The following is a 51,912-nucleotide window of genomic DNA, read 5'->3' on the forward strand; positions in this document are numbered from 1 at the left end:
CCACGTGTTACTCACCCGTCCGCCGCTAAAATCAGAAGAAGCAAGCTTCTTCATCATTCCGCTCGACTTGCATGTATTAGGCACGCCGCCAGCGTTCGTCCTGAGCCAGGATCAAACTCTCCATAATAGGTGAGTCGATTAGCTCGACTTTGTTGCTGGCGTCAAATTAATGACGTTTTAAAATGAACAATTAAGTTCAAGTTTTGCTTCCCACACCGAAGTGTGTTCCGCTTTATTGTTGACGTTTTGCTGTTCAGTTTTCAAGGTTCATTTCGTTGGTCACTCTCGCGACAGCAACTTTTATATCTTAGCAAATTCAGATTGTCATGTCAACAAAAAGTTTTGCTTTTTCTTTTTTGTTTGCCGCTTGTTTTGGCGACTTGATTACTATACCACCATACAAAAGGGTGCACAAGTCTTTTTAAAATTAAAAGATTATTAAAATAATAGACCCCTAATTTTTCATTGAAAACAAAAAAGAAGCCGGGACGTAACCCGACTTCTTTCTTGTATTGTTTACTTAATCACGATGACGCATTTGTGGGAATAACAGTACATCGCGAATCGAAGGAGAGTTCGTTAACAACATAATTAAACGATCAATCCCGATTCCCAGTCCACCTGTTGGCGGCATTCCGTATTCCAGCGCTTCGATAAAGTCGTCGTCCATTTCATGTGCTTCATCATTACCCGCTTCTTTTTCAACAAGCTGTGCTTCAAAGCGTTCGCGTTGATCGATTGGGTCATTTAATTCCGTAAAGGCATTTGCATGCTCACGACGAACAATGAATAACTCAAAACGATCTGTAAAGCGTCCATCTTCAGGATTTTTCTTAGCCAATGGCGAGATCTCCACTGGATGCCCATAAATGAAAGTAGGTTGAACTAATGACTCTTCCACTTTTTGTTCGAAGAACTCGTTAAGAACATGTCCCACTTCCATAGAAGGTTTCACATCTACCCCGTGCTCTTTTGCAAAAGTGTGTGCTTGTTCTTTCGTCATCTCTGCCCAGAAGTCTACTCCAGTAGCTTCTTTGACTGCATCTGCCATGTGCAGACGTTTCCAGCCTGGAGATAAATCAATTTCATCTTCCCCATACATTACTTTCGTTGTTCCCAGGACATCTTGGGCAACATGTGCGATTACGTTTTCAGTCAACGCCATGATATCACGGTAATCAGCGTATGCCTCATATAACTCAAGCATAGTGAACTCAGGGTTGTGACGCGTTGAGATTCCTTCGTTTCGGAATACGCGTCCAATTTCATATACTTTTTCAAGCCCACCGACGATTAAACGTTTCAAGTGAAGCTCGATTGCGATACGCATATATAAAGTCATATCCAATGCATTGTGGTGTGTAATGAATGGACGAGCTGCTGCTCCACCCGCAATTGCATGCATAAGTGGTGTTTCAACTTCAAGGAAACCTTGTCCATCCAAATAACGACGCATCGATTGGATGATACGGCTACGTGTAATAAATGTATGTTTGCTGTCTTGGCTTGTAATCAAATCTAAATAACGTTGACGGTATCGTTGCTCCACATCTTTTAAGCCATGGAATTTTTCAGGCATCGGACGAAGTGCTTTCGTTAAGAATGTAAATTCAGTCGCTTTAACTGAAAGTTCTCCAACCTGTGTACGGAAAACCGCACCACGAACACCCACGATATCTCCTAGGTCAGCAGTCGTGAACAAATGGTAAGCTTCTTCACCAATTGCATCTTTGCGTACATAGATTTGGATTTGTCCATCGAAGTCTTGAAGGTGAGCGAATCCAGCTTTCCCTTTTCCACGCTTCGTCATGATTCTTCCGGCAATTGTTACTTCTTTTGGCTCTTCATCTAATTGTTCTTTTGAAAATTGATCGAACTCCTTGCGGATACCTTCAGATAAATGCGAACGTTCGAAACGTCCACCAAATGGATCAAGACCACTTTCACTTATAGAAGTCATCTTTTGGCGTCTCACCAAAAGTTGATCGTTTAATTCATCTAAATGAGACATGTTCATTTCACTCCCTTTTCTTTTGATAGCTCCAGTTAGCCATTCATAATGAACCTATTGTACACAATTTCACATACGTCTTCACGTCTTTATTGATATTTCGGAAAAATCTCTTGGAATTTCCATAATTCCGAGAAATTATTTCTATATATAAAAGAGCTATCACCAAAAGTGACAGCTCTAATAACACGTTTTATATAACGCTTGTCTCAAGTTCACGGCCTAAAGCCATTTGCTCATCTGCAAAGTTGTTAATGAATGCACGCAACTCTTGTGCGGATTCAGTTTGGTTAATCAAGTTACGAGCTTTTCCGTTTCCACGGATGCCTTTTAAGTACCATGAAGCATGTTTACGCATTTCTCGAACGGCAACGTATTCACCTTTAAGTGCCACTAAACGTTCGAAGTGAAGTAAGCAGACATCCATTTTCTCACGAACAGATGGTTCTGGCTTTAACTCACCAGACTCCAAATATTCTACCGTGCGGTAAATCATCCAAGGGTCACCTAAAGCCGCGCGACCAATCATAACACCATCAACGCCGGTTTCCTCTAGCATACGCTTCGCATCTTGAGGTGTTTCAACATCACCATTACCGATAACCGGAATGTTGACGTTTTCTTTTACTTGGCGAATGATATCCCAGTCAGCATGACCTTCATACATTTGTACACGTGTACGTCCGTGAACAGCTACAGCTGAACCACCCGCACGTTCAACTGCTTGTGCGTTTTGAACTGCGTATAAATGATCTAGATCCCAGCCAGTACGCATTTTCACACTCACGGGTTTCTTCACGTTATCTACAACCGCCGCAACCATCTCGTAAATCTTTTCTGGTTCAAGCAATAGCTTAGCTCCCGCTTCACATCGAATGATTTTTGAAACCGGACAACCCATATTGATATCGATAATATCAGCCGTTGTGTTTTGATCCACATATTTGGCAGCTTCAACAAGTGTTTCTTTGTCACCGCCGAAAATTTGTAATGACAACGGATTTTCTCTGTCATCGATGTATAGCATGTTCATTGTTCTTTCGTTTTTGTGCACGATTCCTTTATCGCTGATCATCTCAGCATAAACAAGTCCTGCGCCAAATTCTTTAACGGTCAATCGGAATGCCGAGTTGCAAATACCTGCCATCGGCGCCAATACTACACGGTTATCCATGATGTGTTTACCGATTTGAAAAGGCTTTTCACTCATTCTAGTCATTGTTCATCCTCCTTTCTTATGAATTTGTCTCACCCATTAACTCTTCTACCTCTATATTCAGCACGGATGCCATTGTTTCTAGTTGTTGTTGTGTTGGTACTCGAGTTCCACGCTCGATTTGCCCTAAAATAGATGTCGACATTCCAATTTGTTTGGCAAAGTCGAGTTGCTTCATCGCTTTTAGTTTTCTAAACGCACGAATGCGTCTACCCCATCGATTGTTTTCCATACGTGAACGCCTTCTTTCTGTCCTTCTGCATACTTGCGAAAAGACACACCAGTTACTGGATGTATGCCTTCAGGCAATAATTCCATCAACGGAACGAGAACAAACCCTCGTTCATGCATTCGTGGATGAGGGACAGTCAGTTTCTCTGACACTATATTTTCATCATTATAGAGCAAAATGTCAAGGTCTATGCACCTTGGTCCCCAACGAAATTCACGAATTCTCCCTAGAGTCTGCTCGGTTTCCAAGCAAATAAAAAGGATTTCATCCGCAGTTAATGGACTCTTGATTTCAACGACGATATTTAAAAAAGATGCTTGCTCAGTATAACCGACTGGGTCCGTCTCATAAACCGACGACACTGCAGTGACTTCTAAATCGTTCTCCATTTGCAGCATTTTAACCGCATCTTGCAACATCTCGAAACGATTACCTAAATTCGACCCTAACGAAAGATAGGCGGTATTCATACATATGTACCTCGCGTAATTTCAACAGCTACCGAACGGTAATGCCCAGGAATCGGGGGATCAGGTTTAATCAACATCACTTTGCAACCTTTTACAATCCCTTCAAACTTCGTCAAAATTTCTTGTGAGATTCGCTCTGCCACCGTTTCCACAAGCTTCACAGGTTCACCCTCTACAATCTTTTGGCAAACAAAGAATGCCTCTGCATAGTTAACGGTTTTCTCAAGATTGTCCGTTTGACCAGCTTCCTGTAAGTCCACTGCCAATGATAAGGTTACACGGAATCGTTGACCGAGTTTTGTTTCTTCAGCAAACACACCGTGATAGCCCCAAAATTCCATATCGTTCACATGAATATAATCCATTTATTTTCGCCCCTTAACGTTCTATATATGGTTGTTTACCAGTCAATACATCCATCATACGTACTGTACGAACGATTTCTTTCACGTCATGTACACGCATCATATGACATCCATGCATGATACCGAAGGAAACGGTTGCTGCGGTTCCTTCCAAACGTTCCTCAACAGGCAAATTTAAAATGTTGCCAACCATGGACTTACGGGATGTACCAAGCAGCACGGGATATCCCATTTCCACTACTTCTTGTAAATGCTGCATCATCCATATGTTTTGTTCGGTCGTTTTCCCAAATCCAATGCCGGGATCCAACCAAATTTGTTCATCAGGAACGCCTGCATCTTTAGCTATTTGCACACTTTCCTCCAGATCCTTGCGTACATCCGGCCAGAAATTTGCGTATTCCGTGTTATCACGATTGTGCATCAATAAAATCGGCACGCCAAGTCTTGCCGCCACTTCAGCAATTGCAGGTTCACGTTTCGCTCCCCACACGTCATTGATAATATGAGCTCCAGCAAGGATGGCAGCTTCCGCCACTTTCGCTTTATACGTATCAATCGAAATAGCCACATCCAGTTCACGCACCAACGCTTCGATTACAGGAATAACACGTGAAATTTCTTCTTCTTCACTTACGGCATCATGACCAGGGCGTGTTGATTCCCCACCGACATCAATTATTTTCGCTCCATCAGCCACCATTTTTTTCGCATGAATAACCGCTTCTTCTATAGCGTTAAAACGTCCACCATCCGAAAAAGAATCAGGTGTCACATTCAGTATTCCCATGACAATCGTTTCGTTATGAAAATCAAATACCATCCCATTCACTTCGAACAGTTTTGTGTAATGTATTAAATTCACTCAAATCGCTCCTTGTTTGCCCGTTCCACTTGTTTTGCATAAAGTTCATGTAACTGCGTATAGATTAACCCATCTTTTCCATCAAAAAATCTTGATCCAAGTTGGCGAATTGGTACCAATTCTTGTACCGCATTTGAAACAAATACTTCGCTGGCCGCTTCCAGCCTATCTGGAGTAAATAGCCCTTGTTCTACATGCAAGTTGAGTGCAGTTGCTTCTCGCAACACCCAGTCACGAGTAATTCCCGCTAATATGCCCGTCTCCAGTGAGGGAGTATACAGTACACCTTCTTGAACCCAGAAAATATTGGAGGTAATGCCTTCTGCAACATGTCCACCTTCCGTCAAAAAGAAACCTTCCTTCTCAGCTAGTGAAGGAAGTTCCAAGCGAGCACGGACGTTGTTGGCATAATGATGTGATTTGTGACGCATTCCACTTTCCGGTGTATTACGATGCGTTTCCAGCCATACCGCCGACTTTTCTTTTCCTCGCGTCATCGGCGGCAGTGCTTTTCTAAATAAAATTAACGTCGGTTTTTCATACTCGGCTGGCGCTAAACCGATATCATGCACACCAGCTGAAACGTTCATACGGAAATAGCCATCTTCTCCGCCGCTGCGCTCGTTCAACTCTTGAATAACCGATGTCAGCGTGCCTATATCTAATTTTATCGTCATTCGAAATTCATCGAGCGCGAGTTGCAACCGCTTCAAATGCTCTTCAAGCAAAAAAGGCTCTCCATCATACGTACGGAATGTTTCAAAAAACCCTAAGCCGTAGAGGAAGCCATGGTCAAAAGGAGAAATGCGTAGCTCTTCCGCTTTTACAAATTCCCCATTCATCCAAGCCCACATTACGCTTCCTGCTTCTTTGCCGAATGGCAATACGTTTCAATGAAATTACGAAGCAATTGTTTACCCGCTTCCGTCATGATGGATTCGGGGTGATACTGGACACCTTCGACTGCATATTCACGATGACGAAGCCCCATTATTTCACCTTCTGCAGTCCAAGAAGTCACTTCGAGACAATCAGGAAGAGATTCTTTTTCAACAATCAAGGAATGATAGCGCGTCGCTGTAAATGGATTGGGCATCCCCGCATTTACACCTTTTCCATCGTGATGAACTGGAGAAGTTTTACCGTGCATTAAACGTTCTGCACGAATGACATTGCCTCCGAATGCTTGTCCAATGGATTGATGGCCAAGGCACACACCGAAAATCGGAATTTTACCGGCAAAATGCGTAATGACTTCTAAACTGACGCCTGCATCATTTGGTGTACATGGTCCTGGAGAGACAACAATCATTTGCGGATTTAACGATTCAATATCCATCATGGTCAATTCGTTATTTCGTTTAACAAGTAGCTCTTCGCCAAGTTCACCGAAATACTGGACCAAGTTATAAGTGAAAGAATCGTAGTTATCAATCATTAAAATCATTTATTGCCCACTCCTTCCGCCATTGCTTTTGCTTGCCAAAGCGCTTTTGCTTTGTTTAGCGATTCGATATATTCGTTTTCAGGACTAGAATCAATAACTATTCCAGCTCCCGCTTGTATATGTGCCAAGCCATCCTGTACAAATGCTGTACGGATGACGATATTGAATTCCAAATCTCCTGTATAACCAAGCCATCCGATCGATCCCGTATATAAACCACGTCGTACCGGTTCAAGTTCTTCGATGATTTCCATTGTGCGGATTTTTGGTGCTCCCGTGATGGTTCCTCCAGGGAACACCGCTCGGACTACTTCTGTATTTGACGTATTCTCAGCAAGTGTTCCTCGAACGTTAGAGACGATATGCATCACGTGCGAATACTTTTCAATGACCATAAACTCGTTTACTTCCACAGAACCGTACGCAGACACTCGTCCTAAATCATTGCGTTCTAAATCCACTAGCATCACGTGTTCTGCACGTTCTTTTTCGTTATCGATCAATTCCTTTGCAAGAAGCTCGTCTTCTTGTTCGTTCTTCCCGCGAGGACGCGTTCCAGCAATTGGACGTGTCGACAGCTCGTCTCCCTTTTTCTTCACCAGTAATTCCGGTGATCCTGACACAACCGCAAATTCAGGCGATTGGATGAACGCCATATAAGGTGAGGGATTAAAAGAACGCAATGCCTCGTAGTATGTCACCGGTGAAACGGACAACGCTTTCGACTGGCGTACAGATAAGTTGACCTGGAATACATCCCCTTGTCCGATGTATGTTTGAATGCGACGCACAGCTTCTTCAAAAGCAAGCCCCGTCATCGACACATGCAGTTCAGTATGATCTTCCAACACTTCGGTTGCTGCACCTGGTGAAAACATCCTAGAAGCGATGCCTTTTTTTGCAGCTTCCATCCACTTGTTACTTTCAACTTGCAAATCAACTGAAACGGTTGGCAAATGCATAACATGCACACGTTCTTTTTCAATATCCAATACCGCCCATTGATCGAGTAAATAGAAGTACAGATCCGGAATTTGCAAGTCATCCTCTGTGTCGTTAGGCAACGCTTCGATTTGACGAGCATAATCGTACGTAATGAACCCTGCTGCACCACCTTGGAAATCCGGCAGCTCGTCAATATGTGCAAATTGATATTCGGCTACCAATTCCTCGACCAATTGCAACGCTTCTCCTTGCCGCACTTCCACTTTTCCATCACGCCATTCAATGCGCAATCCACCTTCCGTTGATTCAACGACTGCGAGTGGATTCCAGGAAGCAACGCTGTAGTGCCCTCCACGTCCGCTTTCCATCAAAATATGGTAGGATTCATGTTGCGTTAATTCTTTATAGGCATAGTAAAATTCATCTTTATTTAAAGAAATCGTAGTTGTTTGTAGTTGAACATCACGCATGTTCGGTCTCCCCCTGAAAAACAATTATCGCTTTCATCTTATCGTGAAAGACCTATTGAAAGCCACAATAAAAGCGTAAAGTGCCACTTAAGCTCGACACCGGCGCTGAAAGGATGGTTTCCTTTGTGCCAGGATTCATGAAAGAATGGAAGTTTTTAGTATAAGTTGATACTTTATTAGGCACAAAAAAGAGAGAACGTCTCCGCTCTCTCCTCTGCCATTATTATTGTTCATCAAATTGGTATAATGGTGTACTTAAATAACGTTCCCCGTTCGAAGGAAGAATTGCTAAAACTTTTTTTCCTTTTCCGATCTTGCGTGCTACTTCCAGTGCCGCATATACAGCTGCCCCTGAAGAAACTCCACCCAGAATTCCTTCTTCGCGTGCCACTTTACGCGCAGTTTCATAGGCATCTTCGTTTGAGACTTGAATGATAGAATCGTATATTTCAGTGTTCAATACTTCAGGTACAAAACCGGCACCAATTCCTTGGATTTTATGAGGTCCTGGTTGACCACCCGATAAAACAGCTGAATCTTTTGGCTCAACCGCTACAATTTCAATGCCTGGGAAATTCTTTTTCAGCACTTCACCAGCACCTGTAATCGTTCCGCCAGTTCCAATACCAGAAATGAAAGCATCCAGTTGATCCATAGCTTCTACAATTTCCGGTCCTGTTGTTAAACGATGCACTTCCGGATTTGCAAGGTTATTGAATTGTTGCGGCATAAACCAACCATTTTCTTCAGCCAGTTCAGTTGCTTTCGCAATAGCACCCTTCATTCCGTCCGGTCCTGGAGTCAGCACTAAGTCTGCACCGTAAGCACGCAATAAATTGCGTCGTTCCAAACTCATGGTTTCAGGCATTACAAGGACGGACTTGTAGCCTTTTGCCGCCGCAATCATCGCTAGCCCGATTCCTGTGTTTCCGCTTGTCGGTTCGATAATGGTGTCACCTTGTTTTAATTTCCCATCACGCTCAGCCGCTTCTACCATTGAAAGAGCAATGCGATCTTTCACACTACTGCTTGGATTGAAGAATTCTAACTTCAAATAGACTTCTGCATCTTCAGGTCCTGTTAAACGATTTAATTTCACAATCGGGGTTTTCCCCACTAAATCAGCTACTGAATTTCCCACACGTGTCATTTCCTCACTCCTAATCCCTAGTAACTCAATTGGTTTTCGTTTCCTTAATTCTACCAATTCTTCTGACATTTCGCAAACAAAAAGCAGCTCCCTGAACGAATCAGAAAACTGCTTAAGTATATGTTATTCACCATAAAACCATTCGGTGTCAAATTCTTTCCAGAAAGCTTCAGGTGATACAGATTGTGGCAATTGTTCCAAAGCTAGCTCTCTCTTAATCTGATTTTTTACATCATCATATGAAAAAGCTCGCCCTTTTGCGATATCTTGCACATACACAATGCCGTACCTTCCATCGGATAGGGGAACAGGATCACTATATTGCTCTATTTCCAGTTTACTAGCTGCCGTTACAACTGAATAGTCCACATTCTCCTGACCCTCCGAAATAAAGCCAATATCTCCGCCAAGGCTGGCTGAAGATACGTCAACTGAACGTTCACGAGCTAACACGTCAAAGGACGAACCATTTTCAAGTTCTTTTAGCGTCTCCTGTGCATCCGATTCAGACTGCAAAACAATCAAGCTCGTCCGATACGTCGTTGGGATATTATACAGGGACTGATTTTCATCGTAAAAGGTTTGAATTTGTTCGTCTTCAATTACCACATCTTTTGTTAACACTTTATCTAAAATTAATTGCGCTCTCATTTGTTTGCGTTGCATATCGTCATTGAGCGAATGTATTTGTGAATTTGTACTATCCTGAGCAGAACGAATCAAGGCAATTTCCAAATCTACTTCTTTATCCGTTACTTCAATTTCGTATTTCTCCGCTGCCGCTTCCATCACTTTACCATTTACAAGTTCAAGAAGTGTTTCTTTTCCGTACTGTTCTTCCATTGCGACCATCCAGTCTTCACGGGTGATTTTCTCACCACCAACGGATGCAACTTCTTCACCGCCACCAGTTTTTTGATTCGGAATCATCCATGCGATGAACCACAATAAATTACCTAGCAGTAAAAGACCTAATACGATAAGTACTGGTTTTGTTTTCAATCTCCTCTGAGTAGGTCGACCATCCATCGGACGACGATCATTATTATGATTTAATTTCATCGATAAAAGATTCCAGTTCTTCTTTTGAATAGTGATACGTTTCCATACAGAAATGACATTGCGCTTCTGCACTTCCGTCTTCTTCAATCATTTCTCGAATTTCAGCTTCTCCCAACCCCAAAATGGCTGTGCCGAAACGCTCTTTTGAACAGTTACATTCAAATGAAACTGGCATTTGGTCAAGAATTTGGACATTTTCTTTACCCAGTATCTCTTGTAAAAGTTCTTCAGGAGACAACCCTTTTGCGATCAATTTCGAAACGGGCTCCATTGAACTCAATTTTTCTTCGATAATTGTAATGGTCTCATCTTCAATACCAGGCATCAACTGAATAATAAACCCTCCAGCAGCCAGAATGCTGTTATCCGGATTTACTAAAACGCCCAATCCAACAGAAGAAGGTACTTGTTCAGATGCTACAAAGTAATACGTGAAATCTTCACCTAATTCACCTGACACAATCGGAACTGAACCTGTGAAGAATTCGCGAAGTCCAAGATCTTTCACAATCGTCAACATACCGTCAGTGCCAACCGCACGACGGACATCAAGTTTTCCATGTTCATTTAAATCAAAGTGAGTTTGCGGATTCGATGCGTATCCACGCACCTCCCCTTTTGAATTGCTATCTACAATAATGGCACCAATTGGGCCTTTACCTTCTACTTTTACCGTAAGTTTATCCTCACCTTTAAGCATGGCACCCATCATGACACCAGCCGTCATTGTACGGCCAAGAGCAGCAGATGCAGTCGGCCATGTTGCGTGGCGTTGTTGCGCCTCCCCTACCGTAACGGTTGTACGCACAGAAAATGCCCGCACTTTGCCATCAAATGCTAATGCTCTTACTAAATAATCACTCATTGTATGTCCTCTTTTCTTATTAGTTACGTTTGTATATTATGTGCAATCCTTTTAATGTCAAATACGGATCAATCGTGTCAATTACAGTTGATTCTGCCGCAATTAAATTCGCCAATCCACCCGTTGCGATAACTGTCGGTTCTTCCTTACTTTGTGCTTTAATACGGTTTACGATACCTTCAACTTGACCGACATATCCATAAACAATACCTGCTTGCATCGCCGAAATCGTATTTTTCCCGACTACATTATCAGGTTGCGTCAATTCAATGCGTGGCAATTTGGATGCTCTTGCGAATAGGGCTTCTGTAGAAATCCCGATGCCAGGTGCAATTGCACCTCCCATATATTCGCCTTTTTCATTTATATAACAATAGGTTGTAGCCGTTCCGAAATCCACAATAATCAGTGGTGGGCCGTATTCATCGATTGCCGCGACTGCGTTAACAATACGATCAGCTCCAACTTCACGAGGATTTTCGTATTTAATATTTAAGCCCGTTTTTACTCCGGGACCTACCACAAGCGGTTTAATGCCAAAGTATTTTTGACACATTCGCTCCAATGAAAACATAATGGGCGGTACAACGGAAGAAATAATGATTCCATGAATTTGGCTAAATTCGATACCTGCATGGTTAAATAACGCCTTCACTTGCATGCCGTATTCGTCTTCCGTTTTGTAACGATCGGTTTCCATGCGCCAATGGTGAATGAGCTGGTCTTTATCATATACACCCAAAACAATATTCGTATTTCCCGTATCTAAAACAAGTATCATTGTTGTACCTCACATATTCCATTAATAAGTTGCTTAAATTTGTGGAACTAAAGTGGTGCTTTCCGCTTTTCATGATCTAGCTACATGCGCCAGTTCGCACCTCCGCTTCAGAAACTTATTCGAAAATGAAATTTTCGATTCGTTTCTTCCACCGTCGGAGTCGAACTAAAATTGCGCTTTCCGCTTTTCTGTAAGTCATCATACCATAACTCATCGTGCATAAAAAAGCTGATTGACTTCCGCGAAGGGAGGTCAATCAGCTCTAAGTGTTTTCTCTATTATTTACGATCTTCTTTTATGTCACCTGTAGGTTCAACCGTCGGTTCTTCCTTCGGTAAATCAGCAGTTGATGGATCGTTTGGTGCACCCGTAACATCTGGTGTCACTACGTCAACCTTTGTTTCTACATCATCTTTTTTGTCAGCAGCTTCATCTTTTGAAACTTCATGCGGACGAACCGGTAAAGTACCATGTTCTTTCAAGTGTAGAATTTGACCAGCATCAAGCGTTTCCACTTCAAGAAGTGTTTTCGCTATCAGCTCAAGCAAGTCGCGTTTTTCCGTCAAAATTTCTTTTGTGCGGGCGTACTGCTCTTTGATCATACTTTGCATTTCTTGGTCAATTTCGTATGCAATCGCATCTGAATAGTTTTGCTCAGAGTTGAAGTCACGACCTAAGAAGACGTTTCCGCCTTGTGCTTGACCAAACTGCATCGGTCCGAGTTTATCACTCATTCCGTATTCCGTTACCATACTTCTAGCAATGCTTGTTGCACGTTGGAAGTCATTGTGAGCTCCTGTCGACACTTCACCGAAGACAATATCTTCTGCTACACGTCCACCAAGTAGACCTGAAATCTTATCAAGTAACTCAGGCTTTGTCATGAAGTAACGATCTTCTTTTGGCAACATAACGGCATAGCCGCCTGCTTGCCCACGAGGAACGATGGTTACTTTATGAACAATTTCCGCGTCATCCAATGTCAATCCAATGACAACGTGCCCAGCTTCGTGGTAGGCCACAATATTACGTTCTTTTGTAGATATGACTTTACCCGTTTTCGCAGGACCTGCTATAACACGGTCGGTTGCTTCATCGATATCGGACATATCTATTTTTTTCTTATTACGACGAGCAGCAACTAAAGCCGCTTCGTTTAATAGATTTTCTAAATCTGCACCAGAAAACCCTGGTGTACGTTGTGCGATTGATTTTAAATCCACATGTTCATCTAAAGGTTTATTGCGGGCATGTACTTGAAGTACTGCTTCACGACCTTTAACATCCGGGCGACCAACCGTGATTTGACGGTCAAAACGTCCTGGACGAAGAAGAGCTGGATCTAGAATATCCGGGCGGTTCGTTGCAGCGATAATAATAATTCCTTCGTTTGCACCAAAACCATCCATTTCAACAAGTAACTGGTTCAAGGTTTGTTCGCGTTCATCGTGACCGCCACCAAGACCTGCTCCACGTTGACGACCTACTGCATCAATCTCATCAATGAAGATAATACATGGTGCATTTTTCTTTGCGTTTTCGAAAAGGTCACGCACACGAGATGCCCCGACCCCAACAAACATTTCCACAAAGTCTGAACCACTGATTGAGAAGAAAGGTACGCCTGCTTCTCCTGCAACTGCACGAGCAAGCAACGTTTTACCAGTACCCGGAGGACCTACAAGAAGAATCCCTTTTGGAATACGCGCGCCGATAACATCAAATTTGCGAGGGTCTTTCAAGAATTCAACCACTTCAACAAGTTCTTGTTTCTCTTCGTCTGCACCTGCTACGTCATTGAAACGTACTTTTTTCTTTTCGTTGTCATATAATTTCGCTTTGCTTTTCCCAAAATTCATCACACGGTTTCCGCCACCCTGAGCTTGGTTCAACAGGAAGAAGAATAGGATGAAGATGATAATGAATGGTATTAAGCCAGTGAAGAATTGCACCCAACCACTTGTTTCAGGTGCTTTCAAGATTTTTACGTCTTCTGTTACTGCGGCATCAGAAATTTTCTTATGAAGAGATTCCATTTCAGGAGGAATATTGGTGACGAATTCTTCGTCTTCTTTATAATCCTTCATCTTGCCTCGTATTTCATAAACCCCTTGGTCCGGCTGCATGGAAAACTCTTTCACTTCTCCACTATCTAACGCTGTTATGAACTCGCCTAAATCGATTTCTTTGGTTGGTTCTTTCCCGCTGTTAAACGTACCAAAAATCCCGATAATCACGAGGAAAATTAATAAATAAAATATGGTGTATCGAAATATTCGATTCATCCCAAGCCTCCTCACAAAATATACAGAAAAACTATTGATAATCTTATCATACGCAGAAAAAAGGGTACAACGATATGCCTTGCTTTTTACATGCCATAATTAAATTCGTGACAGATTTTCGTCCGCTCTTTTAAAATGAGTAAACTTCTTTCTTTAAAACACCAACGTAAGGCAAGTTACGATATTTCTCCATGTAGTCCAATCCGTATCCTACTACAAACGCATCCGGCACTATAAAACCAACGTAATCTGCTTGTAAATCCACTTTACGGCCTGTAGGTTTGTCTAGTAATGTAACCACTTTAATCGATTTAGCTTTACGATATTTGAAAAGATCCACTAAATAGCTAAGAGTCAAACCGCTGTCGATAATATCCTCTAGAATCAATACATCACGGCCTTCAACACTTGTGTTCAAGTCCTTGACGATTTTCACTTCACCTGAGGAAACAGTTGCATTTCCATAACTGGAAACGTCCATGAAATCAATTTCCATGTATATATCCATACGTTTCATTAGGTCCGCCATAAAAGGCATTGCACCTTTTAGCACACCGACTGCAAGTGGAAACTTGTCGCTGTAATCAGCTGTTAATACTTCGCCTAGTTCACGAATTTTTGTTTGTAACTGCTCTTCAGAAATTAACACTTCTTGAATATCTTTTTCTAACATTTGGGGTTCCTCCTCAAGCTTAGTTGCTCTCTTTTTCAATCATAATCTTATGTGTCCAACCATCATGTGGTTGTGTGGTAAAACGTGTACCTAATCGTACCCCTGGTACACCAATAATTTCTTCTTGCTGCGTTATGAGTAATCGGATGTCATCACGGATTTGACGAGGCACCTTCTTGTCTATCAATAGACGTGACAACCGTTTGGGCTCCTTCATTCCTTTTAATAACAATCGATCTCCCGTCAACCTTCCTCTCGAACGAATTGGCAGCTCACTTGGCTCAAGTGTTATATACCATCCGTCCTCAAGACAAAATCCATCATCCCTGTTACATAACTTTATCCGCAAATCCGATCCGACAGAATGCCATTGACCAATGTCAATGCTTGTTGCGGAAGTGGGGGCGGAAGAGTTTGCACCATCAAAAGAAAAAAGCATCGTCGAGTAGTGGCGGTATCCTTTTCTTCCTTTTGGAAGATGAACCTCACTTGAACCGTCACGTTCGAGACACTGGCTATGGATTTGATCAATAAGTGAATGACTTAACCATAATTTTTCATTAGGGTATAGATAGTTTAATAGTAGTAGAACGACCCTTTTTTGTAAAGCCAGCTCGATGTCTCGGAATCGATTTAAGTCAATCTCCAATGAATGGTGGGAAGAAAAAATGATTATTCCCTTATATTCTTTCACTGCAAACTTTTGCAGTAACTGTTCATCCTGTTGCTGTTGCAGTGTCCAATGTGAGATAGCCATAGCCACATTTGGGTTTTCTTCTTGAACCAGCGGCATAATATGATGGCGGAACCGATTACGCGTGTATGTATCCTTTTGATTACTTGAATCCTCACGATATGTATACTGCTGTATTTTCAAATACTGTTCAATTTGCTGTCGAGTAACGAATAACAGTGGTCGAATCAACTCACCAGTCCCGAAACTTCTTTTGGCGTACATCCCATTTGCTCGAGTACCCCTCGTCAACCCCATGAATACAGATTCCACTTGATCGTCAGCATGATGTGCTACTGCGAGTTTGTTATATTTTTTTTCTTTCATCGTTTGTTCAAAAAAGTGATAACGTTCACGACGGCATACATCTTGTAAATTCCCATTTTCACTTTGCAAAATCTCTTGTATATCCAAGGTTTTGGTATAGAAAGGGATAATTAATTTTTGGCATAACGTTTCTACAAAACGTTCATCTGCGTCGGACTCTTCATCTCTCAGACCATGGTTTGCATGTATACAGCCAATGTCAATTCCCAAATTTTCTTTTTGCTGATGTAAAAAAGTGAGGAGCGCAACTGAATCTGCGCCCCCGGAACATGCGACAAGAAGTCGATCCCCTCCGCTTATCAATTGATGTTTCTGATTATACTCCAATATCTCATACCGAAAATCCAACTTCTTGTCACCTCCTTGCTTTTATTCTATTTTATCATTCTTTCCCGGGAAATATTTCGATAAGACGGTGAAAATAATGACCATTCTGGAACAGAGTGCTTCACTTTCACAACAATTAATGTTCGATCATCTTCTGCGGCAGGATATTTGCGACTGAATTCGGCAGCTAATAAATCAGCAAGTGAACCAGTAGGTGTTGATTCATATTTTCTCATCAATCGAATCAGTTCATTTTCTTGTTCTTCCAAAGAGTATTCTGGGGAGAACATGCCGTCTGACAGCATGACTAGAATATCTCCATCTTTTACAATACGTTCTTCCGCATCAACGGACATGGTTGGTAGGAACCCAATCGGTACACTTTGACTATCGATTTTCACACAGTCTTTCCCTCTCAGCAAATACGTAGACATGCTACCTGCTTTAAATGACCAAAGTTTTCCTTGTTGTAAATCAAGTAACGCTAAGTCAACCGTAGCATATAAGTCAGAATGGTGCTTAAGAGACATGACATAATGTAGTGTATGCATCGCTGTTTCAGGGTTCATTTGATGTTGCAGGCATTCACGCAACAAACGAATGACTTTTCTACTTTCGTGGTAAGCTTCCATGTCCTGCCCCATCCCATCCGATAATACGAATGCAACTAGCCCGCTATGCAAAGGAATGACACTATGAGCATCACCTGAGTAAACCGTATTCTGGAAAGACCTTGTAAACACCCCATAATCATATGTGAATCTAACTGCGGATTGGAATGTAATTTGAATATGAGCAAATGGATCTTGTATTTCAGTTGTACGACTAATTTCAAAAGGTTCATCATATAATTCATGAAGAATAGGAATGATCAATCGTTCTCCGACCATTTGATTCGTTTCCCATTCCGCTTGTTTCACCGGTAAACAACATACAATTTTCCTTGCTCCCGGTTCTTCAGACAGCATATCAATTTGAAAATGTGCAATTTTCGCGTCATCCAGACGTTTAGAAATCTTTTCTTCTTCTGATTCATGGTTTGCTTCATTTAGCTGAAGATCTGCCATCAGTTCGCTCACATGATTACTCATGTCACGTAGTTGATAGGCAAGCATTTTCTTGCCATGAGCGTAGTGTCCAGCTAATTTATTGTTTGCGTATTCTTCTTCAAGTGCATCAATCAATCCACTTGAACGTACACATTTTTCTTGAATGCGATCATTTAAACGATAACGAACGCCGGATTTTGTTTGTCCACGCATCTCTTTCCATTCATCCACAATTGGGTACATGCCTTGATTTTCCGCACCCCAACATTTGTCTTTTCGGAAGCAAGACCCACAAACCGAGTAATCGGGTGTTTGGGTGGTCGACGCGATTTCTTTTTGAGTTGGGAAACGGTCGTTCACAAGTTGGGTGATGAACTCAACGAACTGTTGGAAATCATAAAGTTGTGTATTTACTTTATCTGTCAACCATTGTTGTCTTTTAAAAAGCACGGAAGAAGGTTTCGGGAACAACTGATTTTGAGCATAGCTTATCCAAGAAGACGGCATGATGAAAAAAATCATCATTGCGAGAGCCAGTGAAGCAAAATAGACTTTATCAAGTGGTAGTGACGTGTCATATACGGTGAAGAAAAGAGCCGCGCCAATCGATCCGATAGCCATCCATAGGCGACCTTTATTTTGAAATAGTCCTGCGCACAATCCGGATAAGGCGTAAACGGCAATCATGCCGCTAAAAGATAATTGAGACAAACTCAGGATTGTTCCCATGATTGTGGCGACAGCAGTCCCTACGAATACCCCTCCCACGCTGACCGCCCCGAACAACATAACATGAACGAGAACAAGTGGAATGGAAATGAGCCCAAACAATAATCCACCCATTCCCGTTAGCATTAAAGCGCTTACCATTACAGCTGCCCCTATGCGTTCAAACGTCCACTTTGCAGTTGTTAAAGCGTGCATCGGGACAAACAATTGGAATAAAAAGACCGTCATGATTGCGGACAAAATGCTTTCATATAAAACGAGTAAGGAGACGGATAGTGGGATTTCTCCCCCGTACGATACCCATTGCCATCCAACCTGGACAAGCAATATCACCATAGCTACCTGGAACGGAATCAACTTTTTGTTCTTAACAACTTGACTCACCGCTTGGTAGCCACCAACTTGCAGGACGTGGAGGACGGTCTGCCCGATTCCGAGCGTCAAGCTCCCACTGAGGCCCCCAATCCAAACAAACGGTAAATAACGTGGGTACCGCCTTGCCACAATGGCCCAAATGGGTAGAAAAAATGGAACCGCCGCTTCAAACAAAACCGCTTTCGATAAGAAGAACGCAAAAAATAAAATAAGTACGGATAATGTGATTTTCAATTTTTTCTTTTTTACGACTTGCACCCAACGACTCCAAACAGGCATTTTCTTCACACCATCAGTTGTCCACGATTTCATGAAACCAATCCCTTCCCATACGATGTTTTTCATTATAGGAGAAGGTTTGTTTGAAGTTTGTCTATTCATGACAGCCCTCATAAAAAACATTTCGACGAAATATCAGAAGAAACGTGATATATTTTCAAAAGACTGCTTGACACACCCTATCTTCGCTTGTATTATTAAAAATGTTCTTTAACAAAGGCGGCCTAGCTCAGCTGGCTAGAGCGTACGGTTCATACCCGTGAGGTCGGGGGTTCGATCCCCTCGGCCGCCATACTGATGTACGCATCCTAAGTTCGCCGCGTCCTGCGGCAACGGATGCATGATCCACATCCTGTGGACCAAAGCGTAAAGTGCCACTCTAGCCCGACACCAGCGCTGGAAGAAACGATTCGGAAACTTGTTTCCGAATGAGTTTCTGAAGCTTAGGTGCGGGCTGGCGCTTGAAGCTAGACATTAACGTAGCACTTTCCACCAAGGCCCCTTGGTCAAGCGGTTAAGACACCGCCCTTTCACGGCGGTAACACGGGTTCGAATCCCGTAGGGGTCATCCCAAAAACCCACAAGAGACATTGTTCTCTTGTGGGTTTTTTCTTGCGTTTTTTAAATGTAAGGTGAATTATCCAAAATTCAATCTTCAACTACCGCGAACTTGCTCAATTTGTCGTTTATGATGCTCATCGTGTTGAGAAAAATCGGTAAAATAGCTTGTAATCGACAAAGCGTGATCTCCGATGTGGAATCCTTTATCCCATTCAATCTCATCTAGTTCTTCAAGTTTTTGCGTAATGCGCTGACGTTCATTTTTCGCATACGTAACGGTTTCTTCAAATGTTTGTTCAGCAGCACGTGATGCAGCTTTTGCATTAAACTCATCGAACGCCGGGAAACTTTCAAGTTTCGCACCTTCTTTCATGACAGGGAGTCGTTCTTCAAATGTAAAACGATCCCATTCAGCTAAGTGCATGACAATTTCATTGGGCGACCATTTGCCTGGAGCATACGGACTCATTGCTTGTTCCTTATTCATCTCTTGCAATGAATCCAACCAGGTTTGATAATTTTTATGAGTCTCCAGAATTTGTTGTTTCTTCATATCCCTCACTCCTTTCCATATAAATTTCGCTAAATCACGTTAGGAATCCTTTTTTAGAACACAAAAAAACATCCCCGTATGACAACAGGGATGCTATACAAAACACTTTTTCTACGATTAAAACAGCCAGCAAATTATCCTCGTTTTGCGCCGCGACCGCCACGCTTCGATTCAGTTGCACGTTTTAAAGTGGACAAACGATCTTCACTATCTTTTAAGAAACGTGCCATTTTTTGCTCAAAATTCTCTTTAAACGGACGATCTCGATCGTTTTGACGATTATTTTGGCGTGGACGTTGAGGACGTTCTGGTCGCTCAGGTTGTGGCTTGGCTTTACGAATTGATAAGCCGATTTTGCCGTCAGCTTCCACATTCATCACTTTTACTTCAACCATATCTCCAACTTTCAAATGCTCGTTGATATCTTTCACATAGTTGTCAGCGACTTCACTGATATGAACAAGACCTGTTGAGCCACCTGGTAGTTCGACGAATGCGCCGAAATTTGTGATTCCTGTTACTTTACCTTGTACCTTGCTGCCTACTTCAATTGACATAAAAAAAATGCTCCTCCTTAAAAATTAAGCCGGCTTCTTTGAAGCCTTGTAATCGTAATAGCGGACCTAAAAATACAGGTCTCCATTCTTAATTATAGCCAACAAAAAAAGAGTGTCAATAAGACTACTCTTTTGAATCATTGTTTTTGTCTTCATTTTCTTCTTTTTCAGGGATTGCAAAAATGATTTCTCCCTCGTCAGATAGGAAGTATTCTTTTCTGGCAAGCTTCGCAATGTATTCATCATCATTTAATTTGAGAATTTGAGAATTCAACAAATCTTGTTGATCTTTCACTTCTTCCAAAGCTTGTAGCGCTTGTTCTTTTCTATCTTCCTTGGCAGCCAGAACACGAGATTGATTTACCATTGTATAAGTCAACCATCCCATCACCACGACTACAAGGACTGCAAATGCAGCCAAGCGTCTAAACAAACGAACTTTATGTGCTTTCTGGCGTTTTTCGTGGCGTTCAACCGAGCGGACATAATCCTTGTTGATGGAAGCAATATTGCGTTTTTCTTCGTTACCATGATTATTCATACTCAAGTTGTTCACTCCTCGTCAGCCATAATTTGTCAACTGTTTTGTAGTTGCAATTATAACCGATAACAAGTGATAACTCAAGATTTTTCAGGGATTTTTAAAGGGGATTTTTGTATTAATTTTAAAATTTTTGTTATTAATTTAATAATAGGTCGTATAGGAATCATACATATTTTAACAAAAAGGAGGACAATTGAGCGAATAATCCTGATGATCAGTTGAATAACCCACCAGATCGGATACACGATTAATCGCATAAACACATGTCTTACGAATAGCAACGGCCTACGAAACCATAACTCATAGAGAATTATTCCGACGAGTTGAGCACACGGGTCGTATATTCGCCAAGTCCCATCTCTTAACTGAAATAATAAATAAAAGCTTGCGATTCCTAATCCCAACCATAAAAAAATTTCAATTATTTTATGGTAACGTCTTAATAGAGCACGTGGACGGAGAGCTTGGCAACTGTCACGAAAACTTTCAACTAAAAAACCTGTGGCCACGCCACTAACAATCATGGCCAACAGGCTTAAAAATTGATAAGAGATCGTCATCCAAACAATTTATGCAAGAAATTACGGCTTTGTTCACGTTCTTCTTCATCGTATTGGAACGTGCGCACGTGACCTTCAAGTGTCAGCAACCCCTTGTCCACATCTAAATGAACAATGCGTAACTCTTCGCCTCTAATACTTAAATGACCTTGCGATGTACGTACAGCGAATTCTTCTTGGTCAAATCGCTCAATGGATTTGACAGATGTTAGGTCCATGCGTTTGCGGTTTCGCAAACTAACTACGTGATCTCCTGATGGAATCGTGATGGATGCATGTTCGGCTTGATATTGCATAAAATTCCTCCTTTACTTGTCCAGTCCATTTACTATATGCAGGCAAACAAAAAAGCATGACCAGATTTGGCCATGCTCTTTATTTAATCTTCATCATCTATAAATTCAGGGTCGACTTTCTCCAGTCGTTCTTCTTTTAAGATGCTATACATCATCGTGGATTCTTCTTTTTTAACTGCATCTTTTAGCATTTCGATGCGAGCCGTCACAACTTTCTGCCCGAAACGGATGGCTAATTCATCGCCTACCTTCACAACGGAGCTGGCTTTACTTACTTTGCCATTAATCGTGATGCGGCCTTGATCAGCGACTTCTTTTGCAAGTGTACGTCGTTTAATCAGTCGTGATACTTTTAAAAATTTATCTAATCTCATGTCATTCATCCCCTTTTGCTTGTTTAGCCTGTTGCCAAAATTCTTCGAGTTCATCCAACGTGTATGCGCCGAATTCACCCTTGCCCTTCGTCACACTGTCTTCGACGTAGTGAAAACGGGTTTTGAATTTTCGATTCGCATGCATCATTGCTTCTTCAGGCGAAAGCCCGTAAAAGCGCGCTACATTGACAATCGTAAATAGCACATCGCCCAACTCATCCAGCTGTGATGTTGCTGAACCATTTAAAATTTCATGTCTGAATTCTTCCCATTCCTCTTCAAATTTCAACCAGGCACCCTCTGCTTCCGGCCAGTCAAACCCTACTTTCGCGGCGGCTTTTTGGAAATTGTACGAAGTTAAAAGTGAAGATTCCGAGCGCTCTTGTCCATACAGAATTCGGGTTTTGTCGTTGCCTTTTTCTGCTGACTTCAGTTGTTGCCAATTGCGCAACACGTCCTCTGAATTTTCTACTTCCACATCGCCAAAAACATGCGGATGTCTACGAATCATTTTCGAAGATACGCTTTCAAGAACATCTTCCAAACTGAAATATCCTTCATCTTCTCCGATTTGAGCATGTAAAAACACTTGCAGCAACACGTCTCCGAGTTCTTCAATCATTCCATCGTCATCCTGATCGTTTACAGCTTGTAAAAATTCATGCACTTCTTCTATTAAATATTTCTTTAACGTTTCATGTGTTTGTTCACGGTCCCACGGACAACCATCTGGTGCACGCAGCTTCGCAATAATTTCTCTAAATGTGGACCACTCTTTCAAGCGTTCTTCACGGTTATTAGCAGGTGGGACATAAACGGTCGTCAAATTGTTCAATTCAGCAGCACGGTCCAGCTCATACAAAGGTACGGTGCGGAGTACTTCTCCACTTGAGCCAGCCGCTGTGACGATGGTAACCGGGTAGTCTTCCGGATATTTTTCCATTAACGTCAACTTTACCTCGGATGCACTGTAGGCATCATATACTTGTGCAATCAATACATGTTGGGACATCTGGACATCATCCCGTTTGAACATTGTTCCATCAAGTAATTGAAAACCTTCAATAGGATCAATACGCAGAGCATTGAAAATTGGGTCCAGGAAACTTTGTCCGCCCACAATTTCAAGTTGAATACGCCCCTCTTTTTCTGCATCCACCAACCATTGAACAGTCTGTTCAGCCACTAATGGATGACCCGGAACAGCATAAAACAATGGACCGGATTGAGATAGTGTAATTAGCGTTTCGACAATCTCTTTATATACCGCTTCAAATGCATCATGTTTTTCATAAACTGCATCAAAGCTTTCGTATGAAATGCCTTCATCCTTTAATTCTTGTAATACGGGATGTTCAGCTGTTCGCACATATAGTCGTTGTGCTTTCAGCAATGTTTTATATACACCTAACGGCAATTGTTCCAAGTCCCCTGCCCCAAGACCAAGCACTGTAATTGTATTCATAAGAATCACCACTTTCTTTTTTTACCGTAAAACCACAATTGAATCATGGCCATTCTTCGTCCGAGTGGTAATAAGAACCATTCCTTCTCGGCAATTATTCGACTTTTGGCGATGTAAAGCAAAAATACAGTTGCACCTAAACCCACGCTTGTGAGGGCCGTCAACATCGCGGCGAAGCGACTGGAAAGTCCATCAAATAACCAACCATCGGCTACATACATCCATGTTAATACGCTACAAATCATTAATAATGAAGCGACACTTAAATGACCATAAAATCTGGTATTCGCAAAACGAATCTTCCAAATTGAATAGACATAGACATATAAACTGATTGCAATGAAGGCGAAGCCAACATTACTGGCAATTGCCGCTCCCATAATTCCCATCTTAGGCAACAACCAAGCATTACACAACCACTTCAATACGAGTCCCACAATCAGCAAAAATGCAGGAAGGACCACTTTCCCCAACCCTTGCAATAAAGAAGTCATCGTTAAAATTAATGAAAGCCAAAAGATTTGGATGCAAAATACCATCAATGTGGCGGATAAATCTCTTGTTTCAAACAACATTTCATTAACTGGCGGTAACACTAGAATTAGTCCCAGTGTGGCTGCGGTTCCAAATAAAAGTGCAATTCGAAACGTTAATTGCGCATATGGAATCGCATTTCGTCCTGTCTTCTTTTGCGTTGTGTGAGCAATCAACGGAACGATGGAAAGTGACAAGGTTGAAGCGATGAGAATGCCCATTTGGACAAGGGGCAATCCTCTGTCATACGTGCCTTTCGTTTCCATTGCAGTTATTCGGTCCATCCCTGTTTCCGTCAAACTACTGAAGATTGTAAAAGAGTCAACCAGTTGAAAAAAAAGTAAAATGAGCGAGCTCATGCTGACACTTAAGCTAATAATGGTCAAATCCTTGATAATGGGTCCAACTTTAACGTGCTTATGAACTCTCATTCCTACTTCATGTTTGTTTTTTTTACTAACAAATAATAAAAGCAACACAATGCCTGCAATCTCACCAACGATAGCACCTAACAAAGCAGTGCTTCCGGCAACGTACAAAGACGCGCCTGTTTTCACCACAATAAATGTTCCTACTAAAATAACCGTCACCCGAACCGTTTGCTCCACTACTTGTCCATAAGCGACTGGCTCCATTCGACCTTCCGCTTGAAAAGATCCTTTCAACAAAGCCAACACAGGCATCAATAATACGACAAAAGAGCCAGTACGTAGTAATTGCGCAAGTTCCCCATCCCCCATCCAACGGGCAAGCACATCGGCTCCCGAAAACAACAAGGAAAAACTGATGATTGATATTACGCTTAAATAAATAAAAGCAGTTCGTAAAATAGTTACTCGTTGATTGGATTCTGGTTGGTCATGTGCATCTGCCAATAGTTTTGAAATGGCTACCGCAAAGCCATACGATGTCCAAACGGTTAGCACTCCAATGAATGGATAGACTTGCTGGTATATGTAAAACCCTTGATCTCCCACAATGTTTTGAAAAGGGATTCTGTAGACTGCGCTTAGCGCTTTGACGATTAAGGCGGCAATGGTTAATAAAACTGTGCCCTTCATAAATTTTTGCATCGTCCATTCGTTGTTCATAGTTGTTCCTCATTCCAATCACCAGTGGCTCGTTCCATGCACGGAATTCCGCGCTTTTGATGAGTATATTATAACACGAAAAAAACGTCTTCTTATTTGATTAAGAAGACGCTTTTCGCTTTCAAGTTCCAGTTCCGATGCTTACTTCACGTAACAGTGTCTAGTTACGTACGCCAGACCGCACCTAAGCTTCAGGCTCTCCTGCGAAAACAAGTTTTCGAGTCGATCCTTCCAGCACCGGCGTCGGTCTACCACGGCGTACTTCACTTTTCAGTGTTCCATTTGTTTGGCTAGGAAATGGGCTGCTGTTTCCACTGCTTTGATTTCGGCTTCACCGATGAAGTGGACTTTTGAGAGTAAGTAGACCGCGCCGATTGGATCACCACTAGCAATGATTGGTGCTACACAATACGATTTGACTTGTTCTACTTGTCCCGGAATCCATTCTACCGATTTTTCGATTTTTTCCGTCACGATGGTTCGCATTTGTAGAATGTCCTCCGCTTGAGAAGACAGTCGACGGTTCAAATAATCTTTTTTCGATACACCTGCTACTGCAATCATTTCGTCACGGTCGCTAATCAAAGCGGGAGTGCCTAGTGTCGCATAAAGCGTTTCAGCATACTCCTGAGCAAAATCACCGAGTTCATTAATTGGGGAATACTTTTTTAAAATGACTTCGCCGTCGCGGTCCGTAAATATTTCGAGTGGATCTCCTTCACGGATACGAAGCGTTCTTCTAATTTCCTTCGGAATGACGACACGGCCTAGGTCATCGATTCGTCTGACGATACCTGTAGCTTTCATCTTTGTTGCCTCACTTTCGACAGAATTCAAATTTCTTTGATTTCTATCTCAGTATGCGTCATGTTTGGATAAAATATGCAAGCGTCTCCATTACTCCCCAACAAAGGAATTCACTTCTTTTCGAGCTTCAGGCAAATGCTTCATCATGGCTTCCAAAACATCGAATGGATGATGTTTGGCAGTTTTCTTTTCATCAATTGTTACAAGTAATTGTTGTTGGTTATTCATTTGGAAACCAACCGCTCGCCCATAGTCCATTGAAGATTCCACTAGCATGGCACCATTCGTATTTTGTGTGCCTTTTTTCGATAATTTTATGACCAATTGTTTTTGTTGTTCTTTAATCGATTCAACACCTGAAATTTTTGCCCAAACTTTAATACGGGCGATTCGCATTAAGCGTTCTGCTTCAATCGGCATATTTCCAAAACGGTCAATTAATTCGTCCACTAAATCTTCGTAGTCTTTCTCACTATCAACAGCTTTAATGCGTTTATACATCTGAATTTTTTGGAATCCGTCAGGAATGTAAGCATCTGGCAAATAGGCATCAAACGGCAAGGAAATCTCGACATCAAGCACTTCTTCCTGTTTCACGCCGGTTTGTTTCTCTTCGATTGCTTCTTGTAACATTTGTGCGTATAAATCAAATCCAACCGAATCAATAAAGCCATGTTGCTGTGAACCAAGTAGATTCCCCGCTCCGCGAATCGATAAATCACGCATGGCAATTTTAAATCCTGAACCGAGCTCGGTAAATTCTTTAATAGCTTGCAATCGTTTTTCAGCGACATCTGTCAGCACTTTATCCCGTTGGTACATGAAGTATGCATAAGCCACACGGTTTGAACGGCCGACACGACCTCTTAGTTGATACAGTTGAGAGAGTCCCATGCGATCTGCATTTTGCACTATAAGTGTATTAACATTAGGGATATCAATCCCTGTTTCAATAATCGTTGTAGTAACGAGTACATCGTAATCGCCCTCCAAAAATGCCAGAATGACGGACTCTAACTCTCTTTCAGTCATTTGCCCATGTGCAAAGCCAACACGTGCTTCAGGCACAAGCATTTGGATTTCCTCCACTTTGCGTGCCATATCTTCTACACGATTGTATAGATAAAACGCTTGGCCTCCTCGCGCCATTTCACGTTCTATGGCTTCTCGCACTAATGCACCGTTCTGTTCCATTACATATGTCTGCACCGGGAAACGATTGGCTGGTGGCGTTTCGATTACCGATAAATCACGTACACCTATCATCGACATATGTAGTGTCCTTGGAATTGGGGTCGCTGTTAACGTCAAGACATCTACATTCGTTTTCAATTGCTTGATTTTTTCTTTATGTGTCACACCAAAGCGTTGTTCTTCATCGACAATAAGCAATCCTAAATCGTAATACACAATGTCTTTTGATAATAAACGATGTGTGCCCACGACTACATCGATTGTGCCTGCTTTTAATCCTTTTGTAGTTTCGGTTTGTTGCTTTTTCGAACGGAATCGACTCAACAAACCAACTTCCACAGGGAAATCGGCAAATCGCTCTTTCATTGTTTCGTAATGCTGTTGTGCCAAGATGGTCGTCGGTACAAGGAAGGCCACTTGTTTACTGTCCTGCACAGCTTTAAAAGCGGCACGAATTGCCACTTCCGTCTTGCCGTACCCAACATCCCCACAAATCAAGCGGTCCATTGGTCGTTCTTTTTCCATATCACGTTTAACTTCTTCAATGGAGCGCAATTGATCGTCTGTTTCTTCATATGGAAAAGCCGTTTCAAAAGCTTGCTGCATATCTTGATCAGGCTCAAAAGCATGCCCTTTTTCAGATTCGCGTTTGGCATATAGTTTTATTAAGTCATCCGCAATATCTTGTACCGCTGCCGAGACTTTAGTTTTTGTTTTCTTCCAGTCTGCGCCACCTAACTTATGGAGCTTAGGCTCTCTCTCTTCCGAAGCGACATATTTTTGAATTTGATCGATTTGATCGACCGGTACAAACAATTTATCTTCCGCACGGTAGCGAATGTGCAAATAGTCTTTGTGAATGCCATTGATTTCTAGCGTTTCAATGCCTATATATTTCCCAATCCCGTGGTGAATATGAACAATATGATCACCCGGTTTGATTTCGGAGTAACTTTTGATTCGTTCAGCATTCGTCATTTTTTGTGGACGTGATTTCTTTTTAGGTCGCTGTTTAAATAGTTCCTCGTCCGTCATTAAGGCAATTCGTTGGAGTGGCAATTCAAAACCGCTCGAAATTTCTCCATCGATAATATATATCCCTGGTTGATCAGGTGCTTCTTGTTTCGTAAGGACATGACTGTCCATCCCGTAATCTTCCAAAACGTCTTTTACTTTTTTCTGACGTTCATTTCCTTCAGCCAAGACAAAAATAAAGAACTTGCCGGCTTCAAACCGTTCCATTTCGTTTTTTAGGACACTCATTTGCCCATGGAAATGTTGCATTGGTTTACAAGAAAACGCAATCGATTTCTTTAATGAAATACCCGAGAAAGTACGAGCAAACAAAGAAAAATAAATTTTCTTCTGATCCAACATCCCAAGAATTTCTTTAAAACTGAACGAAAGCTTTACATCATGAACCGTCTTGCCTTCTTCAAGCAATGAAACATACCAATCTTTCTCTTCACGTTCCAATGAATCCGTTGTCTCTTGTATACGACCGAGCTCATCAAATAACACCAAACCATCTTGAGCAAAATAATCGCCAAGGAAAGTAGGGTGGTCTTCGAGAATGGATACATACTTCGTCATTTGTTCTGGAGTATCGCCTTGTCTCAGCAATTCGATGTCATGATTGATATGTTGAAGCAGAAGTTCTTTCGTTTCGGGCTTCTTCAATTTTTTTAAACTACCAGCCAATGATTCTTCTAATTTCTCAGCCAGAATCATAAGTTGTTGTCGCGTCCACACAAATTCCGTTGCTGGCAGGATACAGACTTCTTTCAGCTTTTCAATGGAGCGCTGATCTTCCGCGGAAAACATGCGTATTGAATCCACTTCAGTATCGAAAAATTCAAGACGTACTGGGTGTTGCAAGTAAATCGGATAAATATCCAAAATACCTCCACGCAAAGCAAACTCACCCGGCGTGGTAACCATTGCTTGTCTGGAGTAACCCATCGCTACTAACTGATCGAGCCATTCGTCCATTTTCACTTCTTGTCCGATAGCTGTTTCAAGGCGACTCGCTCTCCATTGAGCTAAATTTGGCATATGGCGACGAAGACCTGCAATTGGTGTGATGACAACTCCTCGTTTTTGGGACAGCATGAAATCAAGCGTCTCAATACGCTCTGCACGAAGCTCTGGACTCGATACAGACATATCTGCCGCGATTAATTCATCAGCTGGATATAAACGAACTTCATCTTCACCTAGTAGCTTTACCATATCTTCAAACAATCGCTGTGCCTGTAATAGATTCGGGGACACTACTAAAATCGGTCTCTCCGTCTCTTTTGCCATAGAGTGTATAAATAGTGGACGGGCTCCTCCCGTGAGGCCTGTCACCAGCTGCTGATCGACTCCAGTTTGAAGATCTGTCAGCAACGTCTTTATATGATGGTCTTTCGTAAATAATTGATGTAATGGTTCCATACGAACCTCCTTATAAGAAAAGCGCAAAGTGCCAATCTAGCCCGACGTCGGTGCTGAAAGTCCGATTCGAAAGCCTGCTTTCGCATGATATTGGGAAGGAAGGCTAAATCTGCGACATCGTGTCGCGACGCCTTCATAACCAACATCCCGTTGGCCCAAGCTTAGGTGCGAGCTGGTACTTGGAGCTAGACATGAAAAGATAGAGATGTGTTCTATCACTCTAATAACCAAAACCAGTGCTATATAAACAGAAAAAGGCTTTGTGCGCGAGACCCGCGCCAAAGCTTATTCTTATTGTATCCACTTTTGTATAGCATAGTAGTTTGGGTTATCTCGTAGAGATTTTTCACAATGCTCACAAATGCTGGACACTGTTAGTGTTCCTTCTTCATCTTGTGTGAAGAACTCTTCTGCAAATTCTTCTCTCATTTGCTTTACTCGACCATGCTGCAGAGCGGATTGGCCTGATAGCTGCCCCATTTCTGTCTTGCAGTGCCGACACTTTACATGAATTGCCATAGTACGGACCGGCCTCCTTTTTCAAAGTATAGACCGGTCGAACTCAATTTATTCCTTATGCACCATTAAAACGATTCATCACTTCAAGAAAAGGTGAAGATAACCAATCTTCGCAGGCATCTGCACTTTTTTTCAAGGCCTCATCCATCAAAGGTTTTTCCTCTGATGTAAACCTTGATAAAACATAGTCAGGTACCTTCATGCCTGCAGGTGGGCGATTTACGCCTACTCGGATGCGATTGAAGTTTTGTGTACCTAAATGATGTATCAACGATTTAATGCCATTATGTCCGCCTGCACTGCCTTTTTGACGAAGTCTCAGTTTACCTACCGACAGATCCAGGTCATCATAAATGACCACAATATCTTCTTCTGCTATTTCGTAGTAATCCATCATCGGGACCACACATTCGCCAGAAAGATTCATATAAGTAAGCGGTTTAACGAGTAAAACTTTTCCTTCAGGTCTATGTACTATAGAGTACATTCCTTTGAACTTCATTTGATTCAATGGAGAATTGTATCGATTTGCCAACTCATCCACCACATCAAAACCAATATTATGCCTTGTGTGTTCATACGGTTTCCCCGGGTTGCCGAGTCCGATAATCATTTTCATAAACGATACGTCCTTTATCTTCTGAATGATTCCCATTTTACCACAAAGCACATAGTTCATAAAAAAAATGGGACTGTCCAAAGACAATCCCATTTTGATTATATTGGTTATTCTTTTGTTTCTGCCTTTGGTTGGCCTTCAATTTTAGACGCTTCTTCGCTTTCTCCGTCTTCCGCTACTGCTGGTTCATCAGCAGTAGTTTCTAACTCTTCATCCGAACGAGGCGCAGAAACGGATACTAACGTGAAATCATCTTCATTCAAGATATTATATTCAGATTTATCACGAATATCAGCAACTGTTAATGTCTCACCAATTGCAAGACCCGAAACATCTACTTCAATTGAATCTGGAATTGCAGAAGGTTTTACTTTAATTGTAACTTCACGATTTGGTTGGCTCAAAACGCCGCCTTCTTTAACGACAGCTGAATCGCCAGTTATGACAATCGTTACGTTAACATCTAATTCATCAGACATATTGATGGCCAAGAAATCAGCATGGACGAACTTACCTTTCAAAACGTCCATTTGGTAGTCACTTAATACTACATTTACTGGTTTACCATCAACGTCTAATTTCATTACGCCGTTGCGCCCAACCTCACGAAGTGTTTTTAATAAATCCAATTCGCTAACTGCGATTGAAGAAGATTCTGTTTTATAACCATATACGACTGCAGGCACAAAGCCCTCATCGCGTAATTTCGTTAAATTAGATCGTTTACCTATTTCACGTGATTGTGTTTTTACTGTTGTAGCCATCTATTTTCACTCTCCTGTGTAAGTCATTCTGGTATTATGTTTACCCAACTTACAGAAAATGAAACATTCGACGCATCAATCGAATAAAGTGCTGACAGATTTCTCTTCAAACACACGAACAATTGCTTCAGCTAAAAGATGGGCAACTGACAATTGAATGATTTTTGGAGAATTCTTTTCTTCAGGTAATTCGATTGAGTTCGTGATGACTAACTCTTTAATTACTGAGTTATCGATACGTTCGATTGCTGGACCTGATAATACAGGATGTGTACAGCATGCATATACTTCTTTCGCGCCACTTTCTACTAATGCATTCGCAGCGATTGTAATTGTACCCGCTGTATCAATGATATCGTCGATTAGGATGGCTATTTTGCCTTCCACATTACCAACAATGTTCATTACTTCTGCAACATTAGGACGCGGGCGACGTTTGTCGATGATGGCAATTGGTGCTTTCAATCTATCTGCCATTTTGCGTGCACGTGTAACTCCACCGTGATCAGGAGAAACAATCACGATTTCAGATGGGTCAATGTTTTTCTCTAAGAAGTAGTCAGACAAAATAGGTACCGCGATTAAATGATCGATTAAAATATCGAAGAAACCTTGGATTTGAGGTGCATGCAAATCTAACACGATAGCACGAGTTGCACCAGCAGTTTCAAGAAGGTTTGCCACTAATTTAGCCGTGATTGGTTCACGAGCACGTGCTTTACGGTCTTGGCGAGCATAACCATAGTAAGGAAGAACAACGTTAACTGTGCGTGCTGAAGCACGTTTCACAGCATCTACCATAATTAAAAGCTCCATTAAGTTTTCATTTACAGGAGAAGAAGTTGACTGAATGATGAAGACGTCACAGCCACGAATACTTTCTTCAATGTTTATTTGAACTTCACCATCACTAAAACGGTTTACGGAAATTTTCCCTAGAGATACCCCAACTTCATCCGCCAATTCTTTCGCAAGTGAATGGTTTGAGTTTAATGAAAAGATTTTTAATTTAGTATCTGCATAATGGTAAGCCATGATGTTCCTCCTATTATTTTAAGTTTAGTTTTTTTTGACATATCCTTCTTTGTTTTCTTGACGGACTCGACCAATTGCCAAAGCTTGTGCCGGCACATTTTTCGTAATGGTCGATCCAGCCGCTACATAAGCGCCTTGACCAATGCTGACAGGAGCAATCAAATTCGAATTACACCCTACGAATGAATCATTCTCAATTGTTGTAACAAATTTATTCTTACCATCATAGTTCACTGTAATCGTACCACAGCCAATATTTACTCGTTCACCAACCTCAGCATCACCAATATAACTTAGGTGTGATACTTTCGATTGGTTACCTAATTTCGTTTTCTTAATTTCAACAAAGTTGCCGATTTTAGCAGCATTGCCAATTTCTGAATCTGGGCGAATGTGTGCAAACGGACCAACAGCCGTATCTTCCCCAATAACACTTTGAGTGACAACGGACGAATGGACAGTTGTACGATGACCGATTCTGCTGTTTGTGATATGACTATTCGGACCAATCAGGCAATCTTCCCCGATTTCACTGACTCCTTCAATTATGACACCAGGTTGCAACACAGTATCTGAACCGATTACCGCATCCGCGCTGATGAATGTATTTGTTGGATTAATAATAGTTACACCGTTGCGCATATGTTTCTCAACGATCCGCTCGCGCATCAATGTTTCAGCTTGCGATAGTGCCACACGATCATTTACGCCTAGAGTCTCTTCAAAATCATCTGTCGCATAAGCAGAAATGATAGAGCCCTGGTTTTTCAATATTTCAATAACATCCGGTAAATAATATTCACCTTGAGAATTATCATTTTTCACAAGTTTTAACGCTGCGAATAAGGATTCATTGTCAAAGCAGTATGTGCCAGAGTTAATTTCTTTCACTTTTTGTTCTTCAGGCGAAGCATCTTTTTGTTCCACGATGCGTTCAACATGTCCTTCTGCATTACGAATAATGCGGCCATAACCTGTAGGATTTTCAGGAATCCCAGTAAGAATCGTTGCTTTCGCAGCCGTTTCGTGATGGTGTGCTAGAAGCGCTTTCATTGTTTCTGGGCGAATCAGCGGAGTATCACCACAAATGACAAGAGTTGTCCCAGATAGATTTCCTAATACCTCACTTGCCTGCAAAACTGCATGAGCCGTACCGAGTTGTTGTTCTTGAAGTGCGTACTCACTACGGCTTCCCAGTTGATCCTGTACTTTTTCAGCACCGTGGCCAACGATTGTCACAATTCGTTCGGCTCCAATACCTTGAATGTGATCGATCACATGTTCAACCATCGGTTTGCCACAGACAGGATGTAGTACTTTATATAATTTGGACTTCATACGTGTACCTTGACCAGCAGCTAATACCACTGCATATGTTTGTGCCATCTAGTGAGTCCTCCAATAGGTTCAATTTACTCTTTTGACTATAGCCGAAATAGACCCGTAATTCAAGGAAATCCCGCTTGACAAATTGATGACAAAACCATTATTATTAACCTTTTTTATTTAAAAATCTAAGAGACACTCTTGATTTTGTACTAAAGCTTGGAGATGTCCACAAAGATAAGCACAAAATCTCTCCCTAGCCAGACTCCGGCCAAGGCACAAACCTTCTCTAATTTTGGGTTTTTTGTCCATTTACTATGTGCAGGCTGGCTTTTGAAACTAGACATTAAAAAGGACTTCTCACCCTAAGGTGTAAGTCCTTTTCTTGTTATTTCACTTCTCTTTCACAATTTGCATGACGCACATAGAGAATTTAGTACATGATAGGAAGAAATATTTTAACGTTAATATGATAGAGGAAGTTTAGTCTCCTATTACCTTGATGGCCAATCCATTTGAAATCAAAATACTAGATGACGTCGTCAGAGCAATGGCATGGACGCCGTCATCAAAAGAGAGATTGATTAATGTTATTACAAAAAAAGAAACCTATCATACGACATGACAAGTCTCTTAAGCTAATCTATTAAGCTCCTGCTTCTTCATAGGGAATCATGTCTTCTTCGCTAGACTCCTCGTAAGCGTTCAATACAGCTTCTTGAATTTTAGTACGTGTCCCAGAATTAATCGGGTGTGCAATATCTCGAAATTCTCCATCTGGTGTCCGTTTACTTGGCATGGCCACAAATAGCCCTGTATTACCGTCAATGACACGAATATCATGAACGACAAACTCGCTGTCTAGTGTGATGGAAGCAATGGCACGCATGCGGCCATCGGTTTGTACTCGACGTAATCTTACATCAGTTACTTCCATTGTCTCACCACCTTTCTTCTTAGTTGCCTTACAGTCTCTGACAACTATATTCTACATTTATCATATTTTCCCTTCTTTTTTAATTGAATTTTTAAAATATTTAAGAGGGCAATAAAAGAACCATAGAAAATATCTCTATGGCTCGAAAATATCTTATGAAATTAACGCGATAACTTCTATTTCCACTTGTGCATCTTTCGGCAAACGTGCCACTTCAACAGTGGAACGTGCGGGTTTATGTTCACCAAAATGCTGACCATATATTTCGTTGAATACAACAAAGTCATTCATATTCTTAATGAAGACAGTTGTCTTCACCACTTGTTGTAAAGATGATCCCGCTTCTTCAAGTACAGCTTTTAAATTTGCGAAAACTTGGTGAGTTTGTTCTGTAATTGAGCCTTCCACCATATTCCCTTCAGCTGTCAATGGAATTTGGCCAGAACTATAAAACATGCCGTTTACAATCATTCCTTGAACGTATGGTCCTATTGCTGCTGGTGCTTTAGTTGTCGATACTGCTTTCATTATTCATTTCCACCTTTCGAAAAATAATTACCTTCTGTTAAAGCAATCGTACGATCTTTTTCATTTACTTCATGCAGTTTTACAAGTGATAAATAATTTTCAATTAACTGTTCGTCGGCGTGCTCCGCTTCAACTAATACGGCAACACCTGCTAATTGGCAATTGAATTCTTCAAGTAAGTTTTTCATTCCATTCATTGTACCGCCGACTTTCATGAAGTCGTCCGTAATAAGAACGCGTTGTCCACTCTTCATACTGCGTTTTGACAACACCATCGTCTGGATACGACGTGAAGATCCAGAAACATAGTTAATGCTGACAGTAGAACCTTCCGTAACTTTGCTATCTCGACGTACGACCACAACAGGTACATTTAAATGACGAGCAATGGCATGAGCAATCGGAATCCCTTTTGTCGCCACGGTCATAATGACATCGATTGGTTGTTTGGCAAACGCTGAAGCAAATACTTTTCCTACACGATTCATCAGTTCAGGATTTCCAAGTAAATCCGTCATAAATAAATACCCACCAGGTAACAAACGGTCTGAGTGACCAAGCTCTTCCATAAAGTCTTTAATGACTTCACGAACCGCCTCATCACGCATACTTGGAATATACTTAACCCCGCCAGCGGCCCCTGGGACTGTCATTAACAAGCCGATGCCTTTTTCTTCGAACGTTTCTTTCACAATGGTCAAATCTTCACTTATTGAAGATTTAGCAGATTGGTACATATCCGCAAACAATGTTAATGGAATTAACTGTTGGGGATGGTCTAACAAATAATGAGTCATATCAACGAGTCGCTCACTGCGTTTCCACTTCATTGGTCACACTCCTAAACACGAATGATTTATACGTAAGTTTAAACAAATATACGGTTTTAGGCAAGTGCATCTCGCTCTCCCAACAATCTGACTGCATACACTTCGTCACAAAAGCCTCTTAAACCATTATAGATTCTATTCACTCTGGACTCGTGTTGAACTACGCCAAATACTGTTGGACCACTACCACTCATTAATACCGCATCCGCTCCAAATTTCATCATGTGTTCTTTGATCATGGAGACCTCGGGATGCATTTTTAACGTAACTGATTCCAATGCATTTCCCATAGTATTACACATTAATACATAATCTTTCTCACGAATTGCACGAATCATTTCTTTTGTATTGGGATGGGCCACTTCATTAACTTTCAGACTTCCGTAGACATCTGCCGTCGATACACCTATCGAAGGTTTAGCTAATATAATCCAGCAGTTTGGCGGGGCCGGCAATTCCTGAATCTGTTCTCCTCTACCAGTGGCCAATGCCGTTCCTCCATAAACACAGAACGAAACATCCGAACCAATTTTAGCCCCGTGTTCGGCTAATTGATCAGCAGTCAACTTCAAATCCCATAATTCATTCAATCCCTTTAAAGTAGCGGCCGCATCACTGCTTCCTCCTGCCAGACCAGCAGCAACAGGTATTTTTTTCTCTAAAGTAATCGATACGCCTTCTTGTATCTTATATGTATCTTTTAATAACTTAGCAGCTTGATAGGCTAAGTTTCTGTGATCATCCGGCACATATCGGTCAGCTGAAATTATACGAATCTGACCATCAATTCTCGGTTCTAATCCAATACGATCTGCCAAATCAACCGTTGTCATAATCATTTCTACTTCATGATAGCCATCCGGACGTTTTTGTAGGACATCCAGGGTTAAATTAATTTTTGCAGGAGCTTTCACATAAAGCATGGCTATGCCTCCTTCATCTGTTCATTGCTGTTCCCTATTTTACCACAGCTAGTGATTTAGGAAAGGAGGCCTCGAAAAGATATCAGCTTGACTTTTTATCCGTAAAAAAGGCGGATTGCTCCGCCTTTGTCAGTCCCATTAGAAATTATCATTGCGACTTACTTCTTGTAGCGATTTTGCCCGTTCATTAATCCGGTCTGTGCCATTTCAACAGCTCGCTTTACCATATTACCAGCATTCCGAGAAGTTATGCCTCCCCAACCGTCACGCTCAACGACATTGTAAAATCCAAGTTCTTTCGCAATTTCCTCTTTTAGACGATCTGACATTACACGATTACGTGGCATGTTTTTCCTCCTCTTGAGGACTGACAAATGTAGTATGCACTGAAAACAAAAAAACACTCATGGAATATAACCCAAGAGTGTTTTGATAAAAAATAAGTACATAAGTGCGAAAGATTATTTGACGACTACAAGTTCTTGCATTCCGTCAACAATTGTAATTTCTACTGCTTCAGTTAAAATATCTGTGTAGCTGTAAGACACACGCTCGAAAGCGTTCTCGTCCTGATCAAGATCCACTACGAACACTGCATGATACGTTTCACGTAAAACGCCTGCTCGTTCAATCGTTTTCTTGCGACCACCGTTTGCTTTTAATTGCAAACGTTTACCTAAATGACAATCTAAAGACTTCTTAATATCAGCTAAAGTTTTTGGCATTTCGCTTACACCTCACTTAGTAACAAGCATACCATATCAAAAAATATTTGTCAACCAAATTTATTATTTTAACAATGAACAAAAGCACTTGTCAATAAGTTTCGTATAATCCAGCCGTCTTTTTTTAAAATAAGTGTGCTGAGTTTGTTATAAAGTCAGTGTTTCCTTGAAATCAGGAAGCAATAAATCTGCCAATTTCCCGAACTCTTGAATGGTTAATGTTTCCCCACGACGGGTTGGATCTATGTTCGCACCTTCGAGTGCAGCTAAAATCAAATCTTTCTTTTCTTTCCCATGTGGAAGTTGTGACTGCAAATTGTTTAGAATGGTTTTTCTGCGTTGGGCAAAAGAAGAACGCGAAACCGTGAATAAGAAATCTTCATCCTGAACATGTACCGGAGCCGTCTCGTGTCTAGTTAATTTAATGACAGCTGAATCAACATTAGGTTGTGGGATAAATACTGTTTTCGGTACGGTCATGGCAATTTCAGCCTTCATATAATACTGAATGGCAATCGACAATGATCCATATGCTTTCGTGCTCGGAGAAGCTGTGATGCGATCCGCCACTTCTTTTTGCATCATGACAACCATTCCGCGAATCGGCAGTTTTTCCATTAATAATTTGATCAAGATAGGTGTTGTTACATAGTAAGGTAAGTTTGCTACGACCATAACATCCTTGTATCCTGCCAGTTTTTCCTGCATCACTTCTGCCACGTTGGCTTTTAAAATATCCGAATGGACGATTTCTACGTTATTGTACGGAGAAAGCGTATCTTCCAACACCGGTAATAGTCGTTGATCGATTTCAAATGCAACCACTTGTCCCGCATTACGCGCTAAATGCTCTGTCAACGCACCTATTCCAGGACCGATTTCAATAGCAGCAGAATCTTTTGTCAGCTTTGCATGACTGACAATATTATGAAGCACGTTCGGATCGATTAAAAAATTTTGACCTAAACTCTTTTTAAAGGAAAATCCATATTTTTTTAATATTTCTTGTGTACGTTTTGGGGTTGCAATATCTTTACTCATGTATGCCCTCCTGATCCAATTGTGCTAAAGCTTTTTTTAACTGCTCGCTTTCAATTTGGAACATTGATAATCTTTTTTGTAGTTGTTTTCCATTCGTATAACCAATCTGCAAAAGCTCGCCAAGTCTATCGCGACGCGCTTTAGCACTAGGATGCCCAATTAATCGCGCTTCCATCAATTGGTGAAGTGGAATTTCTTTTATTTCGTTCAACATATTTCTAGGTGTATATACATTTAATAGTGCTTGACGTATATCTTCGTCCGCTGCATGCTCTATGCCAAGACCTTTACCATTTTTTGCAATGGTTTTCTCTTTCGGTAAAAACGCATGCTTTACACCCTGTACCTGTTCTTCAATAATGGCACGAATACGTCTACCGGGGTAGTCAGGATCTGTAAAAACAATGACCCCTCTTTTATTTTGCGCATGCTGAATACGCTGAATGGTTTCTGATGAAATGGCAGATCCGTTCGTTTCGATGGTATCCGCTCTCACAGCACGCTTAATAGCGGTTGTATCATCTTTGCCTTCCACCACTATTACTTCTTCAATAAACACGATTCACTGCCTCATTTCCAACTGCTTCTTTGCCTATTTTACTTGCGCACGCATTCAATGTACATAGAAAAGCGTAGCAGGCCAAGATAGTCCGACACTAACGACAAGAGGCAAATTTCATTCTGTTTTCTCTAAACGAGAAAAAGCTTTCCCAAAATACATGGGAAAGCTGGATTTAAATTAGTCCAATACTTTAATCCGAACCTGTTTTCGCCCAAATCCAAATGCCTGATCTGTTGTTGGCATGAACAAGTCAATTTTCATTCCTTTGATCGCTCCACCAGTATCACCAGCCACTGCATAACCATAGCCTTCTACCCAAACCTTGGAACCCAATGGAATAACACTTGGATCTACCGCTATTACTTTTAGGTTAGGGTTTGAACGCAAATCGATACCTGTAGCAGTAATTCCAGAACAGCCATTACAGTAAGCTGTATACGCTGTCGCAGAGACATAAAATTCTTTGCCATTAGGTTCTGATGAACTAGAGGCACCACGTGAAACGCTTGCCGTAACAATCTTCGTTCCAATAGCCACGACTTTCTTGGCTGGATCACTAACTACTTCTTCGCCTTTTAGAATGCGGGCGACCGGTTTCCCGTTTTCAGAAATTATTTCATAAGTTTGTTTAACGGATCCTTTTTTACCTTCTTGTACAACTTTTTCTTTACCTTTTAACAGGTTCTTATCTTTACGTGTTTCCACAGCGAAATTCGTTGCTGCTTCCACTACATCGGTGACTTTTTCTACGCGAACGACTTGTATAACATCGTTTGGAATCACTAGTTCATCCATTCTTTGTTCGACACGATCAAATTCATTCATTTGAATCTCTTGTTGTTTTAAAAAGTCAGCGACCGTAGTCGAAGTGGACCAAACCTTCATTTCATTGACACCATCTACGAGCGTTACTTGGAACGCTTTTTCAATCGCAATGTTTGTATCGGGTCCGACCTTGGCATCAAGCCTAGGTGTTAACTTATCTTGCTCAGAAACTTCAATCTTTGCTTCTGCTAAAACTTCACTAACTTGATTAGCAGTTGTTTGGATGGTTTGTTTTTTCCCATCAACTGTAATCGTAATTTTTTTTGCCTGCTCCCACTTAATAGAAAGTCCTTCTTCTATCTTCGTGTTCAATGAGGGTGACACTAAATCAGCGTCGGAAACTTTTATGTTTTGTTCATTTAATAAGTCTCCAACTGTATCTGCATGGGTGTTAACTTCTTGTTGTTTACCATTAACCGTCAAAGCGACAGTTTGTTTCGTTCCTATGAAAAGAACGGCTGATATTACTGAAACAATTAAGATAACTGCGATTGCTGCTATTCCTATTTGTTTACTCCTCAATGCTTTGGTGAACAGGTTTTTCATGGAATTATTTGACATGAAAAACGCCTCCTTATCACTCGTGTGATTATATAGATTTCAAAAATGCCTGTCAACCATTCTAAATTAGTCAAACTATTCTGGTTGAAAGCTCCTCCTTTGTCCAAGTATTGGAGACGGTTCCAGTTTTTATACAGGTAGTTTGTAAAATTTTATGGCATTTTCAGTCGTGGCTCTTGCCACTTCATCAATTGAAACATCTTTCAAACGAGCGATTTCTTCTGCTACAAGTGTTACGAGTGCCGGTTCATTGCGTTTTCCTCTATGTGGATGAGGTGCCAAGTAAGGAGCATCTGTTTCAATCATTAAATACTCCAAAGGAATTTCGGCAGCTACTTCTTTCGGCTTCTTCGCATTTTTGAAAGTCACGGGACCCCCAAGGGAAATCATGAAATTTAAATCAATGCAGATTTTAGCGGTTTCAACACTGCCACCATAACAATGCATTACTCCTCCGGTTTTTTCAGCCTGTTCTTCCTGTAAAATGCGGATGACATCTTCGGTAGCATCACGGTTGTGGATGACAATCGGCAAATTCACTTTTTGTGCCAAACGAATTTGCTTTCTGAACAACTCTTGTTGCACATCATGCGGAGACTTATCCCAATGGTAATCCAAACCAGTCTCACCAATAGCCACAACTTTTGGATGAGCCGCTAATTCCTCAATCCATTGCAAGTCTTCATCTGTACAATCAATAGCATCTACCGGGTGCCAGCCAACAACTGCATAAATAAAATCATATTGTTCCGCTAGCGAAATCGCTCGCTTAATCGTTTTATGGTCAAAACCAATGACAACCATGTGGTTTACCTTTGCTTCTAGTGCCCGTTCAATGACCTGTTGTAAATCTTCATCGTATTGATCTGCATTTAAATGGACATGTGTGTCTATGTACATGATTAATCGCCTCACTGTTTCTATTTTAGAATTAATAAGTATTTCCTACATCTCTGTCTTGTAACAAATTGACGACAGAACCATGTGTTCTTCATAACAATCAGGACTAAATAACCTGGAAATGGCAATTATAACTAATTGTATTTTATTTCCAGTGATTCCAACGACCTAAACTTTCCAAAGAATAGCACGTTCCGATTCATAGTGACAAGGAAAAAGCCTGCTCAGCAAATGCTGGACAGGCTATAGGGATTCTCTTTTATTTTACTTTCGCACCATTTTCAAGCTTTTCATCTACGGTTGCCAATGTTAAATAACCGTCTTTTTCTCCAGCAAGAATCATTCCTTGCGATAATTCTCCGCGCAGCTTGACTGGTTTTAAGTTGGCTACAACAATAACTTTCTGCCCGACTAATTCTTCAGGCTTGTAACTTTTGGCAATGCCCGATACAACCTGACGTTGTTCGTATCCCAAATCTACTTGCAGCTTCAATAATTTATCCGCTTTAGGAATTGCTTCACAAGCTGTGACAGTGGCCACTCGTAAATCTACATTCAAAAATTCATCAATTGTGATTTCTGGCACTTCTGCCACTTCTTCTTTTACCACTTCAGATTCTTCCGCTTTTACAGGACCACGCATTTGTTCTTGAATATACGTAATTTCTGTTTCCACTTCTAACCTTGGGAAAATCGGTACGCCTTTTTCAATCACTTTTGTGCCAGTTGCAATGCTTGATGTGTTTTCAAGTGAATCCCATGTCAATGCATCTGCAGACAACCCTAGTTGCTCAGCAATTTGTTTTGGCGCATTTGTCATAAAAGGTTGTAAGTAAACGGCTATTTTACGAAGACTTTCAGCCAAATTCCACATAACTGAACCTAGTTTTGATTTGTCTGATTCTTCTTTAGCCAATACCCATGGTTGTGTTTCATCAATATATTTATTCGTACGAGAAACAAGAGACCACAAATCGCTTAACACGATACTGAACTGCATCTTCTCCATACTTGCTTCATATTTTTCTTTCACTTCTTTTGCATGCTCTTGTAAAGTAGCATCAAATTCTGTTGGTTCATTTCCTTCTGTTGGAATCACACCATCAAAATATTTATTCATCATGGAAACAGTACGATTAAGTAAGTTTCCTAAGTCGTTTGCCAAGTCATAGTTCGTACGTTCCACAAAAGATTCCGGTGAAAAGACACCATCAGCACCGAATGGTAACTCACGTAATAAGAAATAACGAGTAGCATCTAGTCCATAACGGTTCACTAAAAGTTCCGGTGTGACAACATTGCCTTTTGACTTCGACATTTTCCCGTCTTTCATCATGATAAAGCCATGTGCAAATACTTTTTTAGGTAACGGTAAATCCAAAGCCATCAAGAAAATTGGCCAGTAAATTGTATGGAATCTCACAATGTCCTTACCGACCACATGTACATCAGCAGGCCAGAACTTATTAAATAATGATTCATCATCCGACTTATACCCGAGAGCTGTAATGTAGTTTGATAGAGCATCTACCCATACATAAATGACATGTTTTGCATCTCCAGGTACTCGGATTCCCCAATCAAATGAAGTTCGGGACACAGATAAATTTTCCAATCCTGGTTTGATGAAGTTATTTATCATTTCGTTTTTTCTGGACTCAGGTTCAATAAATTCCACATTATTTTCATAATAGTTCAGCAAGCGGTCAGCATATTTTTTCATATTGAAGAAATATGATTCTTCTTTGACTTTTTTCACTGGACGTCCACAGTCCGGACAGTTTCCATTTTCCAATTGTGATTCAGTAAAGAAAGATTCACAAGGCGTGCAATACCATCCTTCATACTCACCTTTGTAAATATCGCCGTTATCAAGGAATAACTGAAAAATCTTTTCAACGCCATCTTTATGACGCTGTTCAGTCGTACGAATAAAATCGTCATTGGAAATGTGCATCAAGTCCCAAACCTGTTTGGAAGCTTCCGCAATTTCATCGACATATGATTGTGGATCTTTTCCAGCTTCTTGCGCTTTCTCCTGAATCTTTTGACCATGCTCATCCATTCCTGTTAAAAAATGAACATCAAAGCCACGTAAACGCTTGTAGCGAGCCATCGCATCGGAAGCCACCGTTGTATATGCAGTTCCAATGTGGAATTTGCCACTTGGGTAATAAATTGGAGTCGTAATATAAAAAGAATTTTTTTTACTGTTCACTTAAATTCGCCCTTTCGTGCCCATAAAGTAGTAATACTATTCTATCTGAGTACCTGAATTGTTTCAATGCTGTAAGATTGACGGAAATTGTCGAATAATAATTACATTGAGTTTTAATTCAGTTTTTTTCTATTATTGCCATATTCTTGACACTAACAAATATTTCGTGTCAAAAATATTATATTATAACTATATAATATCATATTTTTAACAATTATTACTTTGAATTGGGAGTAATAGTTATTGACGAATTTGGGAGGAGTTGGTATGATAAATAACAGACAAGAAAGAAATGTCGAAATTTGACGAATTACTTTTATAATTCGGGAGGAGTACTTTTCATGAAATCTACAGGTATCGTTCGTAAAGTTGATGAATTAGGACGCGTAGTTATTCCAATAGAGCTTCGCCGTACATTAGGCATTGCTGAAAAAGACGCATTGGAAATTTACGTGGATGACGATAAAATCATCTTGAAAAAATATTTACCAAACATGACATGTGCTGTTACTGGTGAAGTATCAGATGACAACCTACGTTTAGTAGGCGGAAAACTGATCTTGAGCCCAGAAGGCGCAGACTTATTGGTAAAAGAAATTCAATCTAATCTTACTAAATAATTTCAAAATCCGGAGCGACAATACGTCACTCCGGATTTTTTATGCTTCAATATGATACTGCTGATAAACATCCCGCTTTGGTAAATCTCTTTCCTTGGCCACGACTTTAATGGCTTCTTTTGAAGAAAGCATTTGATTATCCATTACATGGTTAACATGCTCAGTTATGGATAAATTCAACCACCATTTTTCCATTTTTTCAGGATTTTCTTCTTTAGAACCATCGATAACCAATACAAATTCTCCACGCACGTCTTCACTCTCTACCCAAGCCACTGCTTCTTCTAAAGTTCCTCTTACAAACTCTTCGAACTTCTTCGTAACTTCTCGAGCCAAGACCACTTTTCGCGAAGATCCCAGTATTTGTTGAGCATCTCTTAGTGTTTCCTTTAATCGATGTGGAGCTTCATAAAAAAGCATCGTTTCTTTGTGATATTGAAGGTCTTCAAGCGCAGCTTTCCGATCTTTCTTTTGCCTCGGAAGGAAACCATAAAAAGTAAATGACAAAGTGGAAAGTCCAGATGATATTAACGCACTCAATGCAGCATTCGCACCAGGAATTGGCACCACGGATAAATTCTCCGCTACTGCCTTTGCCACAATATCTGCTCCCGGATCTGAAATGCACGGTAAGCCGGCATCACTGACAAGTGCAATATTCTTTCCTTTTCGCAGAAGCTCTAAAAGCTTGTCCCCACCATATTCCAAGTTATGTTCATGGTAGCTGATAAGCGGTGTTTCAATTTCAAAGTAGTTACACAGTTTTTTCGTATTACGTGTATCTTCCGCAGCAATATAATCCGCTTCTTTCATCATTCGAATCGCACGAACGGTCATATCCTCCAAGTTTCCAATAGGTGTCGCCACCAAATATAAAATACCAGTAGAAGATTGTCCTGAAAAACTCTTTTGTGCGTGCATTACTGTTCACCTCTCATTCCATTTGCCATATAATCTATTTTGTCACTTTTCTTTAATTGTTTAAATGCATACTCCGCTTTCATCGCCAGTTGTTTCGTTTCGAATACTTCCTGATAAATACAAGAGACCGGTCGTCTTGCTCGGGTATACTTGGCGCCTTTGCCGCTATTATGAACATTTACACGCTTTGTTAAATCGTTGGTATAGCCGGCATAATAGGAACCATCAGCACATTCCAATACATAAAAAACATGCTCATTAGTTCTTTCCATAAAGCATCTCACGCACTTCTTCTGTATATACACCTTTTTCATCGTACACATATAAAGGGGGAAGAATTTTTAAATCAGGTTTTCCATCTTTGATTCCTTCTATTAACAAGGTATTCGCTTCTTTGCCTTCTTTCGGATAAACAAAGCGAATGCGTTTCGGCTCCAGTCGATTGGCTCTCATCGCCGTAACAATGTCCAACAATCTGCCAGGTCGATGAACAAATGCCGCTTTTCCACCTTGTTTTAACAGCTGACTTGCAGATTGAACCGCTTCGTCTAACGTTAAATAAAGTTCATGACGGGCTATCGCTAAATGCTCTTTCAAGTTTTTATTACTTGCTTCATGGGCAGGAAAATATGGAGGATTGCACGTCACCACATCATACTTTTCAATTCCTAACTCTTTTGGAATCGTTTTTACATCCCCTTCAACAATAGTAATTTGTTCATTCAATTGATTATAACTAACGCTTCTCTTGGCCATATCAGCCAATCGTTCCTGTAATTCTACACCTGTTATTTTGGCTTTCGTCCGTGCACTTAAAAATAAAGGAATGACGCCATTTCCTGAACACAAATCGACGATAGACCCTTGTTTAATCGGTACATACGTAAATTTTGCAAGCAGGACCGCATCGAGTGAAAATGAAAAAACGGACGGACTCTGAATAATCCGTAGTTCTTCTGCAAGCAAATAGTCTAGTCTTTCATCATCTTGTAAGTCGATTTCCATTGGTTAACCCTCCGACATAACAAAAGACCGACATCCACTTGAATAAGTGGAATCAGTCTTTCATCACCCGTTTTGTTTATTTAAAAAAGAAAGGCAAAATAAACAATCTTCACCTTTACGTGAGCTTCCAAAGTGCACATGACACACATGGAATCCTTCTTGATATAATCGTGCCAAGTTATCGTAACCTTCTCCAATATCAAGCCGGCTTAATTTTTTTGCATTTAGTTCGTTCTGCTTCAGGACTTCTTCTTCCGCTGCATGAATTTCATCCAGTCGCGTTCGAAGAAGGAAGTTTTCTTGCTGCAAAGACTGATGTTCTTCCATCATCAATGCCACGAACTCTTTAAGTGCATGGAACTGCCCTTGCAAAGATTCCAGTTGCTGTTCAAACTCCATGACCGTATCCAAAAAATTACGATCTTTCACGTACATCACCTCGTTGTTCAGTCCATTACACTTGGTTTTCTGCATATTGTTGAATTTCTTCTAATGTATAGTCAAGCACACGTTGTTGCTCAGCTAATTCAACTTGCATCACGCGTTCCAGCAAATTAATTCCGACGACTTTTCCTTTGCCATCAGGTGTGGAAATTCGCGCACCCATATCGGGCATTAACTCTTTTGCTGTTTCATACTCATCATTTTCGTATTTCAAACAGCACATCAATCGACCACATAAACCCGAAATTTTTGATGGGTTTAGAGAAAGGTTTTGATCTTTGGCCATTTTGATTGAAACAGGTTCAAAATCACCTAAAAATGTAGAACAGCACAACATACGACCACATGGTCCGATTCCACCAAGCATTTTTGCTTCGTCTCGAACCCCGATTTGACGTAACTCGATTCGAGTTCTGAAAACAGAAGCTAAATCTTTCACCAAATCACGGAAGTCCACTCGACCTTCAGCCGTGAAATAAAAAATTATTTTATTTCGATCAAATGTATACTCTACATCGACCAGCTTCATATCCAGCGTGTGTTCAACAATCTTCTCTGTTCCAAGCTCAAATGCCTGTTGCGATTCAAGTTGGTTCTCTTCCACTTGATGGCGATCACGCTCATCAGCCGGACGTACAACTTGCTTAAGTGGCAAAACCACATCGTGTTCTTCAACTTGCTTTACAGGAACGACGACCTTCCCGTATTCTACCCCTCTAGCTGTCTCAACTATAACATACTGATCTTTTTCTAAAGGAAAATCAGCTGGATCAAAATAATATATTTTACCCGCTTTCTTAAAGCGGACACCTACCACGTTATACAAACGAAAACCCCTCCTGAAGATTCAGCATTAACTGTTCCATTAACAGCGTCCGATTCATATTGCGATGCAGTTGTTGCTTCGCTTTTAATATGGCCTCTATTTTATTGGACAAGTGCTCATACGTAGTATGAAGGGCACGTCGTTGATAAAAGGGCAAAAAATCTGGATACGCGTAAGCTGAATCACTTTTGGCCTTGACTGATACTAAATCGCGGTATGCGAATAAAAGCAAATCCAATGCCTGTTCTGTTTCTTCTTTTTCTTTTAACAAAGGTAACCAATCTTCATGTACGGTCAACATCGCTTCATGTACATTAGATTCGACTGCCTCAACCAATTTTAACACTGTTTTTCGAACCTGTGCAAACTGCTCATCTTTTGCCAATTGTGAAGATTCTTCCAAATCATTCGTCAACATGGAAACAGTTGCCGCCATAGACGCAGTCAAGCCTTGATCTATCAGTACTTTCACCCGTTCTTCATAAGGAATAGCAGGGAAAGAAATAATTTGACTACGCGATCGAATTGTCGGTAAAATCGCATGTGGTTTTTCCGTTAACAAAATCGCTGTAATTAGACCTTCAGGTTCTTCTAAAAATTTGAGCAATGTATTCGCAGCAGATGCGTTTAAGCGATCTGCCCTGTGGAGCACATATATTTTACGGCCAGCTTCAAGGCCTGTTTTATTCATCTCATATATCAACTGGAGCATTTGATCTTTTTTGATATCTTGTCCATCCGGCTCAATTTGAATAAAGTTAGGATGGTTGCCAGATTCAAATCTTCTGCACCCTCGGCACGTTTCACATGAAACATTTTGTACGGGTTGTTCACATAATAATAATTTCACAAAAGCGCGCATGACCGCTACTTTGCCAGTTCCTTTTGCTCCTTCAAAAAGATACGCATGAGCAACACGATTTTTCTGAAAAACCGTTTGGAGTTGTTTCATTACAACTGGCTGTAACTGTCTGACATCTTTTTGGTTTGCATCCATGAAGTTGCTCACCCTTTCTTTTTGAAAAAACCCGTGCTCCGGACATCCGGAAAACACGGGATTTTTCGTGTGTAGCTAAATAAAATTGATTCATAAATGCAGTACTAAAATTTAAAAATGATGGAACTGTTCAATCGGAAGCACAAATACTGTTGCGCCACCTACTTCAACTTCTACTGGATAAGGAATGTATGAGTCAGCATTACCGCCCATTGGCGATACCGGAGCAACCATCTGCTCACGAGAACGACAATTATCACGGATTAAATCAAGTGCTTTCGGAATTAATTCGTCATCGGTACCGATTAAAAACGTCGTATTTCCTGATCGTAAAAAACCACCAGTACTTGCTAATTTGGTTGCACGAAAGTCACCTTTCGTAAGTGCGTTTGATAAACGGTTACTATCTTGATCTTGCACCACAGCCACTATAAGCTTCATCAACTCGGCCCCTTTTCCAGAAGTTCTTCCTACTATTATAACATGAAAAGTTTATTCATTTCATACGTGAAGCAAGATAATTTTTCAGAACATTCAGTACGTATTCCGTTACTTCTTCCTGTGATTTGGAAGCATCCACCACATGTATTCGTTCTGGATATCGTTTGACGACTTCCTGGTAACCTTCTCTTACTGCTTCATGAAATGCCAAATTTTCAGCATCTAGTCTATTCTTTTCCCTTTCATCATGCTTTGCAATCCTTTTTAGACCCAATGAAGGTTCCAAATCAAACAATAATGTTAGGTTGGGCATTAACTTGCCAATTGCAAACTCATTGATGGAAAGTACTTCGTCAATTCCCAACCCGCGGGCGTGACCTTGGTAAGCAAGAGATGCATCAATAAATCGATCACATAAAACGATTTTATTTTCATTTAATGCAGGCGTGATTTTTTCCACCAAGTGTTGTCTTCTCGCCGCGGCATATAATAGTGCTTCTGTACGGCCATCCATCTCCGTGTAATCGTTATTTAATATGACTTCACGTATATGTTCTGATATGCGGATACCACCCGGCTCGCGTGTTGATACAATCTCGTATCCCTCATTCGTTAATTGTGCGACAACATCACCCATCACAGTTGTTTTTCCTGCACCTTCTGGTCCCTCAATTGTTATAAAAAATCCTTGGTTGTTCATTCTTTTTCCTCCTTCAAGACAAGCAACTGTTTTCGGCTCAAATCATGCTCACCTTGAATCGTTGCACCACTCGCTAAATAATCTGCAAGCATTTTCAATTTATTAGTTGTAATTTTCTCCCCACGAACAAACAAAGGAATACCGGGTGGATACGGAATAACCATTCCCGTACAGATTCGTCCGGTAGTTTTCGTAAATGAAATCCATTCATTTTCTGCCGTCTGTAACTTTTTATATGAAACGGCTAAAGTTGATAGTGCTTCTATATCATGCGAATAATCAATTTCCACTTTATCTCTTTGCTGTTTAGAACATTTTTCAACAGCAGATTTTATCTTCCTTCGTATTTCTGCAAATGGGAAGTGATGTCTAGCTTTTAATAAGGGCAAGATCATTAAAACTTGCTCGGGGTCCGCTAGTTCTACATAGATTCCCTGATGCTCCAATTGTTTTTGCAAGCTGAAGCCAGTCAAATGGGATACCCGTAAAATTAACTTCAGTGGATCATCAACTTCAATAACTTCAAGAGAAGGAATCGACTTTAACCCATCCACGAACTGATTTCGTGACTTGATAAACTGCTGATGATCTTCATGCGCATACGTTCCGATATAATGTCGGGCATCATCCAAGGATGCGAGTAATAGATACGAGGGACTGCTGGATTGAAGCATACGCAAATAGCGATTCACTCTATCATTGGACACTCGATTTGAGTTGATATGAAGAAATGAACCCATGGTCAATGCCGGCAGTGTTTTATGAGCGGACTGTACAACCACATCTGCACCCATTTCAATTGCGGACATGGGAAATTTGCCTTTTCCAATAAAATGCGCCCCATGTGCTTCGTCAACTAAGACGGGAATTCCGTGTTCATGCGCCAACTGAATGGTTTCAATCATTTCAGAATTCGTCACGCCATAATAAGTAGGGTGAGTTAAAATAATTGCTTTTGCATCTGGATAATAGTCGATAGCCGCAGCTACAGTAGATAAGCTGACGTGTGATGGCGTGTAGGTAGCCTCATCCCATTGAGGTGTTAAAAACACGGGTTGTGCACCTACCAACTCAAGTGCATGGAATACCGACTTGTGAGCATTCCTTTGCACCAGTACTTGATCGCCTTCCCCACAAGTTGCATACACCATCGCCAAATTTCCCACGGTCGAACCATTCACCAGAAAATAACTATGTTGCGCTCCGTAGGTTTTTGCCAATAAATCTTGTGCCTCCGCGATGACTTCTTCCGGATGATGATAATCATCAAGTCCACTGAGCTCTGTGTAATCAAACCTCATTACATCTTTAAAAGCACGCGGCAATTCGGACAATGCCCCATGTTTATGTCCAGGCACATGAAACGAGCTATTTTGATTTTCATAAAAACGTTGCATCGCTTCTACTATTGGACGTTCCTTCATATCTAATCCCTCACACTTTTTCATATAGCTTTATTATACAACAAGATGGACAATCACCGACGGCCATTGCACTGTTATCTCATATACCAAGTTAAGTTGACCACTGAAACAAAATACTCTTTTTATATATGCGATTGATAATTTATCGCTCAGATTGAAGTATTTCTCGTTCAAACTCATCTCACTGGTAAGTTGACTTGTTGAATCAATTCACCCGTTCAATCCTACTTCCCATAATATAAACCTTCCACCAACAGAAAAGATTCATGAAGAGTCAGCGTCATGGATCCTAATTTAAGAATTTGATTTCCATTACTCTTAACCTCCTATTAGTTCTATTTTCGCTGCGCTCCTGTTCAAACCATTAAAAAACAACACAAAAAAACCGACATCTCGGAAGGTATCAGCTCTCACAGGGGGCGCCCCCAACTACCATCGGCGCTAGGCTGCGAAAGACGATGCACGGCAGATTTCTTCGTCAACCGCAGGTCTTCGAGTCTCGCGTATATTATACGCTCCGAGTCTCATCCCTTTGTTTCCTCGAACTCTTTGTTCCTCCTCTTTCTCGCACACCTTCGTACTAAGCTTAA

The 51,912-nt window shown here is 41.0% G+C and carries 53 protein-coding genes, 2 tRNA genes and 1 rRNA gene; 3 read left to right on the plus strand and 53 right to left on the minus strand.

The window, feature by feature from the left end; translation table 11 throughout:
• From HMPREF1210_RS16925 to HMPREF1210_RS17010, 18 genes are all read right to left on the minus strand, one after another.
• Positions 1-127: ribosomal RNA gene (locus HMPREF1210_RS16925) — 16S ribosomal RNA — on the minus strand; the annotation flags it as partial.
• Between the two features lie 393 nt (positions 128-520).
• The gene (gene lysS / locus HMPREF1210_RS16930; protein ID WP_016429925.1) at positions 521-2,011 is read right to left on the minus strand and encodes a lysine--tRNA ligase; all 1,491 of its coding nucleotides are present in this window, start codon (positions 2,009-2,011) and stop codon (positions 521-523) included.
• Positions 2,012-2,204: 193 nt separating this feature from the next.
• Complete coding sequence (gene dusB / locus HMPREF1210_RS16935) at positions 2,205-3,230, minus strand: tRNA dihydrouridine synthase DusB (protein WP_016429926.1); 1,026 nt, start codon at positions 3,228-3,230, stop codon at positions 2,205-2,207.
• 16 nt (positions 3,231-3,246) lie between these two features.
• Positions 3,247-3,459, minus strand: a complete 213-nt coding sequence (locus HMPREF1210_RS16940) for a helix-turn-helix domain-containing protein (protein ID WP_016429927.1) — start codon at positions 3,457-3,459, stop codon at positions 3,247-3,249.
• Positions 3,411-3,929 (minus strand): 2-amino-4-hydroxy-6-hydroxymethyldihydropteridine diphosphokinase, encoded by a 519-nt coding sequence (gene folK, locus HMPREF1210_RS16945; protein WP_016429928.1) that lies wholly within the window; start codon positions 3,927-3,929, stop codon positions 3,411-3,413. Before folK ends, HMPREF1210_RS16940 begins: the two co-directional genes overlap by 49 nt.
• Complete coding sequence (gene folB, locus HMPREF1210_RS16950; RefSeq protein ID WP_016429929.1) at positions 3,926-4,294, minus strand: dihydroneopterin aldolase; 369 nt, start codon at positions 4,292-4,294, stop codon at positions 3,926-3,928. The genes folK and folB overlap by 4 nt, the downstream gene beginning before the upstream one ends.
• A gap of 13 nt (positions 4,295-4,307) precedes the next feature.
• The gene (gene folP / locus HMPREF1210_RS16955; protein WP_016429930.1) at positions 4,308-5,159 is read right to left on the minus strand and encodes a dihydropteroate synthase; all 852 of its coding nucleotides are present in this window, start codon (positions 5,157-5,159) and stop codon (positions 4,308-4,310) included.
• Positions 5,156-6,013: an aminodeoxychorismate lyase gene (pabC, locus tag HMPREF1210_RS16960; RefSeq protein WP_016429931.1), complete on the minus strand. Its 858-nt coding sequence runs from the start codon at positions 6,011-6,013 to the stop codon at positions 5,156-5,158. Before pabC ends, folP begins: the two co-directional genes overlap by 4 nt.
• Positions 6,013-6,606 (minus strand): aminodeoxychorismate/anthranilate synthase component II, encoded by a 594-nt coding sequence (pabA, locus tag HMPREF1210_RS16965; protein WP_016429932.1) that lies wholly within the window; start codon positions 6,604-6,606, stop codon positions 6,013-6,015. The genes pabC and pabA overlap by 1 nt, the downstream gene beginning before the upstream one ends.
• Complete coding sequence (locus HMPREF1210_RS16970; protein WP_016429933.1) at positions 6,603-8,021, minus strand: anthranilate synthase component I family protein; 1,419 nt, start codon at positions 8,019-8,021, stop codon at positions 6,603-6,605. The genes pabA and HMPREF1210_RS16970 overlap by 4 nt, the downstream gene beginning before the upstream one ends.
• 223 nt (positions 8,022-8,244) lie before the next feature.
• Positions 8,245-9,171, minus strand: a complete 927-nt coding sequence (gene cysK / locus HMPREF1210_RS16975; protein ID WP_016429934.1) for a cysteine synthase A — start codon at positions 9,169-9,171, stop codon at positions 8,245-8,247.
• A 123-nt stretch (positions 9,172-9,294) separates the two neighbouring features.
• The gene (locus HMPREF1210_RS16980; protein WP_016429935.1) at positions 9,295-10,233 is read right to left on the minus strand and encodes a peptidyl-prolyl cis-trans isomerase; all 939 of its coding nucleotides are present in this window, start codon (positions 10,231-10,233) and stop codon (positions 9,295-9,297) included.
• Positions 10,217-11,098: an Hsp33 family molecular chaperone HslO gene (gene hslO, locus HMPREF1210_RS16985; RefSeq protein ID WP_016429936.1), complete on the minus strand. Its 882-nt coding sequence runs from the start codon at positions 11,096-11,098 to the stop codon at positions 10,217-10,219. The genes HMPREF1210_RS16980 and hslO overlap by 17 nt, the downstream gene beginning before the upstream one ends.
• A gap of 19 nt (positions 11,099-11,117) precedes the next feature.
• Positions 11,118-11,879: a type III pantothenate kinase gene (locus HMPREF1210_RS16990; protein WP_016429937.1), complete on the minus strand. Its 762-nt coding sequence runs from the start codon at positions 11,877-11,879 to the stop codon at positions 11,118-11,120.
• A 278-nt stretch (positions 11,880-12,157) separates the two neighbouring features.
• Positions 12,158-14,164: an ATP-dependent zinc metalloprotease FtsH gene (ftsH, locus tag HMPREF1210_RS16995; RefSeq protein ID WP_016429938.1), complete on the minus strand. Its 2,007-nt coding sequence runs from the start codon at positions 14,162-14,164 to the stop codon at positions 12,158-12,160.
• 130 nt (positions 14,165-14,294) lie between these two features.
• Positions 14,295-14,837, minus strand: coding sequence for a hypoxanthine phosphoribosyltransferase (gene hpt / locus HMPREF1210_RS17000; RefSeq protein WP_016429939.1), 543 nt, complete (start codon positions 14,835-14,837; stop codon positions 14,295-14,297).
• 19 nt (positions 14,838-14,856) lie between these two features.
• Positions 14,857-16,245 carry a tRNA lysidine(34) synthetase TilS gene (gene tilS / locus HMPREF1210_RS17005; RefSeq protein WP_016429940.1) on the minus strand — a complete coding sequence of 463 codons (1,389 nt, stop codon included), beginning with the start codon at positions 16,243-16,245 and terminating at the stop codon, positions 14,857-14,859.
• 26 nt (positions 16,246-16,271) lie between these two features.
• Positions 16,272-18,758 carry a SpoIIE family protein phosphatase gene (locus HMPREF1210_RS17010; RefSeq protein ID WP_016429941.1) on the minus strand — a complete coding sequence of 829 codons (2,487 nt, stop codon included), beginning with the start codon at positions 18,756-18,758 and terminating at the stop codon, positions 16,272-16,274.
• Between the two features lie 116 nt (positions 18,759-18,874).
• On the opposite strand from HMPREF1210_RS17010, the gene HMPREF1210_RS17015 reads away from it, so the two are divergent.
• Together HMPREF1210_RS17015 and HMPREF1210_RS17020 are read left to right on the plus strand one after the other, a co-directional pair.
• Positions 18,875-18,948: transfer RNA gene (locus tag HMPREF1210_RS17015), tRNA-Met, on the plus strand.
• Between the two features lie 204 nt (positions 18,949-19,152).
• Positions 19,153-19,224, plus strand: a tRNA-Glu gene (locus tag HMPREF1210_RS17020).
• Between the two features lie 87 nt (positions 19,225-19,311).
• Here HMPREF1210_RS17020 and HMPREF1210_RS17025 read toward each other — a convergent pair.
• The 26 genes from HMPREF1210_RS17025 to metG all read right to left on the minus strand — a co-directional run bounded on the left by HMPREF1210_RS17025 (position 19,312) and on the right by metG (position 43,944).
• Complete coding sequence (locus tag HMPREF1210_RS17025) at positions 19,312-19,770, minus strand: DinB family protein (RefSeq protein ID WP_016429942.1); 459 nt, start codon at positions 19,768-19,770, stop codon at positions 19,312-19,314.
• 134 nt (positions 19,771-19,904) lie between these two features.
• A complete protein-coding gene (locus tag HMPREF1210_RS17030) occupies positions 19,905-20,327 on the minus strand; it encodes a S1 domain-containing RNA-binding protein (RefSeq protein WP_016429943.1) in 423 nt (140 codons plus the stop codon).
• A gap of 124 nt (positions 20,328-20,451) precedes the next feature.
• The gene (locus tag HMPREF1210_RS17035; RefSeq protein ID WP_036660472.1) at positions 20,452-20,868 is read right to left on the minus strand and encodes a septum formation initiator family protein; all 417 of its coding nucleotides are present in this window, start codon (positions 20,866-20,868) and stop codon (positions 20,452-20,454) included.
• A gap of 80 nt (positions 20,869-20,948) precedes the next feature.
• Complete coding sequence (gene yabQ, locus HMPREF1210_RS18700; protein WP_016429945.1) at positions 20,949-21,431, minus strand: spore cortex biosynthesis protein YabQ; 483 nt, start codon at positions 21,429-21,431, stop codon at positions 20,949-20,951.
• A complete protein-coding gene (yabP, locus tag HMPREF1210_RS17045; RefSeq protein WP_016429946.1) occupies positions 21,428-21,727 on the minus strand; it encodes a sporulation protein YabP in 300 nt (99 codons plus the stop codon). The genes yabQ and yabP overlap by 4 nt, the downstream gene beginning before the upstream one ends.
• Before the next feature lie 83 nt (positions 21,728-21,810).
• Positions 21,811-22,101, minus strand: a complete 291-nt coding sequence (locus HMPREF1210_RS17050; RefSeq protein ID WP_016429947.1) for an RNA-binding S4 domain-containing protein — start codon at positions 22,099-22,101, stop codon at positions 21,811-21,813.
• A 1-nt stretch (position 22,102) separates the two neighbouring features.
• Positions 22,103-23,566: a nucleoside triphosphate pyrophosphohydrolase gene (gene mazG / locus HMPREF1210_RS17055; protein WP_036660463.1), complete on the minus strand. Its 1,464-nt coding sequence runs from the start codon at positions 23,564-23,566 to the stop codon at positions 22,103-22,105.
• 5 nt (positions 23,567-23,571) lie between these two features.
• Positions 23,572-25,191, minus strand: coding sequence for a polysaccharide biosynthesis protein (locus HMPREF1210_RS17060; protein WP_016429949.1), 1,620 nt, complete (start codon positions 25,189-25,191; stop codon positions 23,572-23,574).
• 270 nt (positions 25,192-25,461) lie between these two features.
• Positions 25,462-25,998, minus strand: a complete 537-nt coding sequence (spoVT, locus tag HMPREF1210_RS17065) for a stage V sporulation protein T (protein ID WP_016429950.1) — start codon at positions 25,996-25,998, stop codon at positions 25,462-25,464.
• 90 nt (positions 25,999-26,088) lie between these two features.
• Positions 26,089-29,631 (minus strand): transcription-repair coupling factor, encoded by a 3,543-nt coding sequence (gene mfd / locus HMPREF1210_RS17070; RefSeq protein ID WP_016429951.1) that lies wholly within the window; start codon positions 29,629-29,631, stop codon positions 26,089-26,091.
• Between the two features lie 291 nt (positions 29,632-29,922).
• The gene (locus tag HMPREF1210_RS17075; protein ID WP_016429952.1) at positions 29,923-30,150 is read right to left on the minus strand and encodes an anti-sigma-F factor Fin; all 228 of its coding nucleotides are present in this window, start codon (positions 30,148-30,150) and stop codon (positions 29,923-29,925) included.
• Between the two features lie 55 nt (positions 30,151-30,205).
• Positions 30,206-30,769 (minus strand): aminoacyl-tRNA hydrolase, encoded by a 564-nt coding sequence (pth, locus tag HMPREF1210_RS17080; RefSeq protein WP_016429953.1) that lies wholly within the window; start codon positions 30,767-30,769, stop codon positions 30,206-30,208.
• 107 nt (positions 30,770-30,876) lie between these two features.
• Complete coding sequence (locus tag HMPREF1210_RS17085; protein ID WP_016429954.1) at positions 30,877-31,533, minus strand: 50S ribosomal protein L25/general stress protein Ctc; 657 nt, start codon at positions 31,531-31,533, stop codon at positions 30,877-30,879.
• 75 nt (positions 31,534-31,608) lie between these two features.
• Positions 31,609-32,568, minus strand: coding sequence for a ribose-phosphate diphosphokinase (locus tag HMPREF1210_RS17090; RefSeq protein WP_016429955.1), 960 nt, complete (start codon positions 32,566-32,568; stop codon positions 31,609-31,611).
• Positions 32,569-32,592: 24 nt separating this feature from the next.
• Positions 32,593-33,954 carry a bifunctional UDP-N-acetylglucosamine diphosphorylase/glucosamine-1-phosphate N-acetyltransferase GlmU gene (gene glmU / locus HMPREF1210_RS17095; protein WP_016429956.1) on the minus strand — a complete coding sequence of 454 codons (1,362 nt, stop codon included), beginning with the start codon at positions 33,952-33,954 and terminating at the stop codon, positions 32,593-32,595.
• Between the two features lie 586 nt (positions 33,955-34,540).
• A complete protein-coding gene (gene spoVG, locus HMPREF1210_RS17100) occupies positions 34,541-34,831 on the minus strand; it encodes a septation regulator SpoVG (RefSeq protein WP_016429957.1) in 291 nt (96 codons plus the stop codon).
• 153 nt (positions 34,832-34,984) lie between these two features.
• Positions 34,985-35,359: a RidA family protein gene (locus HMPREF1210_RS17105; protein ID WP_016429958.1), complete on the minus strand. Its 375-nt coding sequence runs from the start codon at positions 35,357-35,359 to the stop codon at positions 34,985-34,987.
• Entirely contained in the window at positions 35,359-36,189 is an 831-nt protein-coding gene (gene purR, locus HMPREF1210_RS17110) for a pur operon repressor (RefSeq protein ID WP_016429959.1), read from the minus strand. Before purR ends, HMPREF1210_RS17105 begins: the two co-directional genes overlap by 1 nt.
• A 56-nt stretch (positions 36,190-36,245) precedes the next feature.
• Positions 36,246-37,112: a 4-(cytidine 5'-diphospho)-2-C-methyl-D-erythritol kinase gene (gene ispE, locus HMPREF1210_RS17115; RefSeq protein ID WP_016429960.1), complete on the minus strand. Its 867-nt coding sequence runs from the start codon at positions 37,110-37,112 to the stop codon at positions 36,246-36,248.
• Between the two features lie 158 nt (positions 37,113-37,270).
• The gene (locus tag HMPREF1210_RS17120) at positions 37,271-37,459 is read right to left on the minus strand and encodes a small, acid-soluble spore protein, alpha/beta type (protein ID WP_016429961.1); all 189 of its coding nucleotides are present in this window, start codon (positions 37,457-37,459) and stop codon (positions 37,271-37,273) included.
• 114 nt (positions 37,460-37,573) lie between these two features.
• A complete protein-coding gene (gene veg, locus HMPREF1210_RS17125) occupies positions 37,574-37,837 on the minus strand; it encodes a biofilm formation stimulator Veg (RefSeq protein WP_016429962.1) in 264 nt (87 codons plus the stop codon).
• Positions 37,838-37,984: 147 nt separating this feature from the next.
• The gene (gene rsmA / locus HMPREF1210_RS17130; protein WP_016429963.1) at positions 37,985-38,878 is read right to left on the minus strand and encodes a 16S rRNA (adenine(1518)-N(6)/adenine(1519)-N(6))-dimethyltransferase RsmA; all 894 of its coding nucleotides are present in this window, start codon (positions 38,876-38,878) and stop codon (positions 37,985-37,987) included.
• Positions 38,871-39,437, minus strand: a complete 567-nt coding sequence (gene rnmV, locus HMPREF1210_RS17135; RefSeq protein ID WP_016429964.1) for a ribonuclease M5 — start codon at positions 39,435-39,437, stop codon at positions 38,871-38,873. The genes rsmA and rnmV overlap by 8 nt, the downstream gene beginning before the upstream one ends.
• A 180-nt stretch (positions 39,438-39,617) precedes the next feature.
• Complete coding sequence (locus HMPREF1210_RS17140; protein WP_016429965.1) at positions 39,618-40,826, minus strand: G5 and 3D domain-containing protein; 1,209 nt, start codon at positions 40,824-40,826, stop codon at positions 39,618-39,620.
• A 129-nt stretch (positions 40,827-40,955) separates the two neighbouring features.
• On the minus strand, positions 40,956-41,726 hold the full coding sequence (locus HMPREF1210_RS17145) for a TatD family hydrolase (protein WP_016429966.1): 771 nt from the start codon (positions 41,724-41,726) through the stop codon (positions 40,956-40,958).
• Positions 41,727-41,985: 259 nt separating this feature from the next.
• Entirely contained in the window at positions 41,986-43,944 is a 1,959-nt protein-coding gene (metG, locus tag HMPREF1210_RS17150; protein WP_016429967.1) for a methionine--tRNA ligase, read from the minus strand.
• A 341-nt stretch (positions 43,945-44,285) separates the two neighbouring features.
• On the opposite strand from metG, the gene HMPREF1210_RS17155 reads away from it, so the two are divergent.
• A complete protein-coding gene (locus HMPREF1210_RS17155) occupies positions 44,286-44,564 on the plus strand; it encodes an AbrB/MazE/SpoVT family DNA-binding domain-containing protein (protein ID WP_016429968.1) in 279 nt (92 codons plus the stop codon).
• Positions 44,565-44,603: 39 nt separating this feature from the next.
• Here the strand turns inward: HMPREF1210_RS17155 and rsmI are convergent, their stop codons facing one another.
• The 9 genes from rsmI to HMPREF1210_RS17200 form a co-directional block, all read right to left on the minus strand.
• On the minus strand, positions 44,604-45,485 hold the full coding sequence (gene rsmI / locus HMPREF1210_RS17160; protein ID WP_016429969.1) for a 16S rRNA (cytidine(1402)-2'-O)-methyltransferase: 882 nt from the start codon (positions 45,483-45,485) through the stop codon (positions 44,604-44,606).
• Entirely contained in the window at positions 45,485-45,757 is a 273-nt protein-coding gene (locus HMPREF1210_RS17165; RefSeq protein WP_016429970.1) for a GIY-YIG nuclease family protein, read from the minus strand. The genes rsmI and HMPREF1210_RS17165 overlap by 1 nt, the downstream gene beginning before the upstream one ends.
• A complete protein-coding gene (locus HMPREF1210_RS17170; RefSeq protein ID WP_016429971.1) occupies positions 45,744-46,490 on the minus strand; it encodes a tRNA1(Val) (adenine(37)-N6)-methyltransferase in 747 nt (248 codons plus the stop codon). Before HMPREF1210_RS17170 ends, HMPREF1210_RS17165 begins: the two co-directional genes overlap by 14 nt.
• 63 nt (positions 46,491-46,553) lie before the next feature.
• Complete coding sequence (gene yabA, locus HMPREF1210_RS17175; protein WP_016429972.1) at positions 46,554-46,919, minus strand: DNA replication initiation control protein YabA; 366 nt, start codon at positions 46,917-46,919, stop codon at positions 46,554-46,556.
• 25 nt (positions 46,920-46,944) lie between these two features.
• Positions 46,945-47,760, minus strand: a complete 816-nt coding sequence (locus HMPREF1210_RS17180) for a stage 0 sporulation family protein (protein ID WP_016429973.1) — start codon at positions 47,758-47,760, stop codon at positions 46,945-46,947.
• Entirely contained in the window at positions 47,753-48,757 is a 1,005-nt protein-coding gene (gene holB / locus HMPREF1210_RS17185) for a DNA polymerase III subunit delta' (protein ID WP_016429974.1), read from the minus strand. The genes HMPREF1210_RS17180 and holB overlap by 8 nt, the downstream gene beginning before the upstream one ends.
• 111 nt (positions 48,758-48,868) lie before the next feature.
• Positions 48,869-49,198 (minus strand): cyclic-di-AMP receptor, encoded by a 330-nt coding sequence (locus HMPREF1210_RS17190; protein WP_016429975.1) that lies wholly within the window; start codon positions 49,196-49,198, stop codon positions 48,869-48,871.
• 55 nt (positions 49,199-49,253) lie between these two features.
• Entirely contained in the window at positions 49,254-49,898 is a 645-nt protein-coding gene (tmk, locus tag HMPREF1210_RS17195; protein ID WP_016429976.1) for a dTMP kinase, read from the minus strand.
• Positions 49,895-51,322, minus strand: coding sequence for an aminotransferase class I/II-fold pyridoxal phosphate-dependent enzyme (locus HMPREF1210_RS17200; RefSeq protein ID WP_016429977.1), 1,428 nt, complete (start codon positions 51,320-51,322; stop codon positions 49,895-49,897). Before HMPREF1210_RS17200 ends, tmk begins: the two co-directional genes overlap by 4 nt.
• Between the last annotated feature and the right edge of the window lie 590 nt (positions 51,323-51,912).

The sequence above is a fragment of the Paenisporosarcina sp. HGH0030 genome (assembly GCF_000411295.1).
Taxonomy (GTDB): domain Bacteria; phylum Bacillota; class Bacilli; order Bacillales_A; family Planococcaceae; genus Paenisporosarcina.

What these genes read in the sequence shown, in the direction of transcription:
- lysS (WP_016429925.1), bottom strand. Translation starts at nt 2,011, where the DNA reads ATGTCTCATTTAGATGAATTAAACGATCAACTTTTGGTGAGACGCCAA.
- dusB (WP_016429926.1), bottom strand. Translation starts at nt 3,230, where the DNA reads ATGACTAGAATGAGTGAAAAGCCTTTTCAAATCGGTAAACACATCATG.
- HMPREF1210_RS16940 (WP_016429927.1), bottom strand. Translation starts at nt 3,459, where the DNA reads ATGGAAAACAATCGATGGGGTAGACGCATTCGTGCGTTTAGAAAACTA.
- folK (WP_016429928.1), bottom strand. Translation starts at nt 3,929, where the DNA reads ATGAATACCGCCTATCTTTCGTTAGGGTCGAATTTAGGTAATCGTTTC.
- folB (WP_016429929.1), bottom strand. Translation starts at nt 4,294, where the DNA reads ATGGATTATATTCATGTGAACGATATGGAATTTTGGGGCTATCACGGT.
- pabC (WP_016429931.1), bottom strand. Translation starts at nt 6,013, where the DNA reads ATGTGGGCTTGGATGAATGGGGAATTTGTAAAAGCGGAAGAGCTACGC.
- pabA (WP_016429932.1), bottom strand. Translation starts at nt 6,606, where the DNA reads ATGATTTTAATGATTGATAACTACGATTCTTTCACTTATAACTTGGTC.
- HMPREF1210_RS16970 (WP_016429933.1), bottom strand. Translation starts at nt 8,021, where the DNA reads ATGCGTGATGTTCAACTACAAACAACTACGATTTCTTTAAATAAAGAT.
- cysK (WP_016429934.1), bottom strand. Translation starts at nt 9,171, where the DNA reads ATGACACGTGTGGGAAATTCAGTAGCTGATTTAGTGGGGAAAACCCCG.
- HMPREF1210_RS16980 (WP_016429935.1), bottom strand. Translation starts at nt 10,233, where the DNA reads ATGAAATTAAATCATAATAATGATCGTCGTCCGATGGATGGTCGACCT.
- hslO (WP_016429936.1), bottom strand. Translation starts at nt 11,098, where the DNA reads ATGAGTGATTATTTAGTAAGAGCATTAGCATTTGATGGCAAAGTGCGG.
- HMPREF1210_RS16990 (WP_016429937.1), bottom strand. Translation starts at nt 11,879, where the DNA reads ATGATACTTGTTTTAGATACGGGAAATACGAATATTGTTTTGGGTGTA.
- ftsH (WP_016429938.1), bottom strand. Translation starts at nt 14,164, where the DNA reads ATGAATCGAATATTTCGATACACCATATTTTATTTATTAATTTTCCTC.
- hpt (WP_016429939.1), bottom strand. Translation starts at nt 14,837, where the DNA reads ATGTTAGAAAAAGATATTCAAGAAGTGTTAATTTCTGAAGAGCAGTTA.
- HMPREF1210_RS17010 (WP_016429941.1), bottom strand. Translation starts at nt 18,758, where the DNA reads ATGAATAGACAAACTTCAAACAAACCTTCTCCTATAATGAAAAACATC.
- HMPREF1210_RS17025 (WP_016429942.1), bottom strand. Translation starts at nt 19,770, where the DNA reads ATGAAGAAACAACAAATTCTGGAGACTCATAAAAATTATCAAACCTGG.
- HMPREF1210_RS17030 (WP_016429943.1), bottom strand. Translation starts at nt 20,327, where the DNA reads ATGTCAATTGAAGTAGGCAGCAAGGTACAAGGTAAAGTAACAGGAATC.
- HMPREF1210_RS17035 (WP_036660472.1), bottom strand. Translation starts at nt 20,868, where the DNA reads ATGAATAATCATGGTAACGAAGAAAAACGCAATATTGCTTCCATCAAC.
- yabQ (WP_016429945.1), bottom strand. Translation starts at nt 21,431, where the DNA reads ATGACGATCTCTTATCAATTTTTAAGCCTGTTGGCCATGATTGTTAGT.
- yabP (WP_016429946.1), bottom strand. Translation starts at nt 21,727, where the DNA reads ATGCAATATCAAGCCGAACATGCATCCATCACGATTCCATCAGGAGAT.
- HMPREF1210_RS17050 (WP_016429947.1), bottom strand. Translation starts at nt 22,101, where the DNA reads ATGAGATTAGATAAATTTTTAAAAGTATCACGACTGATTAAACGACGT.
- mazG (WP_036660463.1), bottom strand. Translation starts at nt 23,566, where the DNA reads ATGAATACAATTACAGTGCTTGGTCTTGGGGCAGGGGACTTGGAACAA.
- HMPREF1210_RS17060 (WP_016429949.1), bottom strand. Translation starts at nt 25,191, where the DNA reads ATGAACAACGAATGGACGATGCAAAAATTTATGAAGGGCACAGTTTTA.
- spoVT (WP_016429950.1), bottom strand. Translation starts at nt 25,998, where the DNA reads ATGAAAGCTACAGGTATCGTCAGACGAATCGATGACCTAGGCCGTGTC.
- mfd (WP_016429951.1), bottom strand. Translation starts at nt 29,631, where the DNA reads ATGGAACCATTACATCAATTATTTACGAAAGACCATCATATAAAGACG.
- HMPREF1210_RS17075 (WP_016429952.1), bottom strand. Translation starts at nt 30,150, where the DNA reads ATGGCAATTCATGTAAAGTGTCGGCACTGCAAGACAGAAATGGGGCAG.
- pth (WP_016429953.1), bottom strand. Translation starts at nt 30,769, where the DNA reads ATGAAAATGATTATCGGACTCGGCAACCCGGGGAAACCGTATGAACAC.
- HMPREF1210_RS17085 (WP_016429954.1), bottom strand. Translation starts at nt 31,533, where the DNA reads ATGGCTACAACAGTAAAAACACAATCACGTGAAATAGGTAAACGATCT.
- HMPREF1210_RS17090 (WP_016429955.1), bottom strand. Translation starts at nt 32,568, where the DNA reads ATGGCTTACCATTATGCAGATACTAAATTAAAAATCTTTTCATTAAAC.
- glmU (WP_016429956.1), bottom strand. Translation starts at nt 33,954, where the DNA reads ATGGCACAAACATATGCAGTGGTATTAGCTGCTGGTCAAGGTACACGT.
- spoVG (WP_016429957.1), bottom strand. Translation starts at nt 34,831, where the DNA reads ATGGAAGTAACTGATGTAAGATTACGTCGAGTACAAACCGATGGCCGC.
- HMPREF1210_RS17105 (WP_016429958.1), bottom strand. Translation starts at nt 35,359, where the DNA reads ATGAAAGCAGTATCGACAACTAAAGCACCAGCAGCAATAGGACCATAC.
- purR (WP_016429959.1), bottom strand. Translation starts at nt 36,189, where the DNA reads ATGAAGTGGAAACGCAGTGAGCGACTCGTTGATATGACTCATTATTTG.
- ispE (WP_016429960.1), bottom strand. Translation starts at nt 37,112, where the DNA reads ATGCTTTATGTGAAAGCTCCTGCAAAAATTAATTTAACCCTGGATGTC.
- HMPREF1210_RS17120 (WP_016429961.1), bottom strand. Translation starts at nt 37,459, where the DNA reads ATGCCACGTAATCGTGTAATGTCAGATCGTCTAAAAGAGGAAATTGCG.
- veg (WP_016429962.1), bottom strand. Translation starts at nt 37,837, where the DNA reads ATGCCAAAAACTTTAGCTGATATTAAGAAGTCTTTAGATTGTCATTTA.
- rsmA (WP_016429963.1), bottom strand. Translation starts at nt 38,878, where the DNA reads ATGAGTAAAGATATTGCAACCCCAAAACGTACACAAGAAATATTAAAA.
- HMPREF1210_RS17140 (WP_016429965.1), bottom strand. Translation starts at nt 40,826, where the DNA reads ATGTCAAATAATTCCATGAAAAACCTGTTCACCAAAGCATTGAGGAGT.
- HMPREF1210_RS17145 (WP_016429966.1), bottom strand. Translation starts at nt 41,726, where the DNA reads ATGTACATAGACACACATGTCCATTTAAATGCAGATCAATACGATGAA.
- HMPREF1210_RS17155 (WP_016429968.1), top strand. Translation starts at nt 44,286, where the DNA reads ATGAAATCTACAGGTATCGTTCGTAAAGTTGATGAATTAGGACGCGTA.
- rsmI (WP_016429969.1), bottom strand. Translation starts at nt 45,485, where the DNA reads ATGCACGCACAAAAGAGTTTTTCAGGACAATCTTCTACTGGTATTTTA.
- HMPREF1210_RS17165 (WP_016429970.1), bottom strand. Translation starts at nt 45,757, where the DNA reads ATGGAAAGAACTAATGAGCATGTTTTTTATGTATTGGAATGTGCTGAT.
- HMPREF1210_RS17170 (WP_016429971.1), bottom strand. Translation starts at nt 46,490, where the DNA reads ATGGAAATCGACTTACAAGATGATGAAAGACTAGACTATTTGCTTGCA.
- holB (WP_016429974.1), bottom strand. Translation starts at nt 48,757, where the DNA reads ATGGATGCAAACCAAAAAGATGTCAGACAGTTACAGCCAGTTGTAATG.
- HMPREF1210_RS17190 (WP_016429975.1), bottom strand. Translation starts at nt 49,198, where the DNA reads ATGAAGCTTATAGTGGCTGTGGTGCAAGATCAAGATAGTAACCGTTTA.
- tmk (WP_016429976.1), bottom strand. Translation starts at nt 49,898, where the DNA reads ATGAACAACCAAGGATTTTTTATAACAATTGAGGGACCAGAAGGTGCA.
- HMPREF1210_RS17200 (WP_016429977.1), bottom strand. Translation starts at nt 51,322, where the DNA reads ATGAAGGAACGTCCAATAGTAGAAGCGATGCAACGTTTTTATGAAAAT.